The organism is Alistipes sp. ZOR0009, assembly GCF_000798815.1.
Taxonomy (GTDB): domain Bacteria; phylum Bacteroidota; class Bacteroidia; order Bacteroidales; family ZOR0009; genus Acetobacteroides.
This window is the reverse complement of the sequence record NZ_JTLD01000033.1, coordinates 57,672-115,033: the sequence shown is the minus strand read 5'-3', so window position 1 is coordinate 115,033 and position 57,362 is coordinate 57,672. Positions and strand designations below refer to the sequence as shown.

At 44.8% G+C, this 57,362-nt stretch carries 58 protein-coding genes (2 of these 58 cut by a window edge); 25 read left to right on the top strand and 33 right to left on the bottom strand.

Annotation, left to right across the window (positions count from 1 at the left end):
• Window positions 1-449, bottom strand: the 5' portion of a protein-coding gene (locus L990_RS10490; protein ID WP_047448626.1) for a LytR/AlgR family response regulator transcription factor. 400 nt of this gene lie to the left of the window's left edge; 449 of the gene's 849 nt are visible here — the first part of the coding sequence; it begins with the start codon at window positions 447-449; the stop codon falls past the left edge of the window.
• A gap of 221 nt (window positions 450-670) precedes the next feature.
• Here L990_RS10490 and L990_RS10485 point away from each other — a divergent pair, with 221 nt between their 5' ends.
• Window positions 671-1,843, top strand: a complete 1,173-nt coding sequence (locus tag L990_RS10485) for a DUF6051 family protein (protein ID WP_047448624.1) — start codon at window positions 671-673, stop codon at window positions 1,841-1,843.
• 62 nt (window positions 1,844-1,905) lie between these two features.
• Here the strand turns inward: L990_RS10485 and L990_RS10480 are convergent, their stop codons facing one another.
• Complete coding sequence (locus tag L990_RS10480) at window positions 1,906-3,495, bottom strand: pseudouridine synthase (RefSeq protein ID WP_047448621.1); 1,590 nt, start codon at window positions 3,493-3,495, stop codon at window positions 1,906-1,908.
• A gap of 219 nt (window positions 3,496-3,714) precedes the next feature.
• Here L990_RS10480 and glmM point away from each other — a divergent pair, with 219 nt between their 5' ends.
• From glmM to L990_RS10455, 5 genes are all read left to right on the top strand, one after another.
• Window positions 3,715-5,103, top strand: a complete 1,389-nt coding sequence (glmM, locus tag L990_RS10475; RefSeq protein ID WP_047448618.1) for a phosphoglucosamine mutase — start codon at window positions 3,715-3,717, stop codon at window positions 5,101-5,103.
• A 62-nt stretch (window positions 5,104-5,165) separates the two neighbouring features.
• Entirely contained in the window at window positions 5,166-6,404 is a 1,239-nt protein-coding gene (locus tag L990_RS10470; RefSeq protein WP_047448615.1) for an efflux RND transporter periplasmic adaptor subunit, read from the top strand.
• Between the two features lie 3 nt (window positions 6,405-6,407).
• The gene (locus tag L990_RS10465) at window positions 6,408-7,889 is read left to right on the top strand and encodes a TolC family protein (protein WP_047448613.1); all 1,482 of its coding nucleotides are present in this window, start codon (window positions 6,408-6,410) and stop codon (window positions 7,887-7,889) included.
• A 125-nt stretch (window positions 7,890-8,014) separates the two neighbouring features.
• Entirely contained in the window at window positions 8,015-8,956 is a 942-nt protein-coding gene (gene mdh / locus L990_RS10460; RefSeq protein WP_410488766.1) for a malate dehydrogenase, read from the top strand.
• Window positions 8,957-9,196: 240 nt separating this feature from the next.
• Window positions 9,197-10,576 carry a Gfo/Idh/MocA family protein gene (locus tag L990_RS10455; protein WP_047448608.1) on the top strand — a complete coding sequence of 460 codons (1,380 nt, stop codon included), beginning with the start codon at window positions 9,197-9,199 and terminating at the stop codon, window positions 10,574-10,576.
• 48 nt (window positions 10,577-10,624) lie between these two features.
• Here L990_RS10455 and L990_RS10450 read toward each other — a convergent pair whose 3' ends face one another.
• From L990_RS10450 to L990_RS10425, 6 genes are all read right to left on the bottom strand, one after another.
• Window positions 10,625-11,104 carry a universal stress protein gene (locus L990_RS10450; protein WP_081981673.1) on the bottom strand — a complete coding sequence of 160 codons (480 nt, stop codon included), beginning with the start codon at window positions 11,102-11,104 and terminating at the stop codon, window positions 10,625-10,627.
• Window positions 11,105-11,285: 181 nt separating this feature from the next.
• Window positions 11,286-11,615, bottom strand: coding sequence for a hypothetical protein (locus tag L990_RS10445; RefSeq protein WP_047448599.1), 330 nt, complete (start codon window positions 11,613-11,615; stop codon window positions 11,286-11,288).
• 13 nt (window positions 11,616-11,628) lie between these two features.
• Window positions 11,629-12,219, bottom strand: a complete 591-nt coding sequence (locus L990_RS10440) for a GIN domain-containing protein (protein ID WP_156121499.1) — start codon at window positions 12,217-12,219, stop codon at window positions 11,629-11,631.
• A 40-nt stretch (window positions 12,220-12,259) separates the two neighbouring features.
• A complete protein-coding gene (locus L990_RS10435; protein WP_047448594.1) occupies window positions 12,260-12,646 on the bottom strand; it encodes a GntR family transcriptional regulator in 387 nt (128 codons plus the stop codon).
• A gap of 10 nt (window positions 12,647-12,656) precedes the next feature.
• Window positions 12,657-13,400 carry a hypothetical protein gene (locus tag L990_RS10430; RefSeq protein WP_047448591.1) on the bottom strand — a complete coding sequence of 248 codons (744 nt, stop codon included), beginning with the start codon at window positions 13,398-13,400 and terminating at the stop codon, window positions 12,657-12,659.
• Between the two features lie 7 nt (window positions 13,401-13,407).
• Window positions 13,408-14,244: an ATP-binding cassette domain-containing protein gene (locus tag L990_RS10425; RefSeq protein ID WP_047448588.1), complete on the bottom strand. Its 837-nt coding sequence runs from the start codon at window positions 14,242-14,244 to the stop codon at window positions 13,408-13,410.
• 302 nt (window positions 14,245-14,546) lie between these two features.
• Between L990_RS10425 and L990_RS10420 the strand changes: the two genes are divergently transcribed.
• Window positions 14,547-16,649, top strand: a complete 2,103-nt coding sequence (locus L990_RS10420; protein WP_047448584.1) for a M3 family metallopeptidase — start codon at window positions 14,547-14,549, stop codon at window positions 16,647-16,649.
• 67 nt (window positions 16,650-16,716) lie between these two features.
• Here the strand turns inward: L990_RS10420 and L990_RS10415 are convergent, their stop codons facing one another.
• Window positions 16,717-17,619, bottom strand: a complete 903-nt coding sequence (locus tag L990_RS10415; RefSeq protein ID WP_047448875.1) for a DMT family transporter — start codon at window positions 17,617-17,619, stop codon at window positions 16,717-16,719.
• Window positions 17,620-17,644: 25 nt separating this feature from the next.
• A complete protein-coding gene (locus tag L990_RS10410; RefSeq protein ID WP_052180909.1) occupies window positions 17,645-18,616 on the bottom strand; it encodes a patatin-like phospholipase family protein in 972 nt (323 codons plus the stop codon).
• 239 nt (window positions 18,617-18,855) lie between these two features.
• On the opposite strand from L990_RS10410, the gene L990_RS10405 reads away from it, so the two are divergent.
• Window positions 18,856-20,913, top strand: a complete 2,058-nt coding sequence (locus L990_RS10405; RefSeq protein WP_047448581.1) for a M3 family metallopeptidase — start codon at window positions 18,856-18,858, stop codon at window positions 20,911-20,913.
• Window positions 20,914-20,977: 64 nt separating this feature from the next.
• On the opposite strand, the gene L990_RS10400 is transcribed toward L990_RS10405, so the two are convergent.
• Complete coding sequence (locus L990_RS10400; RefSeq protein ID WP_047448578.1) at window positions 20,978-21,253, bottom strand: hypothetical protein; 276 nt, start codon at window positions 21,251-21,253, stop codon at window positions 20,978-20,980.
• A gap of 374 nt (window positions 21,254-21,627) precedes the next feature.
• Between L990_RS10400 and dnaB the strand changes: the two genes are divergently transcribed.
• The 3 genes from dnaB (at window position 21,628) to L990_RS10385 (ending at window position 24,776) form a co-directional block, all read left to right on the top strand.
• A complete protein-coding gene (dnaB, locus tag L990_RS10395) occupies window positions 21,628-23,142 on the top strand; it encodes a replicative DNA helicase (protein ID WP_231562274.1) in 1,515 nt (504 codons plus the stop codon).
• Window positions 23,143-23,385: 243 nt separating this feature from the next.
• A complete protein-coding gene (locus tag L990_RS10390) occupies window positions 23,386-23,868 on the top strand; it encodes a hypothetical protein (RefSeq protein ID WP_047448575.1) in 483 nt (160 codons plus the stop codon).
• Window positions 23,869-23,990: 122 nt separating this feature from the next.
• Window positions 23,991-24,776 (top strand): alpha/beta hydrolase-fold protein, encoded by a 786-nt coding sequence (locus L990_RS10385; RefSeq protein WP_047448866.1) that lies wholly within the window; start codon window positions 23,991-23,993, stop codon window positions 24,774-24,776.
• 60 nt (window positions 24,777-24,836) lie between these two features.
• On the opposite strand, the gene L990_RS10380 is transcribed toward L990_RS10385, so the two are convergent.
• Genes L990_RS10380 through L990_RS10370 form a run of 3 tightly spaced genes read right to left on the bottom strand, consistent with a single transcriptional unit; the run spans window position 24,837 to window position 26,933 of the window.
• Window positions 24,837-25,340 (bottom strand): DsrE/DsrF/DrsH-like family protein, encoded by a 504-nt coding sequence (locus L990_RS10380; protein ID WP_047448572.1) that lies wholly within the window; start codon window positions 25,338-25,340, stop codon window positions 24,837-24,839.
• 21 nt (window positions 25,341-25,361) lie between these two features.
• Window positions 25,362-25,673: a TusE/DsrC/DsvC family sulfur relay protein gene (locus L990_RS10375; protein ID WP_047448569.1), complete on the bottom strand. Its 312-nt coding sequence runs from the start codon at window positions 25,671-25,673 to the stop codon at window positions 25,362-25,364.
• A 30-nt stretch (window positions 25,674-25,703) separates the two neighbouring features.
• Window positions 25,704-26,933 carry an NAD(P)/FAD-dependent oxidoreductase gene (locus tag L990_RS10370; protein WP_047448565.1) on the bottom strand — a complete coding sequence of 410 codons (1,230 nt, stop codon included), beginning with the start codon at window positions 26,931-26,933 and terminating at the stop codon, window positions 25,704-25,706.
• 203 nt (window positions 26,934-27,136) lie between these two features.
• On the opposite strand from L990_RS10370, the gene L990_RS10365 reads away from it, so the two are divergent.
• On the top strand, window positions 27,137-27,835 hold the full coding sequence (locus L990_RS10365; protein WP_047448562.1) for a Crp/Fnr family transcriptional regulator: 699 nt from the start codon (window positions 27,137-27,139) through the stop codon (window positions 27,833-27,835).
• A 47-nt stretch (window positions 27,836-27,882) separates the two neighbouring features.
• Here L990_RS10365 and L990_RS10360 read toward each other — a convergent pair whose 3' ends face one another.
• Together L990_RS10360 and L990_RS19980 are read right to left on the bottom strand one after the other, a co-directional pair.
• The gene (locus tag L990_RS10360; RefSeq protein ID WP_197057272.1) at window positions 27,883-28,611 is read right to left on the bottom strand and encodes a YjjG family noncanonical pyrimidine nucleotidase; all 729 of its coding nucleotides are present in this window, start codon (window positions 28,609-28,611) and stop codon (window positions 27,883-27,885) included.
• A 202-nt stretch (window positions 28,612-28,813) separates the two neighbouring features.
• Entirely contained in the window at window positions 28,814-29,380 is a 567-nt protein-coding gene (locus L990_RS19980; RefSeq protein WP_156121493.1) for a hypothetical protein, read from the bottom strand.
• Here L990_RS19980 and L990_RS10355 point away from each other — a divergent pair.
• From L990_RS10355 to L990_RS10340, 4 genes are all read left to right on the top strand, one after another.
• Entirely contained in the window at window positions 29,357-30,064 is a 708-nt protein-coding gene (locus L990_RS10355) for a DUF6261 family protein (RefSeq protein WP_047448559.1), read from the top strand. The genes L990_RS19980 and L990_RS10355 overlap by 24 nt on opposite strands.
• Before the next feature lie 315 nt (window positions 30,065-30,379).
• Window positions 30,380-31,504 (top strand): DEAD/DEAH box helicase, encoded by a 1,125-nt coding sequence (locus L990_RS10350; protein WP_052180906.1) that lies wholly within the window; start codon window positions 30,380-30,382, stop codon window positions 31,502-31,504.
• Between the two features lie 12 nt (window positions 31,505-31,516).
• Window positions 31,517-32,893 carry an NCS2 family permease gene (locus tag L990_RS10345; protein ID WP_047448555.1) on the top strand — a complete coding sequence of 459 codons (1,377 nt, stop codon included), beginning with the start codon at window positions 31,517-31,519 and terminating at the stop codon, window positions 32,891-32,893.
• Between the two features lie 126 nt (window positions 32,894-33,019).
• Window positions 33,020-33,451 (top strand): hypothetical protein, encoded by a 432-nt coding sequence (locus tag L990_RS10340; protein WP_047448553.1) that lies wholly within the window; start codon window positions 33,020-33,022, stop codon window positions 33,449-33,451.
• A gap of 39 nt (window positions 33,452-33,490) precedes the next feature.
• On the opposite strand, the gene L990_RS10335 is transcribed toward L990_RS10340, so the two are convergent.
• The 3 genes from L990_RS10335 to L990_RS10325 are packed head-to-tail and all read right to left on the bottom strand — an operon-like array spanning window position 33,491 to window position 36,073.
• The gene (locus L990_RS10335; RefSeq protein ID WP_047448550.1) at window positions 33,491-34,231 is read right to left on the bottom strand and encodes a LytR/AlgR family response regulator transcription factor; all 741 of its coding nucleotides are present in this window, start codon (window positions 34,229-34,231) and stop codon (window positions 33,491-33,493) included.
• Window positions 34,228-35,292, bottom strand: a complete 1,065-nt coding sequence (locus L990_RS19230; protein ID WP_052180905.1) for a sensor histidine kinase — start codon at window positions 35,290-35,292, stop codon at window positions 34,228-34,230. The genes L990_RS10335 and L990_RS19230 overlap by 4 nt, the downstream gene beginning before the upstream one ends.
• Window positions 35,293-35,302: 10 nt before the next feature.
• A complete protein-coding gene (locus tag L990_RS10325) occupies window positions 35,303-36,073 on the bottom strand; it encodes a LiaF transmembrane domain-containing protein (RefSeq protein ID WP_081981672.1) in 771 nt (256 codons plus the stop codon).
• Between the two features lie 260 nt (window positions 36,074-36,333).
• Between L990_RS10325 and L990_RS10320 the strand changes: the two genes are divergently transcribed.
• From L990_RS10320 to L990_RS19685, 4 genes are all read left to right on the top strand, one after another.
• Window positions 36,334-37,407, top strand: a complete 1,074-nt coding sequence (locus L990_RS10320) for an alkaline phosphatase (RefSeq protein ID WP_047448548.1) — start codon at window positions 36,334-36,336, stop codon at window positions 37,405-37,407.
• A 181-nt stretch (window positions 37,408-37,588) separates the two neighbouring features.
• A complete protein-coding gene (gene prfA, locus L990_RS10315) occupies window positions 37,589-38,677 on the top strand; it encodes a peptide chain release factor 1 (RefSeq protein ID WP_047448545.1) in 1,089 nt (362 codons plus the stop codon).
• Between the two features lie 66 nt (window positions 38,678-38,743).
• Complete coding sequence (pyrF, locus tag L990_RS10310) at window positions 38,744-39,574, top strand: orotidine-5'-phosphate decarboxylase (protein ID WP_047448542.1); 831 nt, start codon at window positions 38,744-38,746, stop codon at window positions 39,572-39,574.
• Window positions 39,575-39,647: 73 nt separating this feature from the next.
• Complete coding sequence (locus L990_RS19685) at window positions 39,648-39,962, top strand: nitrous oxide-stimulated promoter family protein (protein WP_081981671.1); 315 nt, start codon at window positions 39,648-39,650, stop codon at window positions 39,960-39,962.
• Between the two features lie 94 nt (window positions 39,963-40,056).
• Here the strand turns inward: L990_RS19685 and L990_RS10300 are convergent, their stop codons facing one another.
• The 8 genes from L990_RS10300 to L990_RS10265 form a co-directional block, all read right to left on the bottom strand.
• The gene (locus L990_RS10300) at window positions 40,057-40,305 is read right to left on the bottom strand and encodes a hypothetical protein (RefSeq protein ID WP_047448536.1); all 249 of its coding nucleotides are present in this window, start codon (window positions 40,303-40,305) and stop codon (window positions 40,057-40,059) included.
• A gap of 250 nt (window positions 40,306-40,555) precedes the next feature.
• Window positions 40,556-41,929 carry a dipeptidase gene (locus L990_RS10295; protein ID WP_047448531.1) on the bottom strand — a complete coding sequence of 458 codons (1,374 nt, stop codon included), beginning with the start codon at window positions 41,927-41,929 and terminating at the stop codon, window positions 40,556-40,558.
• A 108-nt stretch (window positions 41,930-42,037) separates the two neighbouring features.
• On the bottom strand, window positions 42,038-42,622 hold the full coding sequence (locus L990_RS10290) for a DUF3109 family protein (RefSeq protein ID WP_047448527.1): 585 nt from the start codon (window positions 42,620-42,622) through the stop codon (window positions 42,038-42,040).
• Between the two features lie 216 nt (window positions 42,623-42,838).
• A complete protein-coding gene (locus tag L990_RS10285) occupies window positions 42,839-43,975 on the bottom strand; it encodes a hypothetical protein (protein WP_156121491.1) in 1,137 nt (378 codons plus the stop codon).
• Window positions 43,976-44,069: 94 nt separating this feature from the next.
• Window positions 44,070-44,903 carry an AmmeMemoRadiSam system protein B gene (amrB, locus tag L990_RS10280; protein ID WP_197057271.1) on the bottom strand — a complete coding sequence of 278 codons (834 nt, stop codon included), beginning with the start codon at window positions 44,901-44,903 and terminating at the stop codon, window positions 44,070-44,072.
• A gap of 11 nt (window positions 44,904-44,914) precedes the next feature.
• On the bottom strand, window positions 44,915-45,916 hold the full coding sequence (gene amrS, locus L990_RS10275) for an AmmeMemoRadiSam system radical SAM enzyme (RefSeq protein ID WP_047448518.1): 1,002 nt from the start codon (window positions 45,914-45,916) through the stop codon (window positions 44,915-44,917).
• A 6-nt stretch (window positions 45,917-45,922) separates the two neighbouring features.
• Window positions 45,923-46,435, bottom strand: a complete 513-nt coding sequence (gene amrA / locus L990_RS10270) for an AmmeMemoRadiSam system protein A (RefSeq protein WP_047448515.1) — start codon at window positions 46,433-46,435, stop codon at window positions 45,923-45,925.
• A gap of 96 nt (window positions 46,436-46,531) precedes the next feature.
• Window positions 46,532-47,185, bottom strand: coding sequence for a lactate utilization protein (locus L990_RS10265; RefSeq protein ID WP_047448514.1), 654 nt, complete (start codon window positions 47,183-47,185; stop codon window positions 46,532-46,534).
• Between the two features lie 137 nt (window positions 47,186-47,322).
• Between L990_RS10265 and L990_RS10260 the strand changes: the two genes are divergently transcribed.
• Window positions 47,323-48,159: a mechanosensitive ion channel family protein gene (locus L990_RS10260; RefSeq protein ID WP_081981670.1), complete on the top strand. Its 837-nt coding sequence runs from the start codon at window positions 47,323-47,325 to the stop codon at window positions 48,157-48,159.
• A 37-nt stretch (window positions 48,160-48,196) separates the two neighbouring features.
• Here L990_RS10260 and L990_RS10255 read toward each other — a convergent pair whose 3' ends face one another.
• The gene (locus tag L990_RS10255; RefSeq protein WP_047448508.1) at window positions 48,197-48,568 is read right to left on the bottom strand and encodes a winged helix-turn-helix transcriptional regulator; all 372 of its coding nucleotides are present in this window, start codon (window positions 48,566-48,568) and stop codon (window positions 48,197-48,199) included.
• Window positions 48,569-48,827: 259 nt separating this feature from the next.
• Here L990_RS10255 and L990_RS10250 point away from each other — a divergent pair, with 259 nt between their 5' ends.
• Entirely contained in the window at window positions 48,828-49,478 is a 651-nt protein-coding gene (locus tag L990_RS10250) for an NAD(P)-dependent oxidoreductase (protein WP_047448506.1), read from the top strand.
• Window positions 49,479-49,572: 94 nt separating this feature from the next.
• Here L990_RS10250 and L990_RS10245 read toward each other — a convergent pair whose 3' ends face one another.
• A complete protein-coding gene (locus L990_RS10245) occupies window positions 49,573-50,751 on the bottom strand; it encodes an AIR synthase related protein (protein ID WP_047448503.1) in 1,179 nt (392 codons plus the stop codon).
• Window positions 50,752-50,963: 212 nt separating this feature from the next.
• On the opposite strand from L990_RS10245, the gene L990_RS10240 reads away from it, so the two are divergent.
• Both L990_RS10240 and L990_RS10235 read left to right on the top strand, forming a co-directional pair.
• A complete protein-coding gene (locus L990_RS10240; protein WP_047448501.1) occupies window positions 50,964-51,617 on the top strand; it encodes an NAD(P)H-binding protein in 654 nt (217 codons plus the stop codon).
• 278 nt (window positions 51,618-51,895) lie between these two features.
• On the top strand, window positions 51,896-52,162 hold the full coding sequence (locus L990_RS10235; protein WP_047448498.1) for a hypothetical protein: 267 nt from the start codon (window positions 51,896-51,898) through the stop codon (window positions 52,160-52,162).
• 56 nt (window positions 52,163-52,218) lie between these two features.
• On the opposite strand, the gene L990_RS10230 is transcribed toward L990_RS10235, so the two are convergent.
• The 4 genes from L990_RS10230 to L990_RS10215 form a co-directional block, all read right to left on the bottom strand.
• The gene (locus L990_RS10230) at window positions 52,219-52,998 is read right to left on the bottom strand and encodes an ABC transporter permease (RefSeq protein WP_047448495.1); all 780 of its coding nucleotides are present in this window, start codon (window positions 52,996-52,998) and stop codon (window positions 52,219-52,221) included.
• Between the two features lie 3 nt (window positions 52,999-53,001).
• The gene (locus tag L990_RS10225) at window positions 53,002-53,622 is read right to left on the bottom strand and encodes an ATP-binding cassette domain-containing protein (protein WP_047448492.1); all 621 of its coding nucleotides are present in this window, start codon (window positions 53,620-53,622) and stop codon (window positions 53,002-53,004) included.
• Window positions 53,619-55,043 (bottom strand): alpha/beta hydrolase family protein, encoded by a 1,425-nt coding sequence (locus L990_RS10220; RefSeq protein WP_081981669.1) that lies wholly within the window; start codon window positions 55,041-55,043, stop codon window positions 53,619-53,621. The genes L990_RS10225 and L990_RS10220 overlap by 4 nt, the downstream gene beginning before the upstream one ends.
• Before the next feature lie 264 nt (window positions 55,044-55,307).
• The gene (locus L990_RS10215; protein ID WP_047448489.1) at window positions 55,308-55,982 is read right to left on the bottom strand and encodes a CAP domain-containing protein; all 675 of its coding nucleotides are present in this window, start codon (window positions 55,980-55,982) and stop codon (window positions 55,308-55,310) included.
• 203 nt (window positions 55,983-56,185) lie between these two features.
• Here L990_RS10215 and gpmI point away from each other — a divergent pair, with 203 nt between their 5' ends.
• On the top strand, window positions 56,186-57,362 hold the 5' portion of the coding sequence (gene gpmI / locus L990_RS10210) for a 2,3-bisphosphoglycerate-independent phosphoglycerate mutase (RefSeq protein WP_047448487.1). It continues 341 nt past the right edge of the window; only the first 1,177 of its 1,518 coding nucleotides appear in the window; its start codon is at window positions 56,186-56,188; its stop codon lies beyond the right edge, outside the window.

Here is a 57,362-nt window from a genome sequence, read left to right as displayed (position 1 = left end):
TCATTTTTCTCTTTCCACGAAAAATATAGCCAAAGAACTGAATAAGGTAAAAGAATGATCAAGGCAGTATTCTGTACTGATATTTTAAGTACATGAAGCAATTCTCTCTTATCATGGAGAATTAGCATTTCGTACAAAGTATAGAAAATGGCCATCGACAGAATTTCTGCTAGTATCCAAATTAAATACTGCCACAACAGAAGTATTTTAAACTTACTTATTTGATACATAACCACCCGGCTAATTACAACTACCATAACTCCCGTTAGAATAATTAGGCTGGAGTAAAAAAACAGCTGCCATCTGGTTACATTATACCATGTCTCGACACCAAATGGAGAGTAGATATTTATAAAAACAAGGGCAAATCCGGCTGTAAAGAAAATAAGCCTTACAATATTTCCCTTATTAGTGATATACTTTGGAATCGGGCTCTGAAGGTCTAGCATACTAGTCGCTCTTTTTCTGATTTAACAAATGTAATTCTTATATGGAATATTTACAAAATGCGGTAGAGGTTTCCTTTTTCACCTCCATTTTTCACCCCACATATTCATTTTTCACCCCTAAAGCAGACTTTTAACCCCACTAAGCCTTAGAATAACCCTTAAAATTGGCAAGCATCTCATTTCAATGTTTATTTGCAAGCAACAAACTACAAGGCAGAATCATGGGATACACAGGTGCTTTCGAAAAATTCAAAAAATACGATCTGTTTGTTGATAGACATATCGACTTAGAGGAGTCTTTTTTGAAAATTCGCACCCTAAATTTTCAATCAAACAAAGTGATGGACTTTAAGCCTCCTTATCACCCATCAATTATTCCAACATCTTCAAATGAAGAAGCAGCATTAGCAGACAAGGAGGAAATAAACAGCAACTTTACCTATCCAATTTTTCTCCCATATGGAGAAAAAAAATACAATCGGGTAATTGTACTACTTCATGGACTTAATGAACGCAGCTGGCAAAAATATATGACTTGGGCAGCAGAATTGGCGCAATCTACCCAAAGTGCTGTAATCCTCTTCCCAATATCATACCACATGAATAGAGCTCCCAAACAGTGGGGTGATCCACGAGAAATGCTGCCACTCTTAAGAGATAGCAAAAGCCAATGCGAAGGCTTAAAGAATTCATCATTTGCTAATGTGGCACTAAGTGAAAGGTTAAAGTATGAACCCTTAAGATTTTTTAGTTCAGGATACCAAAGTGCCGATGACTTAACGATGCTAATTCGATTACTCAATCAAGGTAAAATACCTTTTGTAAGAGAAACTCCTCTAATCGACTTTTTTGCCTATTCGATAGGTGCATTTTTATCTCAGATTTTATTCATTGCCAATCCTAGTGGAGTAATATCCAACTCTCGCCTTTTCATGTTTGGAGGAGGTGCCTTTTTTAACTCGATGAACGGCGTATCTAAATTGATAATGGATGAACAAGCATTCACAAAAATATTCAGATACTACAACGATGATTTCGAAAAGGAGGCGCAGAGAGACACCATTTTAGGGAAATTCCTGCAAGAAAACTCGCTAGCCATGGCCTTCAGGTCAATGCTGAACATTGATCGTCTCAAAGATTTTAGAAACGATATGCTAGCAATGCTTAAAGATCAAATATATGCGATTGCTCCGTTAAAAGATTCTGTAATACCACCAACTGGTATCTCATCCTTTTTTAGAAGCATTAGTAGTAAAAATATTGAGATGGTGGATTTTGCATATCCCTACTCGCACGAACAACCGTTTCCAATTAATGGGAAACCAGCACTGAGTGCAGCAGTTGATGGAGGCTTCAATCATGTCTTCAAACGGGCTGCAAACTTTCTGGCATAACCCAAAAAGAAGAGAGAATGGTGGGAACCATCCTCTCTTTTTAGTTTTTATCGTATCTCCTACTATTCGTAAGATCCCATCTTAAGCATACCAACCTCACGTTGGGTTAGGAAACGCCACTTACCACGAGGAACACTCTTTTTGGTTAACCCAGCAAAATAAACTCTATCAAGTTTAATCACCTTATAGCCAATCGCATCAAACATGCGTCGAATGATTCTATTTTTACCGGAATGGATTTCAACACCGACTTGAGATTTATCGCTACCGTCAACATAGCTTATTGCATCTGCATAAGATACACCATCATCTAGGTCGATACCCGTCGCAATTCTTTCCATATCATCTTCTGTAATCCTCTTATCTAGGAAAACATGGTAAATTTTCTTTTTGCTATAGGTTGGATGGGTTAACATTTTAGTCAACTCACCATCATTAGTAAGTAAAAGAACTCCTGTAGTCGACTTGTCTAAACGTCCTACTGGATATACGCGCTCGCTACAAGCCCCCTTGATAAGCTCCATTACCGTTTTTTCGGCATGAGGATCATCTACAGAGGTAACATAGCCCTTAGGCTTGTTCAGCAACAGGTAAACCTTCTTCTCCCCTTTAATTACTTCTCCGTTAAAGCGAACCTCATCCCCCATCTTAATTTTAGTACCAAGAGTGGTTATGATCTCTCCATTCACGGTAATTTCTCCCGCGAGGATATGGTTGTCAGCTTCACGACGTGAGCAAACGCCAGAGTTTGCTACATATTTATTTAAGCGAATTTCTTGTTCTGGATCGAAAGGTTCCTCCACATATTGAGGTTTTGGACCTAAGCCCGCACCAACTTTAGGTCGCATTTCATCTCCTCTATTTTTTCGAGGACGAAGTGTTCTGCTTCCATCATTACGATCATCACGACTCCCAAAACTCTTTCTCTTATCGAAAGGAGAGTAAAAATTTCCTCTATCTCCACCTCTATCATCACGATTGAAGCTGCGCTCGCGATTGAAACCTCCACGATCGCCTCCTCTATCGTCACGGTTGAAGCTGCGTTCACGGTTAAAACCACCTCGGTCTCCGCCTCTATCGTCACGATTAAAGCTGCGCTCACGGTTGAAACCGCCACGATCTCCACCTCTATCGTCACGATTAAAACTGCGCTCACGGTTAAAACCGCCACGGTCGCTGCCTCTATCATCACGGTTAAAACCTCCTCTATCTCCACCTCTTTCGTCTCGATTGAAGCTGCGCTCACGGTTAAAGCCACCACGATCTCCGCCTCTGTCGTCACGGTTAAAGTTACGCTCGCGGTTGAAGCCACCTCTGTCTCCACCTCGATCGTCGCGGTTGAAGCTGCGCTCGCGGTTAAAACCACCTCGGTCTCCGCCTCTATCGTCACGGTTAAAGCTACGCTCGCGGTTAAAGCCACCACGATCATCTCTGTTAAAGTTGCGCTCGCGATTATAACCACCTCGATCGTCGCGGTTGTTACTCCTCTCGCTGTTGCCGCTAAAATCACCGCCCCTTATAAACTCCCCTCTATTGGGGTCGGATATGGTTCTTTTGGGTCTTTCTGGTCGTCCTGAAGACTCACCCGATTCGTTGTCGAAGCTTCTTCGCGTAGACTGTTCGGGATTTTCGTTGAAAAAATCGTTTTCCATGTTGGTAGCGAATTATTAGTTTTTGCGTACTCGCATTCTCTGCGAATTCATTGAAACAAAAATATGATTTTTTAAATGGGAAAGCACATATTTAATGCCAAAATCTTTAATATTAAGAAACGTTAAGGTGCGAATGTTCTTTAGTGCTTCGTGCCGAGTTTGTTATATTTACGACTTGAAACACCTTAACCGCTATCTCATAAAAAAAGAAGGAATAAAATGGCATTAATCAAGTCTATTTCAGGAATAAGAGGAACCATTGGAGGGTCTGCAGGTGAAGGCTTAAGCCCTATAGATATCGTAAAATTCACCGCAGCCTACGCCCAGTGGTTAAAAGAAACAAACAGCAGCTTAAAGCACAAGGTAGTTGTTGGACGAGATGCCCGTATCTCGGGAGAAATGGTACAAAAATTAGTAGTCGGCACCCTTATGGGATATGGCGTTAATGTTATTGATGCGGGGCTCGCAACAACTCCAACTGTAGAAGTTGCTGTAACCATGGAAAATGCTGATGGAGGCATTATCCTTACAGCAAGCCATAATCCTAAACAATGGAATGCACTAAAATTATTAAATAGCAAGGGCGAATTTCTCTCTGATGCAGACGGGAAGCGTATTCTTACCATTGCAGAAACAGATGCATATTCTTTTGTAAATGTTGACGACTTAGGCAAGGTTGTCGGAGAAGCATCATACAACCAAAAGCATATCGATATGGTATTATCGCTGAAAAGCGTTGATGTAAAAGCCGTAAAAGATGCAAAACTCAAGGTGGTTGTAGATGCAGTCAACTCTGTTGGAGGCGTTGTAATCCCAGACTTACTAGAACAAATGGGCGTTGAAGTTGTAAAGCTCTACTGCGAACCAAATGGTCTTTTCCCTCATAATCCCGAACCTCTACCTGAACATCTGGTAGATATTGCAAATCTTGTTGTTCAAGAAAAGGCGCATCTAGGGATTGTTGTAGACCCCGACGTAGACCGTCTTGCTTTTGTTTGCGAAGATGGTTCAATGTTCGGAGAGGAATACACGCTTGTTGCTGTTGCAGACTACCTGCTCTCGCAATCAAAAGGCAACGTTGTTTCAAACCTATCATCGTCTCGTGCCCTGAAGGATATTGCAATTAAACATGGTGTTGAATATTATGCATCTGCCGTAGGTGAAGTTAACGTTGTTGCAAAGATGAAAGAGGTTGGTGCTGTAATTGGAGGAGAAGGTAACGGGGGCGTTATTTACCCTGAAATCCACTACGGTCGCGATGCGTTAGTCGGTGTTGCCATCTTTCTAACCCACCTAGCCCATAGCAAAAAAACATGCCTAGAAATGCGTAATTCATATCCGAACTACTTCATTTCTAAAAATAAGATAGAACTCACACCCGCAATTAATGTAGATCAGGTATTGGAAAAGGTTAAAGCAAAATATGCAGACAACCAGATCAACGATATTGACGGTGTTCGTATCGATATTGAAAACAAATGGGTGCATTTACGAAAATCAAACACCGAACCTATTATAAGAATTTACTCCGAAGCACCTACATCTGCAGAAGCAGAAGCTTTTGCAGGTCAAATTATCGCTGACATTCGATCTATTTGTAATCTTTAGAATAAAGGGAGGCACCAATACGCCTCCCCATTTCAACCGCAACCAACTAAACCCAACTTGTAGTGAAGAAGAGCAACATAATTGTAGGATCTATTATATTACTGATAATTTCGGCTGCCCTTTTAGCAATCCTTAATCCCGCTATTTTAGGGAAAGCGCATTCGGAATTCGTAAAAGTTGAACGAGGAGATTTGGACGTCGCTGTTACGGCAGAAGGAGAAATTATTCCTAAAGGAGTGATAAGGATAAACGCATCCCCAATATTTAGAACTAAAGCCAACCTATTAGCTCAAATCAAAATAAAATCAATAGTCCCAGAAGGAACTATTGTTCGAGCAGGTCAAGAAATAGCCCAGCTCGACCAAGATGCTATAGTGCAAGCTGTTCAGGCTGCCACCTTAGAAGCACAATCATTAAAAGACCAAGCGATTAAGGCCACAGCAGACACAGCAACTCTGCTCCGAGATGTCAGATACGGATTATCAACACTAAAAATCAATATGGAGATTAGCCAAATTAACATGGAGCAATCTCTTTACGATCCACCCGCAGCACAACGCAAAACAAAATTAGAGTACGAAAAATCTAAAATAGCCTACGAACAAGCATACCAAAACTATCTTCAGCGCAAAACGCAAGCTGACGCAAACATAGTTTCGCTACAGCAACGAGCAGAAGCGGCCTTAAAAAAACAAGCAGAAATACATAAATTACTTAATGCCACAACTGTAAGGGCTCCTAAATCTGGTATTATCTCTCACTACACCGATTTATCAGGAAATAAAAGAGCTGAAGGTGCGCTACTATCTCCTCAAGACTTAACCGTTGCTGTAATGCCTGACATGTCTACACTTGTATCACAATGCCGTTTAAGCGAAGATGACTTAGCCAAAGTAAGACCAAATCAGGAAGCAAAAGTTCGTGTCAAAATATTGGATGGCAAATCATTTGAAGGTAAAGTATCCGAGATTTCTTCAATCCCATCAATGGTAAACGGAATTAAGTACTACTCACTAAACATAAAACTAATACCGTATGCTGCAGAGTTAAAACCTCTGATGACAACCCTAAATGACATCAAAATAAGTAACGCAAAAAATGTCCTTTTCATCCCTAAAACAGCTGTAATAGAACAGAATGGAAAACATTTCGTGTACACAAAAGATCTGAAAAAGCAAGAAGTTTTGGTGGGAGGCTCCAACAGCGAATCCATATCCATTTTAAAAGGTTTGGCAATCGATGAAATTGTTTACGCAAGCATTCCTTCTAACAAAAGTAAATTCAAACAGATCAACCTATAGCAAATGAGAAAAAAGGTGGTAGCAGCGCTGCTATTTATTGCGTGCACAGGGAATGTGATAGGACAAAATGTCGTTGATGGGGCATTTGTCTATGATCTGGATGGTTATATTACGGCAGCTTTAGAGCGTTCTAATGAAATCAAAAATGCCAAAAGTCGCTATTTATCAGCTTATTGGGATTACAGAAGTTATAAGGCAAGTTTTCTGCCATCGTTAAATCTTAGGGCTACTTTACCTGAATTCAAAAATACCATCGACCCCTATCAAGATGGAGGAAGTGTTAAATACAGCCCAACAAACTATATTACAGAAAACCTAACGCTGTCGATAGACCAACAGGTAGGTTTTACAGGAGGAAAATTTTCACTTGAATCCAACATTCAACGAAGAGATGACTTCCTTGCCAAAACAACAACCTATAAATCATTACCAATTGCAGTCGCTTACTCTCAAAATTTATTTGGCATAAATTGGCTTAAATGGCAAAAACAAATAGACCCTATCAGGTACGAAGAAGCACGTAGAAATTATTTGTTTCAAAAAGAGAGTGTAATTCTTTCAGCAATCAGCTACTTCTTTGACCTTGCAATTGCACAACAGAACCTTCAGATAGCCAAAACAAATCTAAACAATGCAGATACGCTTTACAAAATCTCGCAGGGAAGATATCGTTTAGGGTCTATTTCCGAAAGCGATCTAATGCAAATGGAGTTAACCAAACTCAATGCCGAATCAGCACTTAGTCAACGACTTTTAGATCTAGAAGATAGGCAAAACAAGTTTCGATCCTACTTGGGAATCAATGAAAAAAAAGACATAAAACTTATAGTGCCATCCAAGATTCCCAACATGGTGCTGTCGTATGACAAGGTGCTAGAACAAGCTAGGCTGAACAATCCAGACATAGTAAGATTCAATCGCCAGATATTAGAAGCAGAACGATGGTTAGAAGAAAATAAAAAACAAACAGGCTTTTCTGCCTCTCTTAATGCTAAAATAGGATTTAACCAGAACTCCTTTGAATTTGTCGATTCCTACAAAGGACTTAAACCTTCCCAAACGGCCTCCATCACGATATCTATGCCAATTCTAGATTGGGGAAACCGTAGAGGAAAAATTAAAATGGCAGAAAGTAACCTAGATCTAGTAAAAGGGCAGGTAGAGCAAAGTGAAATAGATTTTGAGCAAAACATCTACTTCCGGGTAATGCGCTTCAACATGATGGGACAGAAATACCAAATTGCATCTAAAGCGGATACAATTGCCCAAATGCGCTACAAGGTTACAATGAATAGGTTTATTGCAGGAAAGATCTCAGTGCTAGATTTAAATACTGCTCTGAATGAAAAGGACAACGCCAACAGCAACTTCGTATACACAATGAAAGACTTCTGGTGGTTCTACTACGAACTCCGAAGAGTAGCCCTATACGACTTTGAGAAAGGCTCAAAGCTAGAAACAGACTACGACAGCTTAATACGTTAAAACATGCTGTGGAACAACAAAATTAGCGAATAACATAAGCAATAGAGTTATATATTTGATCGTCGTTAACTTGGCGTAGAATTGCGACTCCAAAGAAAAAAAGGGTTTTAATTAATAATATCAATATCATGAAAATTACAGTTGTAGGTGCAGGAAATGTGGGCGCAACTTGTGCTCACGAAATTGCACGCAAGGATCTTTGCAACGAAGTTGTGCTTGTGGATGTACGCGAAGGTGTTGCTCAAGGAAAAGCACTAGATATGTGGCAAACAGCTCCAATCCAAGGCTTCAGCACAAGGGTTGTTGGTGTAGGTCCTGACGGATATGATAAAACAGCAGGCTCAGAGGTTGTTGTTATTACAGCTGGACTTCCTCGCAAACCAGGCATGAGCCGTGACGATCTTATTTCAACTAATGCTAAGATCGTTAAGGAAGTTACTGAGAATATTATCAAATACTCTCCTGACGCAAAAATTATCGTTGTATCAAATCCCCTTGATGTGATGACTTATGCAGCTTTTCTTGCTGCAAAGATTCCTTCAAACCGAGTATTTGGGATGGCAGGAATTCTAGACACTGCCAGATACAAAGCATTCATTGCTGATGAGTTAGGAGTATCTCCAATCGGTATTGAAGCTCTTTTACTTGGAGGACACGGCGATACAATGGTTCCACTACCTAGCTATACATCTGTTAGCGGTATCCCTGTACGTCAACTAATTGCAGAAGATCGCCTTCAGGCAATCATTAAGCGCACTCAAAATGGAGGAGGCGAAATTGTAGCTCTTCAAGGAACCTCTGCTTGGTATGCTCCAGGAACTGCTGCTGCTCAAATGGTAGAAGCCATCGTTCGCGATACAAAATCAGTTTACCCTGTATGCGCTATGCTAAACGGCGAATACGGGATGAAGGACATCGCTCTTGGAGTACCTGTTGTTCTTGGTAAGAACGGAATTGAGAAGATTATCGACCTAAAGCTGACTGAAGAAGAGCAAGTTCTTCTTGAAACCAGCGCGAAGGCCGTAAAAAACGTGATGACCGTTCTTGATGACATGAAAATGTTCTAGTAATACAATAAATAAAAAAAGGCCGTTTCTAAGAAACGGCCTTTTTTTATTACAGTTCAATTAAAGAAACACAAGCCAGCCTCTTTAACTACCAGTTGGATTGCAAAATGCAACGCATTGCACAACTTAGGCATCATCGTTACAATTAAGGGCATTTTGTGTAAAATACCAGTTGATAACCATTTGTGAAAACCTATTTTTACATTGACTATTTATCAATCTACTTAAATCACTATGGTCATGTTTAAATACTTAAAACCGTTTTTAGTAGGATTGCTTGTACTAACGCTAGGAATAAACGCTGGCGCTCAAAAACAGGCTACACCAAAGATCCCTCTCGCAGTACCAACCCCTCCACGTCCAGCGGGACAACAAGATGTTATAGAATTGCGATGTCCGCCTATTGCCAATGTCCGCATAGCAATAATTGGCTTAGGAAACAGAGGCATTGGAGCTGTGGAACGATTATCCTTCATTAATACAGCAACTATTGTAGCTCTTTGCGACGTTAACCCAGAGTATGTAACAAGGGCTCAAGACGAACTTAAAAAAATGGGTAAACCTGCAGCTGAATCCTATACAGGTGCAACCGATTGGAGAAAAATTTGTGAGCGCAATGACATTGATCTTGTTTATGTTTGCACACACTGGGATTTACACGCCCCTATTGCCATTTACGCAATGGAAAAAGGGAAGCATGCCGCCATCGAAGTTCCTGCAGCATTAACAATGGAAGATTGCTGGAAACTTGTTAATACAGCCGAAAAAACTCGCCGCCACTGCATGATGCTCGAAAATTGCAACTACGACTTTTTTGAAATGGCCACTCTTAATATGGCTCAAAAAGGATTATTTGGCGAGATTATTCACGCAGAAGGAGCCTACATCCACGATCTTCGTTCTCTGAATTTTGACGACAAGTACTACTGGAATCACTGGAGGCTAAAGCATAATGCAGAAGAGATCGGAAATCTTTATCCAACTCACGGACTTGGCCCAATTGCTCATGCAATGAATATTCACCGTGGAGATAGAATGGAGTCTTTAGTGTGTATGTCTACCGATCAGTTTGGAATGACCGAATATGCAAAAGAAAAATTCGGAGCAAATTCCCCAGAAGCCAAAGCAGTATATAAGCATGGAGATATGAACACCACCATCATCAAAACGGCCAAAGGAAAAACGATGATGATTCAACATGACGTTACAAGTCCTCGCCCATACAGCCGTCACCATTTGCTAAGCGGAACTAAGGGATTTGCGCAAAAGTATCCATCTCAAATTCTAGCATTTGAACCTAATGCGCACACTGCATTAAGCGATTCAGATCGAGCAAAAATGCTAAAAGAGTACGAGCACCCCATCGTTACCGAAATTGGAGAGAAAGCAAAGCAAGTGGGAGGCCATGGCGGAATGGATTTCATTATGGACTACCGCTTAATCTACTGCCTAAATAATGGGCTACCTCTAGATCAAGACGTATACGATGCTGCAGAATGGTCGTGCCTCGTTCCTTTAACTAAACTTTCTATCAAAAATGGGAGTTCGGCTGTAAAAATACCAGACTTTACTCGTGGAGCTTGGAAGAAGGTAAATACAGTCACCTACTTTAAAAAATAGCATTTAAAATTTGCCATAATAGAAAGGTCACCCAATGGTGACCTTTTTTTATCCTTTTGTTGGAACTATAAACAGCGGCAGTTTGGTCTTTCTCATAACCTTTTCAGTAACGCTACCCATCAAAATTTTATCAAGCCACCTGCGGCTATGCGACCCCATGATGATGATGTCGGCATGAATTTCACCTGCAATTGAAAGAATAGTATCTGCCGTTTCTCCGTCAGCAACAACAACTTGAATTGACTCATCTCCAAGCAGAGCCTTTGTCTTATCAAGATATTTTTGAGTCTCGCTCATTAACTCATCTCTAGTAATAGTTGGAGTTATAGTTCCCCCTCCCATATCTCCAAATCCTAAAATTGGAGAATTTCCAGTAGAACTATAGTATTCATAGGTAGAAACAACATGAACTAGAAATACTTCTGCTTTCATTTCTTTGGCAAAAGCATATCCCACCTCCGCAACCTTTTGAGCTGTAGAATCGTAATCAATGCTAATTAGCACTCTCTTCATCTTAAGGGTCATCATAACTGGCAGATTTTTGATGGTTTAGAAAATGTCTTTATGTATATTAAGTACGATTAATTTAAAAATAAGTTCATTTTTAAAAGTTAAAAGGCAAGTTTAATTACGGAACTAGCAAATATGCTGATATAAAAAAGCGGGTTTCTCTATCTTGAAAACCCGCTAACACTTATTTTTTCAATTACTACTTGTCCAAAACCAATAAATCTCCGCCAATTTCCACCAAATAGTGTACAGCCGCTGATAAATCAGAAGTAGGAAGAGCAATTTCATCAAACGCAGCTGAATTTGCGACTATTTCTGGTAATGACATAATTTGAGTTTTCACTGAAACATACCCGCTTTTCATCTCACTAATAAATGCTCCGTTTACATCTTGTGTACCTGCGGCATCTCCGAATAAAGGCCGATAATTAGTAAGCATCAAACTAGCACAAACAACAAACATTAGACCACTAAATACGGTTCCTACCAGTATAATTTTATCCTGTAGGGTAGTTGCAATCACTTTCATAAGCCTTGGTTATTTAATCAGCCAAAGAGACATTTGCATTTCCTTTCACGGACATGTTCAGCTTGCTGTTTGGAGAAATGCCATACAATCTAGCATTACCATTCATATGAATACTCCATGCAGCAACTTTTACATTATCTTTAACATCCATCGACGCGTTATCGTCTGCCAAGAAGTCCATTTCTTTTATATTACTTTTATCAAGCGAGATATTCGCATTCCCCAATGCTTTAATTCTAAGAAAATCCGAAGCAAAATCAGACAAATAGCACTCTGCACTATTGGCTTCAACCTCGGTTAACTTAGGCATATAAACTATCACTAATGCATTACTATTCTTCATCATAGATGATATCGTTAAAGAGCTATCGTTCACATTCACGACAACAGAATCTTTATAAGTTCTTTCTACCCAAACTTTTGTTGAAGAATTGGATGATTGCCGAATATGCACATTTAAAGAATTCTCACCTTTCACCTCCATTTTATTGCACCACGGAAGATTATACGCGTACATCTGCGAATGGTCTCCTTTTATCATTTCTCCTCGTTCCTTGTAAACGTCAAAACGCTTAGAAATATTATGTGCAGAGATAATTGTCACTACCAAAGATATGATAACAAAAAATCCAATTAATATGCTGCTAGTTTTCATTTGATGCATTTATTAAGGTTAACTTATAATCATTGTACATAGCCTCCAGCTCTCCAAAGTTGATGTCGAGCTGAAATATGCTTTTAAAAAATACAGGAAGCGACTGGTTTATGAATTCCTCCTTCATGTAATTTCGAACCTTCAGAACTGCATCTTCAGATACAAAATAGCCGATTCCCCGTTTATTATAAATAATCCCCCTAGTTTGGAGAAATTCATACGCCCTCATTGCTGTATTGGGATTAACCTCCAAATTAACCGCCAACTCCCTAATGGAGAGAATCTTTTCGTTAGCCTTCCATGTTTCCATCAGGATATTGTCGCACATGTAATCGGCAATTTGAAGGTATATCGCGCTTTTATCGTTAAATTCCATGTCTTTAATTTTAAAGTTGCTTTTCGGTCAATCGGAAATACGCAACAGTCCAGAAAAACAGAGGTAGAAGCCAGAATATGACATTGCCATAAGCCCCCCCTATAACATCAATTGGACCAGCTCCCATATTGACGTTTACACCTCCATTTAACATCTTAATCTGAGGACTCAACATTAAAACGCCAACCAATCCAAGAAGAGCATAAAAGCCAACAACAACAATAACTGTCTTTAATAGGCTACGCTTACGAAACCATATAGAACCAAGCATAAACACCGACTGAACAACCAACATTGGACGAACAAAACCTGTAATTTCTGCGCTTTCTATCCGCATTACAGACTCCATTGCCACCAATCCAGTTCCGTTCAGAACAATATAAAACAAGCCATCAACCATTAAAAAAACGACAACGTAGACTAAAGGAAATAGGACTGAGGTAAACAGTATGGCAACAAGCAACTTTTCGAACTGAGATGCTGGTGTCGATAAATAAAACAAACCTTTCACTCTGCTTTTCATTTCACTAAACGCCCTATCTGCGTAAATAACACCCAAAATAGCAAGCCCTATAGAGAATATCATGATCTGGGACTTGCCTGAAATACTCCCAGAGGTAGCTGCTAAACCTAAGAATATTGTAAATACGGCAGCCAATCCCAATAGCTCAAATATGATAGAAGATTGACTATCAATCAACCTCTTGCGAAGCAATAGGCCAAATCTATTTATATCAAAAAAATTATTTTTCATTGTAGCGCTATTTGTTAGTGAATACTTTTTGAATTAGACTCTTCTGTGCAAGAACTGAGTTAAATAAAATTTCCATATCCAGCTTACTTGATTCGCCATTTTCATTATAGAAAACGCCTGTAAACCCTTTAAGCGAAGGCTCGCCATAAATTGCCTTAGGAGCCAATTCTAAAGGAACGGTTTTAAATACTAGCTTATCCGTAATCGCATCAACTGGCTGGCTTAAGGCAATTTCTCCGTCATCCAAAATAATTACAGAATCAATCAAGTTATCCAAATCGCGAACCTGATGCGTTGAGATTATAACACAGCGATCTTCTGTTGCCACAGAAGCCACAATCTTTCGAAACTGGCTTTTGGAAGGAATATCGAGCCCGTTAGTTGGTTCATCTAGAATAAGAATCGAACAGTTGGTTGCTAAACCAAAAGCTATAATTGCCTTCTTTTTTTGGCCAAAAGAAAGGCTAGTCAACTTCTCATCAAACCCAATTTCGAATTCCTTTATGTAGCTCAAAAAATTACCTAAATCGAAATGGGGATAAAAGGGTGAATTTGACCTTACAAAATCACGAACTTTAAGATCGCTAACATAAATATCCTCAGGAATATAAAAAATATCATCTAAGAAGTTAGGTTCACGTTTCTGGGGTGTAAACCCGACAATCTTGCAATCCCCCTTTAAAGGAAACAGCATTCCCCCAATCAGCTTAAGCAAGGTTGTTTTGCCGGCACCATTCTTTCCTAGCAAGCCATATATATGCCCAGCTTCTAAATTCAAGCAAAGATCCTTAAAAAGCAACCTTTTCTTGCTGTATCTAAATTGCAAATTTGAAATATCAATCATTAGTTAATGTTTTAGTGTTCTACATTACTAGTACACTGCAAATATAAAACACCTTTTTGTGAAAAAGCAAATTTTCTGCTGTTTTTTTCTTCTTTCCGAAGCAAAAACTATCAAAATCGTTCTTTTTGAAAAGAAAACCACAAGTTTTTAAGGCAAAAACTATCAAACTATAAGAATGAGCATGCAGTTCGCTTAAGAACTGTTGGCTTTATTGCATTATCGGCCACTTTTTACTTTTTTTACAGAGACTGCGAGTCCAGACTCGTACATGGTTGACTAAACGAATTTTAACTGAACACACCGTGAAAAGACTGATCTTTATGGCTGCAAGCACCGCAATGCTTCTAGCTGGATTTGAGGGCAGTGCCCAAAACAATCCTTTTTTCAGCGAGTTTAAAACTCCCCACCAGGTCCCCGACTTTCAAAACATAAAGTTGGACCATTACCTACCCGCATACCTGGAAGCGATCAAACAGCATGATGCCGAAATTGCAGCAATTGCAAACAACAAGGCTCGTCCGACATTCGAAAACACAATTGTGGCTTTAGACAATAGCGGAGAAATGCTGGGCAGAGTTTCTTCTGTATTTGGAAATATTCTTGGCACTGATGGCGATAAAGCCATGCGCGATCTTGCAAAACAAATCACACCTCTTACATCCAAGCACTACGACGACGTAAACTTCAACGAAAAGCTATTTGCTCGAGTAAAAGAAGTTTACAACAATAAATCAATTACAAAGAAGCTGACTACAGAGCAAAAAATGCTCTTAGACAAGACCTTCAAAGGTTTTGTTCGATCTGGAGCTGGGCTACCTGCCGACAAAATTGAAAGACTTCGCCAAATCAACGGAGAACTTTCGATGCTATCGCTCAAGTTTGGAGATAACAACCTTGCTGAAACCAACAACTTTAGATTAATTCTTGAAAACAAGAATGATTTAGCAGGACTACCTCAAAGTGTTGTAAATGCAGCTGCAGTTGAGGCTAAAAAAGCTGGACAAGAAGGAAAATGGATCTTCACCCTTCAAAAGCCAAGCATGATTCCTTTCCTTCAATATTCGCAAAAGCGCGAACTTCGTGAACGCTTATACAACGGATACCTAAACCGTGGGAATAACTACAACGAAAACGACAACAAAGAGGTTATCAAACAAATTCTATCGCTCTCGAAGGAGCGCTCTAACATTCTTGGCTTTGAAACCACTGCCGACTATATTCTTGACGATAGAATGGCTAAAAATGCTTCGAATGTTTATAAACTTCTAGATCAAGTGCTAACACCTGCCCTCAAAGTTGCCAAAAAGGAACTTGCAGACATGCAAGAACTAGCAAAATCTGAAGGGATGAATGAACCATTACAATCATGGGACTGGTGGTACTATGCCGAAAAAGTTCGCAAAGCAAAATACGATCTCGATGAAGAGCAACTTCGTCCATACTTTAAATTGGAGAATGTACGTGAAGGAATCTTCTATGTTGCCAACAAGCTCTACGGACTTGAATTCAAAAAAATCAACAATATTCCAGTACCCAACAAAGAGTTAACAGATGCCTTCGAAGTAACAGAAAAAGGCAAGCACATTGGAATTCTTTATATGGACTACCATCCTCGTGCTACCAAACGAGTTGGAGCTTGGTGTACCAGCTTCCGTCGCCAATCTAATGTTGATGGCAAGTTTGTAACGCCCGTTGTTTCTATTGTTACCAACTTCTCGGCACCAACCGCAGAAGCACCAGCCCTACTTAATGCAGATGAAGTTGAAACCTTCTTCCACGAGTTTGGACATGCCCTACACAACCTACTATCGAACGTACACTACAAAGGCATTGCAGCAACCCAAGTTCCACGAGATTTTGTAGAGCTACCTTCACAAATTAACGAACACTGGGCATTTCAACCTGAAGTTCTTAAAGTTTATGCAAAGCACTACAAAACAGGCGAAGTTATTCCAACAGAACTTGTTGAAAAACTTGAAAAGAGCGGCAAGTTTAACCAAGGATTTGCAACAGTTGAATATACAGCAGCAGCACGCCTTGATCTTGACTACTATACCCAAAAAGATTTCAGTGAATTAGACATCAACAGTTTTGAAAAAAAATCGCTTAACTCTATGGGTATTATTCCGCAAATAGCTCCACGCTATAGAACCACCTACTTCTCTCACATTTGGGGAGGTGGCTATTCTGCAGGCTATTACAGCTACATGTGGGCTGAAGTTTTAGACGCTGATGCATTTGACGCATTTGCCCAAAAAGGGATTTTTGATCCTGCAACGGCAAAGTCGTTCCGCGACAATGTTCTATCAAAAGGAGGTTCTGACGATGCAATGATCATGTACAAGCGATTCCGCGGTGCTGAACCTAGTATCCAACCACTTCTGAAAAATAGAGGCCTAAATTAGCCTGTAAATTATAAGATAAAGAGGCCTGTTAAACTAGTTTTAACAGGCCTCTTTTTATAAACGAGACTCATTTTCTTCTACCTAATCTTTGCTCCAAATCCTTAGCAACAATAATCAATGTCACCGCCATCAAAATCAGCAACATCCCCGAAAACACATTAAAAGTAAAAGCCTCCCCAAAAACAACAACACCAACAAGCACTGCAGTTAATGGCTCCATTGCACCCAATATCGACGTCATTGTCGAACCTATGTTTTTTATGGAGTAAACTAAGGATAAGTTGGAGACTACCGTGGGAACTAAAGAGAGCATAAATATGTTAAAATAAGAAACACCACCTTCTACCAATTGCAAATTACCTCTAACTAATGAATTGCATAAAAACAAAAAAGATCCAATGAGCAGTATATAAAAAGTAAGCTTATTTCCGCTCATATCTTTACCCCCCATCTTATTAACCCCAACAATATAAAAAGCATAGGTAACTACAGATACAAGCACTATGACTAGACCTTTAATACTCATAGCTAAACCATCCTCTCCCCAACTAAGCAACGCAACTCCCAAAAACGCCAATACAATAGCAGAAGCAGTCCGCAAAGAGCCTTTTTCGTTAAAAAAAACCAGCATTAAAATAGTTACAAGGATAGGATATAAGTAGTGAATCGTAGTTGCTACTCCGCTAGATATATAAAGATAACTCCAGAATAGGAATAGAGCAGTTCCAGAGTAGAGTATTGCCAGAAAAATTAAAGGAAACAGCTCTGAAAAACAAATTTTAAAATTTTCCTTTCGACAAACCATTAATCCCCCAAGTAACATTGCAGAAATGGAGAACCGATAGAAAAGAATACTATCAAAATTTAGCCCCACCCGCATTAAGGGAAGCGTAAACAAGGGTATTAACCCAAACGCTGCCGAAGAAACAACCCCTAAAAAGAAACCCTCAAACCAACTCTTTCTTTGCATGTAGCAAAGATAGCCCATTAATCACTTAGTTCCCCTCCAAAATATCAGGATGTTCCTTTACAAATTTTTCGAGAGCATGCTTCGCAGCATTATAACCAATCCAATACATTTCTTCTCCATGTTTAGTGTCAAAAATATTGAAGTTAATTAATTCGAGAGGCTGGATGAATAAGTCTGCCGCGTCCTTATCTCTCAGCGTATTTGCCCGTATCATCAGCTTAAACACGCGCTCCCATTCACTCCCAACTATCTTATTCTGCGCCGAAAAATCCTCGATAGGATTCACATCGACAGCAATAACGTACTTACAGGCCTTGCGAATTGGTAAAACTGGAAGATTTTGCATAACCCCTCCATCCACAAAGTCATACCCATCAATATTAACAGGACGAAAAAGCATAGGAACGGCACTTGAAGCCACCACAGGACGTATCAACTCCCCTTTCGTAAAATAAATATTTTGACCGCTCGCCATCTTCGTAGCATTCACAACCAACGGAATTTTCAGCTCTTCGAATGTCCTAACAGGAATATTGGCCTCCAAAATTCTAGCCAAGTTGTGAATTTTCAGAAAGATATATCGATCTTGCTTATTTGGAGAATCTTCGACAGTATCCTTAGATCCAAAAATTCGGAATCTAGGCACCTGTATAAAGCGAATACGACGAAATGCATCTAGCATTTGGTTAGGAGCAACTCCAGAAGCATATAATGCACCAGCAATAGAGCCTGCACTTGTTCCGGCAATTATCTGAGGCTTAATACCTAGCTCATCCATAGCACGAAGAACACCTGCGTGCGCAAAACCGCGTCCTCCACCTCCGCTCAATGCTATACCAACTTTATAAATTGGTTCAGAATAATTAAAAGGAAACCCTGTTGAATCAGCCACCAGAACAACCTCTCTTGCCTCCAATTTTTTCTTTTTCATATCCTTCTGTGTTGCGCACGACACAATAAAGATAGAGCAGAAAAGCACTAAACCTACCTTATTCATTTTGTATATTTTAATTAAAATTTTCACCCCAAAGGCTCTTTATCCTTTCAATATTTCACGATCAATAAAAATAATATGATTACTTGGAATTAAAATACTGTTTTATAGCTACAATATACTATAAAAACATTTTTTTTCATAAGTTTACCTATTCCGTTTACAACAGACGTAAACAAACACAAGCTACTCATTAATACTGATTTCACGTGAAAAAACTAACAATTTTAGCACTATCAGCTATGGTTATTTTAGGATCTTGTACTAAAAAGCAAGCAGATAACCCCTTACTAGGGGCTTTTACCACCCCATTTGAAGTTCCTCCTTTCGATAAGATTAAGACGGAACACTACCTCCCTGCTTTCGAAGAAGCCATCAAACAGCATGACTCCGAAATTAAGGCCATTGCAGAAAGCAAAGATGCGCCTACTTTCGAAAACACCATTGTTGCTCTTGACACAAGCGGTGCTATGCTTTCTAGAGTCGCAATGGTATTCTTTAACCTTAAAGAGGTTATATCAGATACTGCAATGCAAAATGTGGCGGCAAAGGTTGCCCCAATGCTTTCCAAGCACACTGATGACATCACCTTTAACAAAGATCTTTACAAGCGTGTTAAAGCCGTATACGACAAGCGCGATTCGCTAAAATTAGACGTCGAGCAAAAGCGTCTTGTAGAGCTATTTTACAAGGATTTTGACAGAGCTGGCGGAGGATTAGACGACCAAAAACAGGCTCAACTACGCAAAATCAACGAAGAGCTGTCTAAATTAAGCGTAAAATTCTCTGAAAACTGGCTTGCAGAAAATAGCGCCTTTAAGCTGATTCTCGATAAAAAAGAAGATCTAGCAGGCCTCCCTCAAGGTGTTATTGATGGTGCCGCTACAACCGCAAAAGAAATGAAAATGGACGGCAAATGGGTATTTACTCTCGACCGCTCTAGCTTCACTCCTTTCCTTCAATACTCTAGCCGTCGTGACCTAAGAGAAAAACTCTACACCGCCTACTTAAACAGAGGCAACAACAATAACGCCAACGATAATAAGGCTGTCATTAAAGACATTCTTAAGTATAGCTTAGAGCGCTCGAACTTACTTGGATACAAAACTACGGCAGACTACATTTTGGATATGAACATGGCAAAAAATCCGGCAAATGTAGATAAGCTACTAAAAAGCCTTTGGACTCCAGCCCTAAACATGGCTAAAAAGGAGCTGACAGACATGCAAGTTCTTGCAGCTAAAGATGGTATAAAAGATTTCCAATCTTGGGATTGGCATTACTATGCAGAAAAAGTACGCAAGGCAAAATATGATCTTGACGAGGAGCAAATCCGTCCTTACTTCAGTTTAGAAAATGCTGTAAACGGAATCTTCTACTGCGCTAATAAGTTATACGGGCTAGAATTTAAGAAAGTAGACAATCTTCCTGTTTACCACAAAGATGTAACAACCTACGAAGTTTCCGAAAAAGGAAAGCACGTAGGGATTCTATACATGGAGTTCTTCCCTCGCGACAACAAGAAAGGCGGAGCTTGGTGTACTTCGTTCCGTCCACAAACAAACATCAATGGCAAGTTTGTTACGCCAGTTGTTTCTATTGCCTGCAACTTCAGCAAGCCAACCGGAGATAAGCCCGCACTTTTATCTATGGATGAAACGAGCACCCTTTTCCACGAATTCGGACATGCTCTTAACGCGCTGCTAGCAAATACACATTACAACAAAACAGGAGGTGCAATCCCAACTGATTTCGTTGAGCTTCCCTCTCAAATAAATGAACACTGGGCCTTCGAACCTGAAGTTCTAAAAGTATATGCAAAGCATTATAAAACTGGAGAGGTTATTCCTGCCGACCTAGTTGCTAAAATGGATAAGAGTAGTAAATTCAACCAAGGGTTTGCTACAACAGAATATCTATCAGCTTCGCTTCTTGACCAAGCCTACTACAACCTTGCAAATGTTGCAAACCTTGACATCAACAAGTTCGAAAAAGAAACACTTGGAAAACTTGGGTTGATTCCTCAAATTGCACCTCGCTACAGAACAACCTACTTCTCTCATATCTGGGGTGGTGGCTACTCTGCTGGCTACTACAGCTACATTTGGGCTGAAGTACTTGATGCTGATGGATTCGAACTATTCAAAGAAAAAGGAATTTTCGATCCAGCCACCGCTAAGTCATTCCGTGAGAATGTGCTTTCGATGGGTGCCGCAGACGACGCAATGACAATGTATAAGCGCTTCCGTGGTGCTGAGCCCAGCATCGAACCTTTACTAAAAAATAGAGGACTCAAATAGATAGTTCTAAATAATGAAAGAGCGGTACAAATGTGCCGCTCTTTCTATTTTCTAAAATTTGGATCTACTGACACCTGTGAATTGAGGTAACATGAGGTTGTCCCTGAAGAGGCTGGTATATTGTCACAATAGCTCCTTCATTTAATGAATTAGGATATACCCCCTTTGAATTACAGAAAAATCGATAGTTTGTTCCACTTACAAGCTGTGTAGAAACAGCCAAAGGTGTATAATCAACACCCTCCAAGCCTTTAGTTGCTTGAGAAAAAACATTCAGCTGTTCTGTTGTCATTTTGTTGGTATAAGCCGTAAATGTACCAACCATTACGTTTGTTTCCATTTATAACTTTTTTTAGTTAAACATTTATTTAATAATGCATAACAGTAACGATCAGATTAAAATTAGAGAAACTACAATCCACCTAAATAAGATCTTCATCACCGTTAATGGAAAATAAACGTACGCTTCGTAAAAAAAGTTGAATTTCAGCCAGCATTTAACACTAGCCATCAATTAATAGCACACTTCACTACAGCCTAAAGCCTAAATCCCTGTTAGTAAATTGTGAGTAATTAATCATAAAGAAGGCTGGGCCCCGCAAAAGCCATCCGATTTTGTAGCTACCTTTGCAATCTATCCGTAATTCGATGGCAAAAGGAAACTATAGTAAAAAAACACCTCCTACAACTAACGTTGCTACTGTTGGCTTGGAAATGGGAAAAATACCACCCCAAGCTCTTGATTTAGAAGAAGCAGTACTTGGGGCAATGATGCTGGAGAAGGACGCTGTTATCAACGTTCTGGACATCATTAAAACAGAGGCTTTCTACAAAGAGGCACACCAGAAGATTTATGCCGCTATCATTCGCCTTTCTACGCGAATGGAGCCTATTGATATATATACCGTTTCGCAGGAGCTAAAGAGAAATAACGAGCTCGACGAGGTGGGTGGTCCATACTACCTAACTCAGCTAACCTTAAAGGTTGGATCGGCGGCCCACGTCAGCTTCCACGCTAAAATCATAGCTCAAAAGTTTATCCAGCGCGAGCTAATCCGCATATCTAGCGACATTCAACGCCGCTCTTTCGACGAGACCATAGACGTGGAGGAGTTGTTAGATACCGCTCAGATGGACATCTTCAACCTCGCTGAGGGCAACGTAAAAAAGGAAGCCTTAAAGATGGATGCCATCGTAAAAGATGCAATTGCCCAGATTGAAGAGGCCTCAAAGCGTACCGACGGTTTAAGCGGGGTTCCTACAGGTTTTGTTGCTTTGGATAGGCTCACATCTGGTTGGCAACCATCCGACCTTATCATTGTGGCGGCACGTCCTTCTATGGGTAAAACCGCATTTACCTTATCAATGGCTCGTAATATGGCGGTTGACCACAAGAAACCGGTAGCATTTTTCTCTCTAGAAATGGGTGCCGTTCAGCTAGTCATGCGTCTTATCATTGGAGAAACTGGAATTGCATCGGACAAAGTAAAAAATGGTAGGCTTGAGCCCCACGAATGGACCCAGCTCGAGATGCGCATTAAAGACCTCAACGAGGCACCTCTTTTTATCGACGATACGCCTGCGCTGTCAATTTTCGAATTTCGAAGCAAGGTACGCCGCCTAAAAACCCAACACGATATTGCCATTATTATAATTGACTACCTTCAGCTAATGGTGGGACCTCCCGAAACAAGAGGTAACCGTGAGCAGGAGGTTTCGGTAATCTCGCGCTCACTAAAGGCAATTGCCAAGGAGTTAAATATCCCTATAATAGCCCTATCGCAGCTTAACCGTTCGGTAGAAACACGTGGAGGAAACAAACGCCCCCAACTTTCGGACCTTCGTGAATCGGGTGCGATTGAGCAGGATGCCGATATCGTTTCATTCATCCACCGCCCAGAATACTATGGTCATACCGAAGATGAGGAGGGAAACTCCCTGATTGGTATTGCCGAAATCATCGTTGCTAAGCACCGTAACGGTTCGGTTGACGACGTTCGACTCCGCTTCCAAAAGGAGGGTGCAAAGTTCCTCGACCTCGAAGACGGAGACATCAGCAACTACGCCAACCTTATACCGCAAGCTTCGCCGGGTATGGGTGGCGCTGATGCAGGTGGAGGTGCTGCAGTAACCTTTGGTTCGAAAATGAACAGCGACTTCCCCGCTGCTGGAGGTGGAGAATTTGACCTCGGCTTCAAAGGAGGTTTCCCTTCTGATGTTCCATTCTAGCATAAAATAGTCAAAGCGGGCTTAGCACCCGCTTTTTTATTACCCTTTTTGTAGAAACACCTCCACAACCTGACGACTTTTTGGAATAGTTCCACAATCTAAATAAAGAAGCATCCAGAGTAAAGATCTTTTAAGGCGTTTTATTTACAGCTGATTGTACCGCATCTAAAAAAATATGCCGCCACAGCCACCTTTTTGGCCTTTGCTTTGACCTACCCTTGCCTATAGAAACGTAAGATATATATGAAAAAGATCACAGCAACTTTGTTCGCCATTCTGCTAGCTGCAGGTTTGGCGTCAGCACAAAACCCTCTACCAAAGGGAAGAACTCAGATTAACGCAGGTGTTGGCTTGGCCGAAAAATCGATTCCTGTATACGTAGGGCTCGATCATGGAATTGGGAACGACTTCTCACTTGGCCTAGAAACGTCCTACCGAGACAAAAAGGACTACTACAACGTTTGGGGATTTTCAGGAAACTTCAACTACCACTTCAATCGTGTACTAAACATTCCTAGCACCTTCGATGTATACGCGGGGCTAAACGTAGGAGCGTACCTGTACAACTATTACGATTCGTACCACGACAATGACATGTCTTCTGTTGGCCTAGGCCTTCAAATCGGAGGACGTTACTACATAACACCAAACTTCGCCATCAATCTTGAAATAGGTGGAGGAAATGCTTTTTCGGGAGGCAAGTTTGGCGTGTCATTCAAGCTGTAAATGCATCTTAATTGCACAAAAAGAGGGAGGGTTTGCCTCCCTTTTTGCATTTACACCCGATTAAGCGCTTTGCAAAGCCTTCTGCTATGCGTATCTTTCGGACAAATCAGAAACAGAACACCATGAAGAGAGTATTAGGAACACTCATGTTGTCGGCAGCTTTAATTGCAGGTGCAAGCGCACAATCGTTCAACAAAAAAGAGTTTGTTGCAGCAAAAGGCGACACATTAAAGTATCAAGTATTACTTCCCGAAGGATATGATCAAGGAAAAAAGTACCCCTTGGTGATATTCCTACATGGATCGGGAGAAAGAGCCATGGACAACAACCTGCAGCTAAAACATGGATCGGCAATGTTTACCAACCCCGTAAACCTCGAAAAATACCCCTCCATTGTACTTTTCCCCCAGTGTCCAACCAACGGAAATTGGATTAAAACCTTCCCTAGCCGCAACGATCGTGGCGAGATGGACTGGAACAAGAGCACCAACGACAGCATTTCGCAACCTTTACAAGCCGTAAAAGAGCTTATCCAAAGCTACATTGCCAACGAAAAGGTAGATACAAAACGTGTTTACATTGTTGGCCTATCGATGGGAGGCATGGGCACCTTTGACCTTGTTGCCCGCAATCCGGAGCTATTTGCTGCAGCCATTCCTATTTGCGGAGGCGTTTATCCTCCCAGACTTAGCAATGCCGCAAAATCGGTTGCCTTTCGAATATACCACGGCGATGCCGATCAGGTTGTAGCCTGCAAAGGGTCGCGCGATGCCTACACCGCACTAAAAAAGTTTGGAGCAAAAGTTGAGTATGTAGAGTTTCCAGGAATAGAGCACAACAGCTGGACACCAGCATTTAACCAGCCCGATTTTATGGAGTGGCTGTACAAGCAAAAGAAGAAAAAATAGCAGCATAAAAATGGGCGCACTTCTAACATGCGCCCATTTTCTATTACAGTTTGCAAAGCTCTACGTAAAAATAATCTGAGTTCCCTGTCCTCCACAAAGTTCGTAGAACTGCCCTACGGTGATTATATCCTTAACATCATCACACAAATCCTCGCGACGAAGCTTAAACATATCGACCGCCAATTTACAGGCAAATATTTCACCTCCTCCTGCAGTAATCATTTCGATAAATTCAGGAACTGTTGGAATATCCAACTTCTCCATTTCCTGCCTCATCATCTTCGAGACACCTGCCTCGACACCTGGAATCGCCCCTAAAAGGGTTGGAAAAGGTAGTCCTCCAGGCATACGCATCGCCGGATTACCCACCGATGCCGTATGAAGATTACTCATTTGCTTTTTTGTAATGCCATCAAGACCAAAAAAAGTAAAAAACACCTTGGTTTCGATTCCTTCCATTACGGCTCCATTTGCCATAACAAGTGCTGCGTACACATCCTCTAGCGAACCTTTAGCACAGATGATGCATACCTTTTTTAATGGATATTCTTCGGTTGTTGTCATTGACGTAATTTTTATAAGCAACTATACACAGCTTAGTGGTTTTTTTAGCCCAGCCAACTTGGTGGCCAACTTAAGGGGGGCACCCGGAAACAGCTCGTAAAATCCTTTTATATCAACAATGCCCGACTTTCCGATACTACGAATGGTAAGCGCCTCGCCCTTTGCCACCCGCTCGCGAAGAAAGTCCATAACCTGATAATGCTTATCAGTTAGCTCCAAATTATTTTCTTTTGCAATGGCTGCGGCAACCTCCTTGTTCCACTGGTTGCTATTTTCGAAGTACCCTTCATTGTTTACCTCTACCATTACTCCTGCATACTCTTTTTGTGCCATCTTCGTTTGTTTTTATTATTGTTTTTCTAGTTAAACTCGCTTACCGGTCATGCTAAAGCGGTTGGATACGGGCATTTTTCGATCCTTCAAAAGAAACTCCCAGTAAATAGGCTTAAATGCCAGTTTCCCCCAGTGATTTATGCGGGTTACTCCCAGAAGCGTCATAGGACCAATGCCTGCCACGGGATATTCGCCAGGATAAGGCTCGTGGGTATAGTCAAAATCGATCAGCGTTGCCTTACCAAAACCTGTTTCAATAAAGCAGTTGGCATGCCCATCGAATTTATGAGCCAACGGTTGCCCTGCAATGTATGCCTTAAGATTTTCGAAAAGCACCTCCGATGCAAAGTGGGCTACCGAACCTGCCTTAGAAGTTGGAAGGTTGGCCGCATCGCCAATTGCAAATACGTTGGGCTTTATGGTCGATTGCAGCGTTTCCTTATCGACTACCACATAGTTCATATCATCGCCCAAGCCCGAAGAGGCGATTAGCTCGTCCCCAAGGTTTACCGGAACGACCACCAACGTATCAAACTCCACCTCACGTCCATCGTACGAACGAATAACGTTTTTTGCCTCGTCAACACCTTCCACGTAGAAGTCTGTCACCACATTAATTCGCTTCTCTTCCAGCAAAGCACCTAGCATTTTAGTCGCTATTGGCTTTGTAAAGGCTCCAGACATAGGGGTTGTAAAGAAAAGTTCGACCTTATCCCTTATTCCCTTTTTGGTAAAAAAGGCATCCGCAAGAAAAACAAACTCGAGCGGTGCAATGGGACATTTGTAAGGAAGCTCCGTGATAGTTACCACCAACTTACCTCCTTTAAAACTTTCGAAGTGCTCCGAAAGCGCCACAGCCCCCTCGAAGGTGTAAAAATCGAAGATATTCTTGTACCAACGATCGCCTAAGTACCCTGGCGTTTCGGACGGAGAAGGGACTGTACCCGTTGCCACAATAAGAATGTCGTAAACCAGCTCCTTGCCATCTCCATAGATAATGGTATTTCGGTCAGCGTCTATCTTGCCAATATCGGCAACTATAAAATTGACGCGCTTAGGCAGGTAGGCACTCTTCTTTTTAACCACATCCTTGGCCTTATACATGCCAAAAGGAATAAACAGGAAACCGGGCTGGTAGTAGTGGGTATTGTTCCTATCTAGGACTACAATCTCCCATTCCGATTTATCCAAGTACTTATCCATCTTATTTGCCATCATGGTGCCTGCGGTGCCAGCACCAAGAATTACGAATCTTTTCATCCTCTTAATTTTTTTGAATGTCCGGATGTAGAAACCGCTTCTTCCAAGATAAAATTTTCGTTACCTTTCGAGAAGTTACTCACCTGTACAACAGCGAATGTAGAATTATTGTTATTCTACATCCCCCTAAAAGAGTATGATTAAAATCATAGCATGATATTTATCATACAGGACGAGTCAAACCTTATACCTACAGAGTTAACATGGGAGAAAACGGCCATTTTTGTAGCTGCAAAGAGTGCGTTGTTAGGAACCTAATCTTTGAGCACGTTAGCGTAGACGAGCTGGCAGACTACTGCTCCTCAAAAACGGAGCGAACCGTCCGAAAGGGGGAAAAGATTGTGAGCGAAGGCGACCCGATATCCTCGTTCCTATACATTAAGAGCGGCCTGCTAAAGCTGCATCGGCACACGGCCGATCCATCGTACGATCAGATAATCTCCATTGCCAAGCCCTTCGACCTGATAAGCATTCTTTCGGTGTTTTCCGATACCAAGTACAACCTCTCGATTACCGCCATCGAGAATTCGGTAGTTTGCGAGTTCGACCTGGAAAAGATTAAGAATTTGGTGCGCACCAACGGAGAGTTTGCCCTAGACATGCTTGCGCGCATCAGCCGCACCACCGACAAAATTATCCGAAAGTACAACGACATCAACATAAAAAACCTGCGAGGCCGGATTGCCTACATCCTGCTGCTCTTTGCCGACGACATCTACCAAAGCCCCATATACGAGCTCCCGATATCGCGCAAGGAGATTGCCGAGCTCATTGGCATGTCCACCGAAAACGTCATCCGCATTCTTTCGGAGTTCCGGCGCGAGCACATCATCAAAATTAACGGTAAGGAGATAGAAATTGTGGATAAGGATATTTTGAAGCTGATTTGCCTACACGGCTAGCGAATAAAAAAGTCCCGATGGCAAACGCTACCGGGACTTGCTGTATCTTATAGGATGGATTTTAGCTCGGCCAAATCCCGTATTTCGTGCGTCGGATCGAACTTCTTACCCGCGTTGATGGGGTTGTAGAACACCTGGTCGATGCCCGCGTTGCGCGCCCCAACGATGTCGACCCCAAAATCGTCGCCCACCATGAGCACCTGCGAGGGCTTGCAGCGGGCCACCTGCAGCGCGTGCTCAAACACGCGGACATCGGGCTTCTGGAAGCCAACATTCTCGGAGGTTAGCATCGTATCGAAGTACTTTTCGAGCCCGCAGGCCTTAAGCTTTACCCACTGCACCTCGTTAAAGCCGTTGGTGATGATGCTCATGCGGTAGCCGCGCTGCTGCAGGTAGTCCATCACCTCGATGGCGTTGGGCATCAGCGCCGTTTTGGTGGGGCTATCGGCAATGTAGCGCGCATCGAGCGTCGAGGCCAGCGCATCGTCCTTCACCTTTACCGACTTTAGCGTTAGCCTAAAGCGGAGGCTGCGCAGCATCGCCTTTTCGATGCGCCCGTTGCGGTACTCGGCCCACAGGCGCTCGTTGTGCTGCCGGTAGGTGGCATGAAAGACCTCGAACGAGGGGAAGTGCTGGTCGAGGTGAAACTCGAAAAACAGGTCCGAAAGCGTGCGCTCGGCGTTCGATTCAAAATCCCAAAGCGTGCGGTCGAGATCGAAAAATAGGTGGGTATAGGGTTTGGCTCCAAGCATTCTGATGATAGATTTCCATTTCATAGGGCGCAAATTTAGGCTATTTGCCGAATTTTCATCATCCAACCGCCCCTTTTTGCGGCCAGCATCCGCCATCCCCCACCCCCAATACATCCTCAACACGAGGCCTCCGGCCGCCTTGCGCCAAATATTTATCCGTAAAAATTTGTTTGTTAATTTTAATTAGCTATATTCACACCGTTAAAGTCCGCTAACACCAAGAAGATTACCGCGAAGTAAAAGGACCGGCGAAGTATACGCCATGCGAAGAGTATCGCAACGTGCAGTAAGGATAGCACCAGTAGAGGAACCAGGAAAGCGATGTTGCCCAACATCCGTGAGAATATGTAAAGTGAAGGCGTTCCCAACAACAACCGTGGTGCTGTGATGGTAGAGCAGTACTCCTCCCTAAAAACATTTGAGCAAGGAGGCCGATGTAGGCCGTCCGATTACAGTCGGACGTACCAACGGCACCCATAAAGTGCTTCCGACAGCAGTCGGAGGTACCAACCGATGCCCCATTGTGCTTCCGACTACGACCGGAAGTACCCTTTGGATCGAAAAGCACGTCCGACCGTAGTCGGAGGTAGCTCAAGGCACCCCAAAGCGCTTCCGACTGCGGTCGGAGGTAGAAAAAGGCATCACGAAGAGCCTCCGACTGCGGTCGGAAGCGAGCAGCAGCACGAACGGGGTATCCGACGGCAGCGTCGGGGTTAGGCCTCTCTAATGAAATAGCAAAAAGAATAGAACGAACTAAAAACGACTCGCCATGGGAAAGCTCAACATGACACATTTTGCGGTAGCCGACATTAGCAGCGTATGCCGCGTTATTGTAGAGGAAGCAGGAAAGTGTACTATCCCCGAGGCAAAAAGCCACGAAACCTACACCACCTTTGCGGCCAACCACACCGAATATCAGGGTAGCCTAACGCGCGATAAGAGCAGCGAAAGCTCGCCCAAGGTGGTGCTGGCCGACAAGCGTAGGGACAGGGCCGCGTCGGGAATATTCCGGGTGGTAGACGGGCTAACCTACTCGCCCAACCCCGATATCGCCCGCAAGGCCGAAACGCTGAGCCTGCGCTTGGACAAGTTTACGGGCATCCAGCCGCTACCCAACACCCAGGAGTCAACCGAAATTAGAATGCTAACCGCCCTGCTCGACGAGCCGGACAACGCCGCCCTGGCGAAGGACCTCGGCCTGGAGCCGTACGTGGCGGAGCTCAAGGCCGCCGAGGCCGAGTTTACGCAGGAGTGGAACCAGCGCGAGGCCGACGTTGCCGACTTCCGCAACAGCCTATCGGCCTCCACGCTGCGCCGTAAGATGGAAAAATCGATCAACCGCTACTACGACTTCGTGCTATACAACGCCGAGTTTAGCGGCAAGCCCGAGTGGCGCTCGCTGCAGCAGCAAATCTTCAGCCGGTTCCTAACCATCAGGCAAAAGTACCAGGACGGTAACCCCGCCGACAAGCAGTAGAACTCAATATTCCTTTATATTCCAACAGCCACAGCCCACTCCTTCCGGACGAAAGCGGTGGGCTGATCTTTTGGGAGGATGGCGCGCAAGGGCGTATCCTCCCCCTTTTTTTATCCCAGCCAGCACCCCGTGCGCCGCAAATCGGCCGTTGCCCCCTGTCCCAGCCGCCCCTGCCACAAAAAAATGGCGCCCGCAAACGCCAACCTCCGCATTTTAAGGGGGGATATGAGCAACATGGTAAAACAATAGCTCACGTGTGATGTCGTACGTACTACATTTATTCCTATTTTTGCGGATAACTAAATACTACAGAACTTGGAGTTTAACGAACTAAATTTAAGTAGCGGCGTTTTAGAGGGGCTAGATGCCATGAACATTACGAAGCCTACCCCCGTTCAAGAGCTAGCTATACCGGTAATACTCGACGACAAAGACCTTATAGCCTGCGCGCAAACAGGAACAGGAAAAACGGCCGCCTTCGTACTCCCCGTCATACATAAGCTCGCCAACAGGCAGAGCCACAACAAGGCCACCACGCTCATCTTAGTCCCCACCCGCGAGCTGGCCATACAGATAGACCAGCAGATAATGGGCTTCAGCTACTTCACCCCCGCCACCTCGGTGGCCGTGTACGGCGGAAACGACTCGATGCTGTGGGAGACCCAGAAGGCCGCCCTGATTAACGGCGCCGACATCATCATCGCCACCCCGGGCCGGCTGATCACCCACCTCAACTTCGACTACTTTAAGCTGGATGGGATTGAGCACTTCATCCTCGACGAGGCCGACCGAATGCTCGACATGGGATTTCAGGAAGACATCACCGCCATCGCCGCCAAGCTGCCGGCCAAAAGGCAAACCGTCATGTTTTCGGCCACCATGCCCGACAAGATTCGCAAGCTGGCCAAGAAGATCTTAAACAACCCCGTCGAGATCAACCTGTCGACCTCCAAACCCGCCGAAAATATTCTACAGGCCGTATGCATGGCCGAAGACCCCGAAAAGTACAGCATCCTCCTCAAGCTGCTACAAGGTAAAACCGACATCAAAAGCGTAGTCATCTTCTCCTCCACCAAGTCAAAAGTAAAGCAGATCGAAAAGACGCTTAAGGCGGCACACATGAACGTTGGTGCCATCCACTCCGACCTCGAGCAGAAGGAGCGCGAGGCGGTAATGCTTCGCTTCCGCTCGCGCGAGCTGCAGCTGCTGGTGGCCACCGACATCATCGCCCGCGGTATTGACGTGGAGAATATCGACCTAGTGGTAAACTTCGATGTGCCCCACGATCCGGAAGACTACGTGCACCGTGTAGGCCGTACCGCCCGCGCCCAAGCCGACGGCGTGGCCATGACCTTTGTCAGCAAAAAGGAAAGGCGCCAGCTGGACCTGATAGAGAAGTTTCTTGGAACCAAGATTTATCAATACCGTTATCACTTATAAACCCTAACACTTATGTTGGAGAAATTATTTAAGCTTAAGGCGCAAAACACAAACGTGAAAACCGAAATCGTTGCGGGGATCACCACGTTTGTTACCATGGCTTACATCCTTTTTCTTAATCCGAACATCCTTTCGGGAACTGGGATGCACCCCAACGCCATTTTCTTTGCAACCGCTGTAGCGGCAGGAGTCGTATCCATCGCAATGGGACTTGTAGCCAACTTCCCTATTGCCCTTGCTCCTGGTATGGGACTTAACGCCTTTTTTGCAGCTATCGCCGTACAGGGCGTAGGAATGCCTTGGCAAGCTGCCCTTGGTGCCGTATTCATTTCGGGGATTATTTTCATCATCCTTACGGTTACCAAAGTTCGCCAGCTGCTGGTGGTGGCCGTTCCCAACTCGCTAAAGGTGGCCATTACCGTGGGTATTGGTCTATTTATTACTGTAATCGGAATTAAGCTTTCCGAAATTATGGTGGTAAAAGCGTCGCTTATCCCTCCAACCATACAACAAATTACGGCTGCTCCGAACATGCCCGCCACGCTTAAGTTCTTCGAGTGGAACATCGGGTTGGGCAACTTCAGCAATCCAGCCATGTCGCTAGCCATCATCGGGCTGTTTATCTCGGTGCTGCTTATGGCGCTTCGCGTAAAGGGATCGCTGCTTATCGGAATTATAGCCACTACCCTCATCGGAATTCCAATGGGCGTAACTCAAATTCCTGAAAACTTTACCCCATTTGCGCTACCCGACTTCTCGAACCTAGCAGTAGGTGCGCTCGATATTAAGGCTGCCCTCAACATGGGTATTTGGACCGTCGTATTTACCTTCACCTTTGTGGAGCTATTCGACACCTTCGGAACGCTTGTAGGTACAGCCCGCAAGGCCAACCTGATAGACGAGAAGGGTAACTCGCCCAAAATTGGCAAGGCAATGCTCGTTGATGCTTTTGGGGTATCGTTTGGTGCATTCTTAGGAACATCAACCATTACTGCTTACGTAGAAAGCGCTGCAGGTATTGGCGAAGGAGGAAGAACGGGGCTTACCGCCGTAACAACTGGGGTTCTTTTTCTTTTAGCCCTAGTGCTAGCCCCTCTTGCGCTACTTATTCCTAGCGCCGCAACCGCACCAGCACTTATCATTGTTGGTTTGCTTATGGTATCGAGCATTAAAGAAATCGACTTTAACGACTTTACCGAAGGATTTCCTGCCTTCATTACCTTTATTATGATGCCTTTCACCTACAATATCGCCAACGGTATTGCAGCAGGTATCGTTTTCTACACTGCATTAAAAGTTTGCACCGGTAAATGGAAACAGGTACACTGGATGATGTACATCCTTTTTGTGCTAGTCGTTGTCCGCTACATTTTCTTGGCCGAACATTAGAATTATACAAGAATATATCAAAAGGCTACCTAAACGGGTAGCCTTTTTGCGTTTAAAAACGAACCATACATCTAAAAATCTTATAAATTAGCAGCCAGCATTACCCTACTAGTAACAGGTATAAATATGGAAGACACCCAGAAAAAACAGGGAGTATGGCTTAATCGTCAAACTCTACAGCACCTAGAGGTAACTCGTAGGTGGACTCTTTTTCTATCAGCTGTTGGATTTTTAGTTATCGTGGTAATACTGGCTATTGGAGCCTTTGTAGGCAGCTCGTTTAGCCTAATGTCACCATACTATTCTGTTCCAGGAGAGCTAATCTTAGGCTTTTACCTAATAGTTGGTGTTCTGTACCTTATCCCAGTTTACCATTTAGCTCGATTTTCGGCACATACAAAAAAAGCGATTGCTCAAGAATCCACAGAGCGAGCAGAAAAGGCTTTTAGGCATCTAAAGCGAATGTTTATTTCATTTGGACTTCTCTCTATTATTATTCTTATAGTTTATCCCATAATATTAGTCGGAGCTTACCTGTCATTTCTCCCTAAATTTTAAGGAATAAAAGAAAAGCGGAGACAAGCTCCGCATTTCTTTCTATATATTAAGCATCTCCTTCAGGGCCTTATATCCCGCATTGCTTGCCTTAACCTGTGCGCCATTTTTGAGCTTAATAAGGTAGCTTTCCTTTTCAAACAGCTCTATTCGGCTAATTTCATTTACGTTTATGATATACGAACGATGGATACGAATAAATGTATTAGGATCCAGATGCTGCTCGAAATACTTCATCGTCTTTTCCTTTAAGAATCGCCCCTCCTTCGTGTGGATTACCACGTAATCGCCTTCCGATTCCAAAAATATAACCCCACTAACAGGTATAACCTCTATACGGCTGCCCGATTTTACCGCAATACGCTGTAAAATTTCCGTTTTCCCCTCAGCCAAGGCAATCACCTCGCTATAGTTCTGATCAATCTGGTTGGAAATACGAGCCATTACCTTACGAACCGCTTCGGCGAATCGCTCGCGAGAGAACGGCTTCAAAAGGTAATCTACAGCATTTTCGTCGAATGCCTTGATCGCGTAGCTATCGTATGCTGTTGTAAAAATTACATGCGGTTTATGCTCTATAATTTCGAGCAACTCAAATCCCGATATCTTCGGCATCTGAACGTCCAAGAAAATCATCTCAGGCCTGTGCTCGTTAATACACTTTGCGGCAGAAAGGCCATCTTCGCACTCTCCTACAATTTCAACATCCGTAAAATCGGAAAGAAACTTACGAACCAGTAACCTTGCTGGCTCCTCATCATCTACTATTAACGCCCGTATCATTTGCCTCTACTTTTTACAGGTGGTATAATAAGCGTAACCTCAAATTGCTGATTTTCGTTCTTTATGCGCAGTAGCGTTTCGTTCTGGTAAATAAGTTTAAGCCGCTCTGCTATATTTCGGAGTCCAATTCCGGCGCCTGCAACCATTGGTGCGCCAATCTGATAGTTATTTTTTATGGAAACAATTAAAACATCGTCATCCATAAATGCCCTTGTTTCGATCAAAATTGGCTCTGTACTTTCGTACACTCCATGCTTGATGGCGTTCTCGTAGAGAGGCTGAAGAATCATCCCTGGAATGGCAGCCTCTACAGAATCATCATCGATATCAAATTTGTACTGAAGCTTAGAACCAAACCTCGTTTTCTCGATATCGAGATAACGGTGAATATTATCGATTTCTCTCCCGAGTGTTGCCATTACCGATTTCTCTTGCGATACGGTATAGCGCATGTAATCTGACAACTTTATAACCATTTCTTGTGCCCGCTCGGCATCAACCATTGTTAGCGAACTTATGGAGTTTAGGCTATTAAAAAGGAAATGAGGATTGATTTGAGAACGAAGCATACTTATTTCAACCTCCTTCAAAGAGCGCTGTAGCTGCATTTCCTTTTCGTGCTTACTTCGTAAATCGTTGGCATACATATGAAGATAGTAGGCCATAACAACTATTGTATAGCCCATAACGCCCTGCAAAACAACAAAAGGTAAATGATCTTCGACAGGGATCGACGCCGTTTTTCCATTAGGGAAGAAAAAGACATCAACATTATAGCTTATGCTAAACCAAACCACAATAAATATAGCAGCAGTTGCCAAATGGTTCAGCATAAAAGCACTCCACGAACGCTGCTCGCGGCAGCTGCTAACGGTATACCATAACGGAAGCGAAAGGATTGCAAAAACTAAGCAGAAAATCAAATTTCCGCCTAGCAGCTCTGCAATAGGAGCATTGCCATAGAAATACCCTAAAAAGCTATTCAAGGTAAATATGAATGCCCAAATAATGACATACCCGTATGCAAGAACTTTATTGTTTGTAAGTGGATGGCTAATCATCTAGCAAGGTTTAAACACTTTTTATTTCGCCACCACCAAACACGCAAACACCTTTAACTACAAGAACTTTTTTGTTTTCGCCAACGCTTGTTCTTACGTAGCTACGCTTATCGCTAAATCCTCCAAGAATAGAAACAACCTCAACATGAACTTCCCAGTCAGAAGGCACAAAAAGGGTGACACCGCCAAACACGCAAATGGTCTCGATCATTGCTGTGTCGCCATCTATGATTGCCTGAGACAAATCAACCTCGGCCCCGCCAAAAATATTCACAAACTTACCACCTCTAAACTTCGAATTCATTTTGCGCTTCGACCCTCCAAAAAGGTTGAAATCCTCAACATATCCATCCACATTCGGAGTTGCAGTCGTAGTATTTGTAGCACCATCTTCACCCATTCTGCTATGCCTAAAGTAGTCATAACGTTCCCTTGGCGCTCTTCCAAAAGAATGCTTTAGTATCACCAAAACACCAGCACCAATGAGCAGCAAAGGCCAAAACATGCTAAAGAAGTTGAAAGGGAAGAATATAATTTTGGGGATTAAGAAAAAGCCTCCTACCATTATCAAAATTAGCCCGGCCACAAAGCTGTCCTTACTAAATAAATTCACAACACCTATAGCCATCAGAAGCATGGGCCAAGTAAAAAGCCAATCTTTAACTTCTGGCGTAATAAGATTCATCTTATCGAGCATAAATATTATACCTGCAGCAATAAGAGTAAGGCCCAGTACAATCTTCTTCATCGTATTGGAATGGGAACAGCATGAATGTTTCATATAACGGCGATTAAGTTCAACAAATTTGATAGTTCAAAACTAAACCTATAATTGCAATACCTCAATAGGAAATCGACTAATTACATCCTTTTTTGGACGAACTGCCAATTTCCCCCGTTAAGATATGACCATACATACTTCAACAACGCGAGACACACAATAGCTATCATGGTATTAATTTTTCGTTAAACACTCCCTTTTTAAAGAAAAAAGGAGAACTTAGCACGCCTAAAGACGTTTTGTCAAAAACTAAAATATTTATGAGAAGAATACTCGTTGCCATCCTCGCATTAGGAGCAATTGCAGCTCAAGCTCAAAAAGCGCCTAAAAACGTTATCATCATGATAGGCGATGGAATGGGATACAACACCGTCGCCCTTAGAATTCTAGACACCAAGGGAGCATCCAACTTCGAGCGCTTTAACAGCATAGGCTCTATCAAAACCTACTGTGCCGATGGAAAAATCACCGACTCGGCAGCTGGCGGTAGCGCATTTGGCATTGGAGAGAAAACCTACAATGGAGCCGTTGGCGTTGATGTGAACAAAACCATCAAGCCAAACCTCATGGAGGTTGCCCAGAAAAACAACGCAGCGACAGGTATCGTAGTAACCTGCGCTCTAACGCACGCCACTCCTGCGGCCTTCTCGGCACATCAGCCCAATCGTAGCATGGGCGAAGAGATTGCCAACGATATTGCCAACGCCAATATCGACTTGCTTGTTGGTGGAGGCATGAAGTACTTCGCAAAAAGAAAAGACGGCAAGGATCTTATCCAAAAAGTAAAAGACAGAGGATACTCCGTATACACCGATACCAGCTCCTACTTCGCCTCTCAAAACAAAAAGTCGATGGTTATTCTTGCCGACGACCACATGAAGGCTGCCAATAAGGACAGAGGAAACTACCTGCCCCGTGCAGTAGAAAAAACCATCAACCTTTTAAACGAAAACAAAAAGGGCTTTGTAATGATGGTTGAAGGCTCGCAAATAGACTGGGCTTGCCATGGTAACGACACTGAAATGCTTAGAGCCGAAATGGCCGATTTCGACAAAACCATTGGAGTTGCTCTAGATTTTGCAAAAAAGGATAAAAACACCCTTGTGCTCGTTTTTGCCGACCACGAAACAGGCGGAGTTACCCTTCCTCCTGTCGAAACGAACAGCCTAAGCGAGGAATACGGCGACTACACCGTTAAGTACTCTACTGGCGCGCACAGCGGAACCCTAATTCCCGTATTTGCCTACGGTCCTGGAGCCGAAACCTTCCAAGGAATCTACGAAAACTACGAGATCTTCCACAAAATTTTAAAGCTTAAAGGCTGGAAAAAATAGCACCACATAGCAAAATCCCCAACCATAAACCGGTTGGGGATTTTTATTTCCATCAACCCTCCGCCCCTACATTGCCTTTTCTGAAACATTAAGTTCTAATTAGTAGAGATTTCTGCCATATATTCGGCAATTTGGGGGAAAGTTGTAAATTTGCACCCAATTATACGAAGAAGATAATACTATGTCAGAGAATTCTTTCCTGAGCCGACTGGAGTTTATCAAGATTAAGTTCGAAGAGATTGGACAACAAATTACCGACCCGGATGTAATTTCCGACATGAAGAAATTTATTGCCCTCAACAAGGAATACCGCGATCTTGAACCAGTTGTTGCCGCATACGAACGATATAAAAATGTAATCAGCAATCTTTCATTCAACAGAGAGGTGCTTGCCACCGAAAAGGATGATGAGATGCGCGAAATGGCAAAGATGGAAATCGACGGGCTAGAGGCTGAGCAAACCGAACTCGAAGATAGCATCAAGTTCATGCTTATTCCATCCGACCCTCAAGATGCAAAGGACGCCATCCTCGAAATTCGTGGCGGTACTGGTGGTGATGAGGCCGCAATCTTTGCAGGAGACCTCTACCGCATGTACAGCAAGTACTTCGAAAAAAAGGGTTGGCGCACCGAAGTTACCAGCTACTCCGAAGGAACTGCTGGTGGCTACAAGGAAATCGTGCTAAAGGTTTCTGGCGATAAGGTATACGGAACCCTAAAGTACGAATCGGGCGTTCACCGCGTACAACGCGTACCACAAACCGAAACACAGGGACGTGTCCACACCTCTGCGGCCACCGTTGCCGTTCTTCCCGAAGCCGACGAGGTTGATGTTCAAATCAACATGAACGATATTCGTAAGGACACCTACTGCTCTTCAGGTCCTGGAGGGCAATCGGTAAATACCACCTACTCGGCGGTACGCCTTACCCACGCACCTACTGGCATCGTTGTTCAATGTCAGGACGAAAAGTCGCAAATCAAGAACTTTGAGAAGGCCCTTAACGAGCTCCGTACCCGTATCTACAATATGGAGTACCAAAAGCACATGGACGAAATTGCAAAGCAACGTAAAACCCTTGTATCTACGGGCGACCGCTCTGCAAAGATTCGCACCTACAACTACCCTCAAGGTCGTATCACCGATCACCGCATCAACTACACCGTGTACAACCTACCGGCGTTTATGGATGGCGAAATTCAGGATCTTATCGATAAGCTACAGTTTACCGAAAATTCTGAAAGACTTAAAGAAAGCGAACTCAGCTAGTATAATAATTGGAGCGGATATTTTTATGTCCGCTCTTTTATTGTAAAAACCCAACATCATCCAAATATGAATGCACAGCAGCTCTTTGAGCAGATTCAAAAAAAGCGAAGCTTTCTTTGCGTTGGCCTAGACAGCGACATATCCAAAATTCCTCAACACCTCCTCAACACGGAGTTCCCCATCTTCGAATTTAACAAGGCCATTGTTGATGCTACCGCCCAATACGCGGTAAGCTACAAGCCCAACTTGGCATTTTACGAGTCGATGGGTATTTCAGGATGGAGAAGCTTAGAAAAAATCGTTAGCTACATCCGCGAAAGCTACCCCGAGATGTTTATTATCGCCGATGCCAAGCGTGGTGATATCGGCAATACCTCCGAAATGTACGCTAAGGCATTCTTTGAAGGTTTTGGATTCGATGCAGTAACGCTTTCTCCCTATATGGGCGACGATACCATGACGCCATTCCTCAAGTATAACGACAAATGGAGCATCATCCTTGCGCTAACCTCCAACCCCTCGGCATTCGACTACCAAATGATGGTAAATGCCGCCACCGGACGCAAGCTATACGAGGAGGTGCTGCTAAAAACAGCCCAAACAGGCTCCGTAAACAACATCATGTACGTGGTTGGCGCCACCAAGGCCGAAATGCTTACCGACGTCCGCAAAATTGTTCCCAACCACTTCCTGCTAGTGCCCGGTGTCGGCGCACAAGGTGGAAGCCTTAGCGAGGTTGCCAAGTATGGAATGAACGATACCTGCGGACTTCTCGTAAATAGCTCGCGAGCCATCATCTATGCCGACAGCTCCACCCGATTTGCCGAGGCCGCCGCACTCGCAGCCAAGGAGGTTAGAGACGAAATGGACGTACTCCTAAAAAATAGGGGACTATAAGTTTTAAAAAGTATCCAGCAAATCACTATAATTAAGGTGCGAATGTATCGCACCTTTTATTTTACCCTTACAAATGAGGATAGAACGCGAAAAAAGAACAATCGTAAAGATGATAGCCATGTACTGCAAGGCAAAGCACGAGCCCAACGGGGAACTTTGCCAAAGCTGTAGCGCGTTAAGGCAGTACGCGCTCGAAAGGGTAGCACGCTGCAAGTTTGGGGAGGCAAAGCCCGTGTGCGCAAAATGCCCCATTCACTGCTACAAGCCGTCCATGCGCCAAGAAATAAGAAACGTGATGCGCTATGCCGGACCACGAATGCTTTTTAGCCATCCAATCGCCGCCATACGCCATTTGATCGACTCACTACGATCATCCAACAGCCAGTAATACATCTCCGCCCTCAACAAGCGTCCTTCGCCATCAATCGGAAGATGCTTACCCTAATACAAGTACCTTCTTGATAGTAATTAATGCGGCTCGACTACCAATTAACGGCGTCTATACAGCAATTAATGCCACTTGATAGGCAATTAATTGCGTCCGTAACGGTAATTAATGCCATTTGATTTCCAATTAATGCCATCCGTAACGTAATTAATGCCGTTTGATTTCCAATTATTGCCGTCCGTAAAGCAATTAATGCCATCTGATTTCCAATTAATGGCTTCAATAAAGCAATTAATGCCGTCAATACAACAATTATTGGCGTCAATAACGCAATTAATGCCATCAGTTTCCAAATTATTGGCTTCAATACAACAATTAATGGCCTCAATAAAGCGATTAATGCCTCTTGTTTACCAATTATTGGCGTCCGTAAAGCCGCAAGTCACCTTTGTGCAACATCAAGCAACCTTTATAGCGGTAGTAACGCGCTCTACAATGCAAGTATCGCCATAGTAGGATATCCAACCGAAAACAAACAAGGCCGTCCTCGTAGGGAGAACGGCCTTATCTGCGAATATTACAAGTATTTTATTCTACTTCTTCATCTCCTCGTTAAAGTGCGAGTAAAAGTAGCTAACCGTTTCAATACCCTTAAATAGGCGGCTAACAGAGAAGTTTTCGTTTGGCGAGTGGATGGCATCCGACTCCAAGCCAAAGCCCATTAAAATAGACTTAAGGCCCAGCACCTTTTCGAAGGTGGTGATGATTGGAATACTACCGCCGCTACGTACAGGAATAGGTAGCTCGCCGTACGAATCAACGTATGCCTTCGATGCCGCAATGTAGCCCGGATGGTTACTTGGAGCAACGTAAGGGTAACCACCGTGATGCGCGGTAACCTTAACCTTCACGCTCTTTGGAGCAATGGCCTCGAAGTGCGCCTTAAATAGATCCGAAATCTTGTGGTAATCCTGATCGGGCACCAAGCGCATCGATATCTTGGCAAAAGCCTTGCTTGGAGTAACCGTTTTAGATCCCTCGCCGGTATAACCGCCCCATATTCCGTTAACATCAAGCGATGGACGGATACCGGTGCGCTCGTTGGTCGAAAAACCAGCCTCGCCCTCTACCTCCTCGATATCCAACGCCTTCTTGTAGGTCTCCAAATCGAAAGGAGCCTTAGCTAGCATGGCGCGATCTTCGGCCGATACCTCAAGAACGTCGTCGTAGAAGCCAGGAATGGTGATATGGCCGTTATCATCGATGCACGAAGCAATCATCTTTGCAAGCACGTTGATAGGATTGGCAACTGCACCTCCAAAAAGGCCAGAGTGTAGGTCGCGGTTAGGACCTGTTACCTCAACCTCCATGTAGGCCAAGCCGCGGAGCCCTTGGGTAATGGTAGGAACGTCTTCGGCAATCATACCAGTGTCAGACACTAGGATAACATCGGCAGCAACAAGCTCCTTATGCTTCTTTGCCCAAGCCTCAAGGCTAGGCGAGCCGATCTCCTCCTCACCCTCAATCATAAACTTAACGTTGGTCTTCAGCTGTCCAGTCTTTACAAGGTATTCAAAAGCCTTTAGCTGGATAAACATCTGCCCCTTATCGTCGTTAGCGCCACGGGCGTAAATCTTACCATCGCGGATTACGGGTTCAAACGGATTTGAAGTCCACAACTCAATAGGATCAACCGGCATAACGTCGTAGTGCGCGTAAATAAGCACGGTTGGAGCGGCAGGATCAACAATCTTTTCGCCAAATACAACAGGGTTACCGTCAGAAGGGATAACCTCTGCCCTATCAGCTCCCGCTTTAAGGATGGCTTCCTTAATGTAGTCGGCAGCTTTAAGCATGTCTGCCTTGTGGTCGGTCTGCGAAGAAATCGAAGGAATGCGAATTAGTCCGAAAAGTTCGTCAAGAATGCGCTCCTTATTCTCGTCAATATAAGATTTAATATTACTCATTTTCTATTAGTTTATGGTTGCCCTAAAATAAACAATCCCCGAGAATTCGAGGATTGTTTTAATAATTATAATGAAATATGTTGAAATCAGCTTTAAATTGAAAGAAAGCTACTCATTGCCGTCCTCCAGGGCAAGCATATCTGCCGCCTCCTCAATCTTTTGGTAAAACTCTTCACCAAACTTGCGGATAATGGGCTCCTTGAGGAACTTGTAAACAGGAAGGCCAAGCTTTTCGCCTAAAATGCGAGCCGGACCGCAAATTTGCCAACGGTCGTAGTTCACACCAACCAATCCGCCCGAAAAATTCTTCACCCTAATTGGATAAAGGTGGCACGAAACGGGTTTACGGAAGGTTGTTTTGCCTTCGGCATGCGCCTTTTCTATCGCGCAAAGGGTTATTCCGTTCTCCTCGTAGGTGTAGGCGCACTCACAGCCTTCGATAAGCGGTGTAGTCCATTCCCCTTCAATATCTTTTACAACAACAGCCTGCGCCTCAACGGCCGCAATCCCCTCAGCAGTCATGTAAGGCTTCCAATTCTCGTACTCGCGCTCCATTTCGGCAATCTCGGCCTCCTCAACAGGCGCCCCCGACTCCCCATCAACGCAGCATTCGCCGAGACACTTGGTTAAATCGCAGCAAAACTGCTTCTCAAACACGTTTAAGCTGAGTATGACGTTGTCAATTTGTATCATAAGGAAAATAATTTCCGCAAAGGTAGCGCTTTAGCCGAAAGTTGAGTAGCAAAATGCATTTCTTAAGTAAATTAACCCTCAATAAGCGCATACATCCGTCAGCAGGATTGCCAGATACCTTGCCAAAAGGATAAATAGTGCCATCGTATCGGCTAATCATAGCCTTACCGCGAGGCTTACCTTACCAAAAAAGGGAAAGATGGAAAAAGAAGACGGCTAGTGGCGCACACGTCGGGACAAAAGCCAGTCGGCAACGGCAACCAGCGCCAGCACCAACAGCAGCAGATGCACCATGCTCGCAAATCCGATAAACAGTACGAAAGGGACAAGTGCCAGCAGCAGCACCCCGCCAACCAATCGTGCCCAAACGCCCAGCAGCTGCTGCAGGCTGCCAAAAAGAAATGCCAAAACGCCAGTCGTTAGCAGCAAACCGGCGACACCAGCAGCCATAGCCAGCACAAACATCGGTTGAACCCCAGCATGTATGGCCAGCCTCCCAACACCAAACTTCACCCCCACTACAAAAAGGATTAGGGGGATGTAGGCCACGTAAAAGCCATACTCCATCCGAATATGGTTAGCCTCGTCGCCGCTATTGGCTCGTAGCAAGCAAACAACAGTTCTCCACTGCAGCATCACCACGGCAGCCACCTCCAAAAAGAGCAGCAAGCGGGGAATATCTGCGGGCCTTATCCCTGCAGCAACCTCCAAAATGGCCAATCCCGAGATAGCCGTCACCAAAAGTAGATGCCTACTTACCAGTTCGGTTCCCCTTCGGGGCAAAGGATATCGTCCCAGCAGCCAAGTTATGGAAGGGATGCCCACAACGGACATAATGGCGCCAGCCCAAAGCAGCCGCTGCCCCATAGAGTCAACCCAAATAGAGAAAAACAGCAGGATAAAGGCAGTAAGGAAGCTTATAAAGTGGCTTTTGTACAGCGTCAGGGCGACATGTCTAAAAGAAACGAGGCTACGCCAAAGCGCCATCAGCAAAGTCAGTATAGAGAGGAGTAAAAGTGTTGGATAAATTGCAGGAAGCTTAGGAGCCACCGAAAAAACAGCCATCAGCGCCAGCACAAACAACGTCACAAGAAGGGTAGCAATCCATCTAAATCCTTCTGCTCGGCGCGAGAATATCGCAAACCACTTAAGCCTACTCCAAGTCCAAAGAAGAGCAAACGCAAGAACAGCAAAAAGAAAAATATTTGTAAATGAGAAACCGCCAGAGAAAATCCCCAGCAGCAAAAACAGCCCAGCACCTACCAAAAAATCAGTAAGAACAGCCAACCACGACAAGCTTCCCAGCTGGTTGCAACCACTAAAGTGCCTATTGTTGTCCATTAAACTATCCATCTACAACGATTTCAAAAAAAGTAACCTGCAAGAAATAAAAAATATTAGCTACTAAGTTACAACATTCCCGAAATCTCCATAAATAGTTTGAATGTTATTCGCTGTAAACCAGCAAAGATACATAATCGACCACCTCATCGGAGCGAAACACCTCGCCGGAGTGCCCACGCCGAAGCACATCCACCTTAGGCTGCTCGTCAACCAGCATGGCGTACTGCAGCAGCGCCATAATGGCTCCATAGCCGCAAATAGAAACCTTCTTATCCTTCACCCTGCGCTCAAATTCTTGAAGATCGAACTTCAAAAGAGCCTCCAAGGCGTAGCTGTCGAGCTCATAGCCCACCTGCGGCCTTTTAAAATGGTTAAAATCGGAAGAAGCGACAACCAGCACCTTACGCTGTAAGGACGTAACGGCTAAACGAAGTTCGGCGGCTAAATTGGTGGCACTTCTGTAGCTCTGATCGCGCATGTTGATAGGAAGAAGCCGAATCGTATCGCCTAAAAAATGCTGTATAAACGGAAGAACAACTTCGGCAGAATGCTCCAACCGCTGAGCGGCATCACTAATAGGAACATTCATCAAATTGGCAAGCTCCATATCAACCTCAACCACCCCTAAAGGGGTTTTCCAGTGCGAATGGCTGTCAATAGAAACAGCATCGCCGTAACCTGTATGGTTTGGATTGATAAGAACGACCGTATCAAACAAAACTCCGCTTGCCTTTACGATCTCGAAGAAATGTACAGCTTCGCGAGCGCAGTACACATGGCCAGCATGGGGCACAACACCGCCCCAAATCACCTTATCTTTTAGCGAATAGCAAATAGAAGGACGCTCGGCTGCAACCGCATCGTCAAAAACGCGAGTAATTGCGCTTGCAGTGCTACCATAAAACCGACCTTCGGCATAATTCTCCCTGATGCTCATCTTCATTTGTTTTACCATGCAACATTACCGCATCCCAAACACTTACCGTCCTTCGATAATCCCAGCAGGTTGGCCTGATAGCTTCGCCGCTCCACCATTAGCTTCCCGCAATGGTCGCAGTAGGTGTTGCTATACTCCGACATACCCGTATTCCCAAGATACACATGCTGCAGATGCTCCCTTGCAATACCGTACAAATCGAGAATGGAGGTAAGCGACGTTGGCGGTTGGTTAAAATGGTAGTTAGGAAAGTAGCGGGTAACATGCAAAACGGTAGATGGCCCCAAATTGGAAGCAATCCATTGGCAAGTTTTACGAAACTCCCCACGATTATCGTTCTCGTCAGGAATAACAAGGTAGGTTATCTCCAAATGTCTGCCAGCTCTATCTATCTCTAGGAGCGTATTCAGAACAGGATCGCGCTTGCCACCCAGTAAGTGCGCATAAAACTCGTTAGTGCTCGACTTCAAATCGATATTAAAGGCATCAACAACATCTAGAAGCTCCTTTAATGGCTCAGTTTCGATAAAACCATTTGATACCATTACATTCTTTAGCCCCTTAGCCTTTACCCGGCTGGCAATATCGAGCATAAACTCGAAGCCAACGGTTGGCTCGTTGTAGGTATATGCAACGCCAATGTTTCCATCGGCCACTGCAGCCTTTGCTTTCTTAACCACAAAGTCTGGGGCGATATTTTGCTCATACCTATCAAAGTCAAACTCTACCGCCTGCGCAATAACATGGTTTTGACAAAACTGACACGCAAAGTTACACCCAACATTTCCTAACGAAAGGATCTTTGAACCAGGATAGAAGTGGTATAACGGCTTCTTCTCGATGGGATCGAGCGCCAAAGCGGATATCAGCCCGTAGCTGATGGCGGTTAACCGCCCATTAATGTTTTTACGCACCCTACAAATACCCGATTTCCCCTCGGCAATGGCGCATCTGTGCGGACAGAGCAAGCATCTCACCTTACCATTCTCCGATACGTAATACTTTGCCTCCATATGTTGCTAAAAATATCTATCAACCATAAATCTATACAGAGTAACCTTCTCCTCGGCTCCAATGCCAGCTTTGCTTTTTGCAATCGCCAGCTGCCTATCTACGGTAGCAATGGAGGGGAGGTTGGGTAGTAGCACACCTCTTCTATTACCTCGTTCCACAATAACACCATAAATCAACGGGTCTAACTCTTCAGCCGAAGCGATTGGCTCGGGCACATGCAGTACGTCAACCGATATATAAAGATGGCCTAACTCCTCCTGACGTAGAGGCTCAAAGCGAGGATCATGAAACGCTGCAGACAAAGAGTTGGCGATTATCTCCTCATAGAGCGAACTCTTCCGAGGCTCAAGCGTACCAATGCAGCCTCTTAAGGCGCCATCGGTCATGTGAAGGGAGACGAAGCAGGCCGCAGGAAGGGTTAGCTCGTGCGCCTGTAGCGGCGATACTTTTCCCCCCGAAAAAGCAGCTTCGATAGCCTCCTTTGCCAGCTTTACATGTACACTACAAGGTTCTGTCATAGCTGATGCTTTATGGTTTACTGCAAAATGTAAAGAGATTACCGAATTACACCCGCAATCTCCTTACATTAATACGATATAAAACAACAATGGTTGTTAAAGACCCAGATCTTCGTCAACTAAAATAAGCTTAACACGACCAACTGGAAACGATTTCTCCATAATTAGCCAGCTGTTACAAATTCGATGAGGGCTAGCACAATCGTGGCAGGTCCCGGTTGTTTGGCAAGGTGTCTTAAAATCGGTGTGCTTAATGGCGTTGATTGGTGCCGCATAGGTACGAACACGCGACATTGCCTCTTCGAGGTTGGCCGTTAGCTTATTTCGTCCAACCACAAGAACAACGGTTTTAGGACCAAACGAAATTGGAGCAATACGGTTGCCAATCATGTCGAGCCAAACGAGCTGCCCTTTAGCCGTAAAAGCATTTACACCTGCCAAAAACAAATCGCAGGTTAACGCCTGCCTACGCAATGCCAGCCGCTCTTCTCGGGGCATCGAATGGTTAAAGCCGTCGATAAAGCTAACATCTTTCATTGCCTTAATCACCTCAAGCGCTCCGGTACTCCTCAACGACATGGAGTCGCCATACGAAACAGCGGCAGGCTTCTCGTGCTTAACAATCTCCACGATGGCATTGCGGGCATCCTCTATGGTTTTACAAAGGGTCACCTCGAAGCCATTTTTTTCAAACGCTTTGGAAATACTCTTTAGCCGTGCTCCCCAAAACTGCTCTATAAAGTTCAACATTCGCGTCTATTTTGTTTGTGCTACTACAAATTTGGTTATCTGCGTAGAAATTCGCTCTGAAAATTATGCTTTTTTAATGATTATATGTTTAGTAGTATATGGTAATTTCGTGATATCAACCAACAAAATATATTCGTATGACGCTCCGAGAAATTTTAATGTACAACCTCTTCGAGTTCGATAAGCTAACCATCCATGTTTATCAGCTGGTGATTGTGGCCATTCTCTACCTCATCACCAAGCTGGTGCTCTTTATTATTAAGCGGCTGCTATACCGCAGGGCACGCAGGCACGAGGAGGCGCTCGATAAGGGAAAGTACCATTCCATCTACCTCCTGATAAAATACTTTGTCTGGATTATATCATTCTCCTTCATGCTAAAGGCGCTAGGTATCGACGTCTCCATTCTTTTGGCTGGTTCGGCGGCGCTATTTGTAGGATTGGGACTTGGGCTGCAGCAAACCTTCAACGATATTGTATCTGGCATCATCATCCTATTTGAGCGCACCATTAAGGTAAACGACGTGGTAGAGGTAGATGGGCTTGTTGGCAAGGTTATCCAAATAAACCTGCGTACCTCAACCATTATCACCCCCGACGATATTGAAATACTGGTACCCAACCACCGATTTATCAACGAGAATGTGATAAACTGGAGCCATAACAAGCAGGCCACCCGTTTTGATGTTTCGGTGGGCGTTGCCTACGGTTCCGACACCGAGAAGGTAAAGCGCATCCTAACCGAGGTGGCCAAAAGCCATCCCGACATTCTGTTCGACAAGGATCATGATATTATTGTACGCTTTACCAACTTTGGCGATAGCTCGCTCGATTTCCAGCTGAAGTTCTGGTCGCTCAACTCCTTCTTTATTGGAGCCATCCGCAGCGATTTGCGCTTCGAGATTAACCGACGATTTAATGAGGAGAATGTGGAGATACCGTTTCCACAACGGGTTGTTCATCTCAAGAACTAAACAAAAAGCGATGTGGTGTTTTCCACATCGCTTTTTGCTATAGGCCTTCGGAGCTCTTCGCCCTATCAGCCATTATATCGTTCATATTTTCTTTTGCCCAAGCGATAAGCGCATTCATGTGGGGTAAAAAGCTATGCGCCCTCTCGGTAAGCGTATATTCTACCTTTGGGGGAACCTCTGCATAAACCTGGCGGTTAACCAAACCATCCTCCTCCAGCACACGCAACGTAACGGTAAGCATCTTCTGCGATATGTCGGGAATTTCCTTCTGCAACGCATTAAAGCGCATGGTTCCATTCTGCGCCAACGTGTACAGCACCAGTATCGACCACTTGTCGCCAATACGAGTAAGGATATTACGAATGGGGCAGTTGGGAAGGAAAAGGCTTGTATCAACTTGGTTTGCCATTGGTAGCACAATTTTATTAGATCGCAAAGTTAGAAAACAATCTGCTTTTTGTCCTATACGACTGCTATTCTTGCCATTCAAAAAAAATTACAAAAAAAATAGAATTTCAAATAGCTGAATAGTAGCAATCGTCACCAAAAAGTAACTATCTAACGTTCAAGTATCTTATTGCGTTATTATCAAAATAGCCTCACCTTTGTTTTAAGAAGGTGGCAAACCTCGCCCTAGCAACGAAATTGATAACAAAAAACAGATAATAATGAAAAAGGTACTACTTATTGGTGCAAGCGGTTTTGTAGGGGCCGCCATTTTGAACGAGGCCCTTAGCAGAGGACATCAGGTTGTTGCAGCGGTGCGCAATCCTGATAAAATTACCGTAAAGCACCCAAACCTAGAGGTTGTTAAGGCGGATGCCTCTTCGGCTGACGCCATTGCGAAGCTTGGCCAAGGCACCGATGCCATTATCAGCGCCTACAATCCAGGATGGAGCAACCCCAACATTTACCAGGAGACGCTAACCGTTTATCCCGCCATCCTAAAAGGAGCCAAGGCGTCGGGAACAAAGCGGCTGCTGTGCGTTGGAGGAGCAGGCACCCTATTCTGTGCACCAAACCTTCGTGTAGTCGATGCTGGCGTTATTCCCGAAGAAATTATGCCTGCGGTAAGATCGCTTGGCGAGTTTTACCTAAATACGCTTGCCAACGAGAAGGATATCGACTGGGTATTCTTTTCTCCTGCAGGCCACCTCGCTCCCGGCGAGCGCACCGGCGTATTTCGTTTAGGCAAAGACGATCTTATTGTCGACGCCAACGGAGAGAGCCACATCTCGGTAGAAGATTATGCCCTTGCAATGATTGACGAGCTGGAAACAGAGGCGCACCATTACGAGCGGTTTACAATTGGCTACTAACCACCAACAGTCCAACATCACATAGCTACCTAAAAGAAAAGCGATGCAGGAGATTCCTACATCGCTTTTTATCGTTATGCGTAAGGGTACGCTTCTACTTTTCGTAAACAAACTCGCCGTGTTCGCTCTTAACGGTAACCTTAGCACCGTTGCTCGAAGCCTCTACGCGGCCCACCACCTGCGCCTTAATGCCAAACGACTCGCTGATTTCGATAACCGCCTGCGCATGCTCTGGCGCTACGTAAAACTCCATGCGATGGCCCATGTTGTACACCTTGTACATCTCCTTCCACTCGGTACCCGAGCACTCCTTGATGTAGCGGAACAGCGGAGGTATCGGGAAAAGGTTATCCTTTACCACGTGCACGTCGTCTACAAAGTGCAGCACCTTGGTTTGTGCGCCACCCGAGCAGTGTACCATCCCATGAACCTCGGCACGCATCCTATCCAGCACCGCCTTAACCACCGGAGCGTAGGTACGTGTTGGCGATAGCACCAGCTTACCCATGGTAACGCCCGTTTCGGGGTCGATATCGGTGAGGTTATACTTGCCCGAGTAAACCAGGTTGTCAGGAATCGAGGCGTCGAAGCTCTCGGGGTATTTAGATGCCAACCCGTGCGCAAACACATCGTGACGCGCAGACGTTAGCCCGTTGCTTCCCATTCCTCCATTGTACTCCTTCTCGTAGGTAGCCTGTCCGTACGACTCGAGCCCGACCACCACGTCGCCAGGGCGAATCCTATCGTTGCTGATAATATCGCTGCGCTTAATGCGGGCCGTAACCGTGCTATCCACAATGATGGTGCGCACCAAGTCGCCCACGTCTGCCGTTTCGCCGCCGGTTAGCAGGATCTCCACGCCAAGGCTGCGTATCTCCTGCACAAAGTCTTCGGTGCCGTTGATGATGGCCGCGATAACCTCGCCGGGGATTAGCTGCTTATTACGCCCAATGGTAGACGAAAGCAGGATGTTATCGGTGATTCCCACACAAAGCAGGTCGTCGATATTCATCACAATCGCGTCCTGTGCGATGCCTCGCCAAACCGACAGGTCGCCAGTCTCCTTCCAGTACATGTAGGCCAACGACGATTTGGTACCCGCCCCATCGGCATGCATCACCACGCACGACTCGGGATCGCCGGTGAGAATGTCGGGAACGACTTTACAAAATGCCTTTGGGAATAAACCTTTATCCAGATTCTTGATGGCGCTATGCACATCTTCCTTTGATGCAGATACACCGCGTTGGTCGTATCTCGAAGAGTTGGTCATCGGTTTGTCGATTTTTTATTAAAAGCTTAGCAAAGATACAACTGTCTGGCCAATCCTAAAATTGATATGGCCGCCAAATTTCCAAAACAGCCTATTTAACGTTAATTAATCGGCTGTTTTTTGTTTGCCGATGGGCTTTCCTAATTTGATACCTATCTTTAACTACCAAACAACAGCGCTGCTTTTGTAGCACCACAAAGCGACACCAGCTAATGAACACGAAAATTGCTATCGTAATCGGCGGAACAGGACTTGTTGGAACCGCCCTTCTAGAGCAGCTTGTAGCAGACGAACGCTACGCCGAAATTGTGGCCATAGGCCGACGAAAGCCCTCGGTTGAGAGCCAAAAAATAACGTTTATCGAAAATACGCTAGAGAAACCCAAGAGCGCCGCCGAGCATCTGTTTGGCGACGATCTGTTTATCTGCATCGGCACCACCATTAAGAAGGCCAAATCGCAGGAAAACTTCAAGTATGTGGACTACACCATCCCCAAAAAAATTGCCAAGCACGCCCGCAAAAACGGCGTGAAGAACATCGCCGTCGTTTCGTCGGTGGGGGCGCAGCGTAAGTCCAACAACTTTTACCTTAAGACCAAAGGAAAAATGGAGGAGGCCATCATCGCCGAAGCTTTTAGGCGTACGGTAGTGCTTCGCCCCTCGCTGCTGCTGGGCAAGCGCAAGGAGCATCGCCTAGCCGAATCGATTGGACACTCGCTATCGGGTGTGCTAAACCTGCTGATGGTAGGCAAGCTCCGTAAGTACCGTGCCGTAAAGGCCACCGACGTTGCCGCCGCCATGATTAAGTACATCAACGTCGATACCGTGGGTACCGACATCATCCACTACGACTATATTATCAAATAAATAGTACTGAAACCTTAAAATACGAAATCCCCGAAGCCTTGCTTTGGGGATTTTTTCATTTGCGGGTATCGCAAAGTGCCGCTCAAAGAATTGCTTCTCGCAGCGGAGATCCCTTTTGGCCTAGTATCGCCACCCAAGTTGCTTGCCTAGCCGCGCCATCGGCTATCCGCCCTCGCCTACACCATCGGCCTCGTTGGCCATCCCGTAACCACCTTTAGGCAGGTGTAATTCTGTTTTCCGAAAAAAAGAGGGTAAACACAGCTCCTTGAATTCATCCAATGCTAAATGAAAATGTTGAAGAGCTAAGAGATAACCTCGCGACAAAAACTCCTAACCTTGCAAGGAAAACTCTTAACCTCACGGGAAAAACTCTTTTCCTTGCGAGGAAAACTCCTAACCTCGCGACAAAAACTCTTTTCCTTGCAAGGAAAACTCTTAACCTCACAGGAAAAACTCTTTTCCTTGCGAGGAAAACTCCTAACCTCGCGAGGAAAACTCTTTTCCTTGCAAGAAAAACTCCTAACCACGCGAGGGAAACGCTTTAGATCAGCCTAAAAAGGGAGTCTACCCCTGCACAGAGGGCGCTACAAGCAGGGTTTGCCTATTTTCCCGTCCTTAAACGACCAAAGCCGTCGAAAACAAAGCGGTTGCAGATAAGGATAGAAAGAATTACCGTTAGCAGGGTAGATACCAGAATGGTAATCATAATCATTATTTGGTACTTTATGGCTACCTCGGGGTTAGAACCTCCCAGTATTTGCCCGGTCATCATCCCCGGCAGGGAAATAAGGCCTACCACCGCCGTGGTAGCAATGGTGGGATTTAGCGATTTTCGAAGCGCCTCGCGCATAAAGCCTGCCAGCGCCTCGTTACGGGTTGCGCCGTTGGCCAGCGCAAATCGGTAAAGGGTTTGCTCCTTGCTAAGGCTATGGTAAAAGGTATTTAGCGCAACAATATTGTTGGATAGGCAGTTTCCAATTAGCATTCCGGTAATCGGAATAAAGTAGCGGGCATCAAAAAGAAAGTCGAGGCGCACCACAACACCTAGGAAGTAGACGTCTACCAGCAAAACGCTGGCTGCAATGGCAATCAGCACGGGAACAAGAAATAGTTTACGGCTCAGCTCGCTTCGCCTAACCACGGTAAAGGCTGCCACCACCACCATAGCTACTACCCACAGGATGTTTACCCATGCGCTATTCCATCGAAATATTACGCCGAGGTAGGCACCTACCAGCAGCAGCTGAACGGTCATTCGGGCAATGGCAATAAGCGTACTGCGCACCAGCCCCGTTTGGTAGTACCGAAAGGCAAGCAGCGGAATCACCAGCAAAAGGTATCCTAGCCCAAGGTCAACCCACGATATATCCTGTACTCCCATTTTTTACCTCCTTAAATTGATTATCGTATCCACGGCATCCATCCACTCGGCATCGTGCGAGGATACCAGCACGGTAACATCCGTTAGCCTCTTTACCATAGCGATGATGGCTCCCCTCGACTCGGCATCGAGCGCCGAGGTAGGCTCGTCGAGCAGCAGGATATCCCTTTTTAGGAGCAGCACCGAAGCAAGGGCGATGCGCTGCTTTTGTCCGCCCGAGATTTCGCCTAGCGGCTTATCCAGCAGCGCTACATCGAGCAGCAGCTCGTCGAATAGGCGCCGCACCTCATCGTCCGATGGGCAGAGGTGCCGATTTATCCGGTAGGTAAAAGGAAGGTAAAAGAGCTCGCGAACGGTATCGAGCCGAAAAGCCAGCTCCTGTGGGAGCCAAGAAATGCGGCTCCGAACCTGATTTACGGTTTGCTCGCTAAGGGTAAGCCCTGCCACCCTAACGTTTCCGGCATAGGGGTGCACAAATCCCATTAGCAGGTTTATAATGGTGGATTTTCCGCTGCCCGAAGGGCCGGCAAGCGCCACCTTTTGGCCCCGATGGGCCACAAAGGAGATATTATGGAGCACCTGCTCGCTCCCAAAGCTTACCGATAGGTTTTCTACGTGTATCATTTTTTTGGTGCTGGCTGTCCAACCTCATTTTTGATCCAATCTTTTACAAGGCGCAGCACATCGGGAGATATTGTCTCCTCGATAACCCCATATTCGTTGGGAAGTCCCGTTTTGCAGTGCTGCAAAAGATGGTTTAGTTCGTCAATTTTTAGCACCTTAAAGGTAGCATTTCCTCCCTCACGCAAGGCAGCCTCTATGGCTTTCAGGTTTTCGTCGGCCGATACCTCCAAATCCATTGCCCCGCTTAGCGCCAGCACCGGCACCCGAACCTTTGCTAGGTAGGTGGCTGGATTTAGCACCAGAAAGCCGCGGTACCAAGGTAGCAGCAGGGTGGCAAAAGATTTTGATATGTTGTCTACCACCGCACTCCGCTCCTCGCGCGATAGCGAAGGCTGGCCGTTGGCAACGGTCCAAGCCATATCGGTAAGCTGGGTTATGGCTTGCGAATTATCTGGTTCCGTTTTTACTATATTATACATCTCCCGATTTAGCTCCTCGGCCTCGGCAGCGGCGCTTTCGGCCATTCCCGATGCCCGAGCAATTGCCCGAGCTTGCTTTAGCAGGATATCCTCCCCTACTATTCCCATACCGCTAAGCAGGGTTACAAAGGCAGCTTTAGGCTCGGCACCAGCCACCATCGCGGCTACCACAGCCCCCTCGCCATGCCCCAAAAGGCCTACCTTCTTTTTGTTAACCTTTGGGTTGGCGTAAAGAACCCGAAACGCGGCTAGCGCATCGGAGGCAAAGTCGTTGGTGGTAGCAGCCTTAAAGTTTCCGGTCGATTTTCCCACGCCCCTTTCGTCGAATCGGATGGAGGCAATACCATTGCGAGCCAAGAAATCGGCCATCACCCAAAACGGCTTATGCCCCATCACCTCGGCATCGCGATTGTGAGGGCCCGTATCGGATAGCAGCACCACGGCAGCAAAGGTGCCAGCGCCCTTCGGAATTATCAACGTAGCCGAAAGCGCAGCGCCACCAGCTGCATTATCTACGGTTAGCTGCTGTACGGTATAGGGAAATGGGGCAACTGGTTCCTGTGGCCGATTAAGCTTTACCGCCTTCTCCTGCTTCGATAGGTTCAGCGGAAAAGCCACCCCGTCCTGCATCCAACGACCAACAACCGTAGAGTCTCCAGCAAGTAGCTTCCCCTCGTAGGCTGCGCTTAGGTTCGATGCATCAACCTTTAGCAGCCCATTAGCAAACGTTGCCCCCTTAACAGGTAGCCCCAGCGCCCCCTGATCGGGGCTATCGAGGGTACACGATAGCGTTCCACCATCATCCTTTAGGTGAAGCACCATTCTAAAAGATTGCGAGCCCGAAACGATTTCGCCCATCCAGGTTCCTACAATCTTACGGTCAACCTGCGCAAAGGTGCTGCTGGAAAGAAGTAATCCGACTAGAAGAAGAGTAAATCTCATGGCTGTTCCTTATTTGTGGGGCACACATTCACCATTTTGCTGCATGCCGATACGTTCGGTAGCAGAATGAAGTGCCCCCTTACTACTACAAAGATACGCCGCTTTGCTTAGATAATGAAAAAGATAACGATTTACCGATCGTACAACAAGAGTATACTCCAAACAACCGCAACATGCAGCCTACCGGAATGCCATACCTATGGTACAATCGATTGGGAGATAAACTCGAAGAAGCCTATCTCCATTTGTCGCGTCCCAAACGCTTTACTTATCAACAAATTTTGTCACATAGTCTATCACGCACATAAAGCCGTAGGTAGGATGAGGCCCTATGGCAACGCCAGCCATTCGGAAGTTGCCGCTCATAATATTGTGCCGATGCCCACGCGATGGGACCCCATCATCAATAAGCAAGCTGAGCACGATACCAAGCCCATCGGCATTACCGTAATCTACATTCTCGCCAGCATAGCCAACTCTTGCGCCATATTTATCCATTCTATCCCACGGAGAGGCTCCGTTCTTAGAGCTATGGCCTGTTGCCCCTGTGCTTGCCTGATCTTTGGCATGGTCGCGGCTTGCCCGCCACACCCCCTTCGATGGGTATATCATGCCAACAGGTTTTGCCCGCATTAGCTCCTGTACGCACTCGTCAATGGCCTTCACCCCCTCGGTGGTCATAATTCTACGGCCATCGTCCTTAAGGTAAATCAGCGGGCTTTCGGAATCGACGAAGCGCTTTTTCATGGCGGCCACCACCTCCTGCGCGTAGCGCTTTGGGTTGGTTCTAACCTTATTCATCTCTAGAATTACGTTTCGCTCTTCGGGCGATAGGTAGGTTGCGGTTTTAGCAGTATTCAGCGAATCAGGCCAAGGCTGCTGCGCACAAAGCGTTAACCCCAGCACCGAAAAAGCAAATGCGGCTACATATCTAAGCATTACAGTCGGTATTATGAATGTTGGGGAGCAAAAGTAGGCTCAAAAGCCATCCAAACAAGCATAAAGCAGTAGACCTTTAACTTATTTAACGAACTAAAGGGCAACCTAAACCAATAGAAACTGTTACTTTCAAAACTAAAAAAATAGGGCTACTTTTGCCTGATTTTAAGCACGAATTACATTACAGAAATTCACATATCAACATGGGAAAAAAAGTTCTTTTGATGATCCTCGATGGCTGGGGCCACGGCAAGCACGACAAGGCAGACGCCATCTACAAAGCAAACCCAGAATTCATTAACTGCCTAGAGGCAAGCTACGCCACCTCCGAGCTGCGCACCAGCGGCGAAGACGTAGGCCTTCCAGAAGGACAAATGGGCAACTCTGAGGTAGGTCACCTCAACATCGGTGCAGGGCGTATCGTTTACCAAGATTTGGTAAAGATCAACATTGCCTGCCGCGACAACTCCATTCTTGAGAATCCAGAAATCGTAAACGCATACACCTACGCCAAGGAAAACGGAAAGCAGGTTCACCTAATGGGACTTGTTTCGGACGGAGGCGTTCACAGCTCGCTCGATCACCTTTTCAAGCTAACCGAAATCTCTAAGGCTTACGGAATCGACAAGACCTTCGTTCATGCCTTTATGGATGGTAGAGATACCGACCCTAAGAGCGGAAAAGGATTCATCGAGGCGCTAGAGGCACATCTGGCCAAATCAACCGGAAAGATTGCCACCATGATTGGCCGCTACTACGCCATGGACCGCGACAAGCGTTGGGAGCGCGTAAAGGAATCGTACGACCTAATGGTACACGGAACCGGTACACCAACCACCAACATGGTAGAGGCCGTACAAAACTCCTACGATGCGGGCGTAACCGACGAGTTCATCAAGCCAGTAGTACAGGTTGACGCAGACGGCAAGCCTGTAGGTACCATTCAGGAGGGCGACGTGGTGATCTTCTTCAACTTCCGCAACGACCGCGCCAAGGAGCTTACCATTGTGCTTACCCAGCAAGACATGCCAGAGGCTGGAATGAAGACCATTCCGCTTCACTACTATACCATGACCCCATACGATGCCAAATTCCAAGGCCTACACATCCTTTTCGACAAGGATAACGTAACCAACACCCTTGGCGAAGTGGTATCGAAGGCTGGAAAGAAGCAAATACGTATCGCCGAAACAGAAAAGTACGCTCACGTAACCTTCTTCTTCAGCGGCGGACGCGAGGCTGAATTCGAAAACGAAAGCCGTATCCTTATCCCATCGCCAAAGGTAGCCACCTACGATCTACAGCCAGAAATGAGCGCCTACGGCGTTAAGGACGCCATCGTTGCCGAACTTAAAAAGGGAGAGGTCGACTTCGTTGCGC

Excerpts from the sequence above, each read along its gene's own strand:
- L990_RS10405 (WP_047448581.1), top strand. The coding sequence starts at position 18,856 with ATGGTTATTTTAGGATCTTGTACTAAAAAGCAAGCAGATAACCCCTTA.
- L990_RS10485 (WP_047448624.1), top strand. The coding sequence starts at position 671 with ATGGGATACACAGGTGCTTTCGAAAAATTCAAAAAATACGATCTGTTT.
- L990_RS10260 (WP_081981670.1), top strand. The coding sequence starts at position 47,323 with ATGACGCTCCGAGAAATTTTAATGTACAACCTCTTCGAGTTCGATAAG.
- L990_RS10345 (WP_047448555.1), top strand. The coding sequence starts at position 31,517 with ATGTTGGAGAAATTATTTAAGCTTAAGGCGCAAAACACAAACGTGAAA.
- L990_RS10390 (WP_047448575.1), top strand. The coding sequence starts at position 23,386 with ATGAAAAAGATCACAGCAACTTTGTTCGCCATTCTGCTAGCTGCAGGT.
- L990_RS10320 (WP_047448548.1), top strand. The coding sequence starts at position 36,334 with ATGAGAAGAATACTCGTTGCCATCCTCGCATTAGGAGCAATTGCAGCT.
- L990_RS10300 (WP_047448536.1), bottom strand. The coding sequence starts at position 40,305 with ATGGCATTAATTGCGTTATTGACGCCAATAATTGTTGTATTGACGGCA.
- L990_RS10285 (WP_156121491.1), bottom strand. The coding sequence starts at position 43,975 with ATGGATAGTTTAATGGACAACAATAGGCACTTTAGTGGTTGCAACCAG.
- L990_RS19685 (WP_081981671.1), top strand. The coding sequence starts at position 39,648 with ATGAGGATAGAACGCGAAAAAAGAACAATCGTAAAGATGATAGCCATG.
- L990_RS10290 (WP_047448527.1), bottom strand. The coding sequence starts at position 42,622 with ATGATACAAATTGACAACGTCATACTCAGCTTAAACGTGTTTGAGAAG.
- L990_RS10360 (WP_197057272.1), bottom strand. The coding sequence starts at position 28,611 with ATGAAATGGAAATCTATCATCAGAATGCTTGGAGCCAAACCCTATACC.
- L990_RS19230 (WP_052180905.1), bottom strand. The coding sequence starts at position 35,292 with ATGATTAGCCATCCACTTACAAACAATAAAGTTCTTGCATACGGGTAT.
- L990_RS19980 (WP_156121493.1), bottom strand. The coding sequence starts at position 29,380 with ATGTGTCATGTTGAGCTTTCCCATGGCGAGTCGTTTTTAGTTCGTTCT.
- L990_RS10340 (WP_047448553.1), top strand. The coding sequence starts at position 33,020 with ATGGAAGACACCCAGAAAAAACAGGGAGTATGGCTTAATCGTCAAACT.
- amrB (WP_197057271.1), bottom strand. The coding sequence starts at position 44,903 with ATGAGCATCAGGGAGAATTATGCCGAAGGTCGGTTTTATGGTAGCACT.
- L990_RS10325 (WP_081981672.1), bottom strand. The coding sequence starts at position 36,073 with ATGAAACATTCATGCTGTTCCCATTCCAATACGATGAAGAAGATTGTA.
- L990_RS10370 (WP_047448565.1), bottom strand. The coding sequence starts at position 26,933 with ATGAAAAGATTCGTAATTCTTGGTGCTGGCACCGCAGGCACCATGATG.
- L990_RS10355 (WP_047448559.1), top strand. The coding sequence starts at position 29,357 with ATGGGAAAGCTCAACATGACACATTTTGCGGTAGCCGACATTAGCAGC.
- L990_RS10230 (WP_047448495.1), bottom strand. The coding sequence starts at position 52,998 with ATGGGAGTACAGGATATATCGTGGGTTGACCTTGGGCTAGGATACCTT.
- L990_RS10265 (WP_047448514.1), bottom strand. The coding sequence starts at position 47,185 with ATGTTGAACTTTATAGAGCAGTTTTGGGGAGCACGGCTAAAGAGTATT.
- L990_RS10385 (WP_047448866.1), top strand. The coding sequence starts at position 23,991 with ATGAAGAGAGTATTAGGAACACTCATGTTGTCGGCAGCTTTAATTGCA.
- L990_RS10225 (WP_047448492.1), bottom strand. The coding sequence starts at position 53,622 with ATGATACACGTAGAAAACCTATCGGTAAGCTTTGGGAGCGAGCAGGTG.
- L990_RS10220 (WP_081981669.1), bottom strand. The coding sequence starts at position 55,043 with ATGAGATTTACTCTTCTTCTAGTCGGATTACTTCTTTCCAGCAGCACC.
- amrS (WP_047448518.1), bottom strand. The coding sequence starts at position 45,916 with ATGGAGGCAAAGTATTACGTATCGGAGAATGGTAAGGTGAGATGCTTG.
- L990_RS10450 (WP_081981673.1), bottom strand. The coding sequence starts at position 11,104 with ATGATGACCCTTAAGATGAAGAGAGTGCTAATTAGCATTGATTACGAT.
- L990_RS10410 (WP_052180909.1), bottom strand. The coding sequence starts at position 18,616 with ATGAATAAGGTAGGTTTAGTGCTTTTCTGCTCTATCTTTATTGTGTCG.
- L990_RS10215 (WP_047448489.1), bottom strand. The coding sequence starts at position 55,982 with ATGCTTAGATATGTAGCCGCATTTGCTTTTTCGGTGCTGGGGTTAACG.
- L990_RS10455 (WP_047448608.1), top strand. The coding sequence starts at position 9,197 with ATGTTTAAATACTTAAAACCGTTTTTAGTAGGATTGCTTGTACTAACG.
- L990_RS10235 (WP_047448498.1), top strand. The coding sequence starts at position 51,896 with ATGCTAAATGAAAATGTTGAAGAGCTAAGAGATAACCTCGCGACAAAA.
- L990_RS10255 (WP_047448508.1), bottom strand. The coding sequence starts at position 48,568 with ATGGCAAACCAAGTTGATACAAGCCTTTTCCTTCCCAACTGCCCCATT.
- L990_RS10430 (WP_047448591.1), bottom strand. The coding sequence starts at position 13,400 with ATGAAAAATAATTTTTTTGATATAAATAGATTTGGCCTATTGCTTCGC.
- L990_RS10295 (WP_047448531.1), bottom strand. The coding sequence starts at position 41,929 with ATGAGTAATATTAAATCTTATATTGACGAGAATAAGGAGCGCATTCTT.
- L990_RS10380 (WP_047448572.1), bottom strand. The coding sequence starts at position 25,340 with ATGACAACAACCGAAGAATATCCATTAAAAAAGGTATGCATCATCTGT.
- amrA (WP_047448515.1), bottom strand. The coding sequence starts at position 46,435 with ATGACAGAACCTTGTAGTGTACATGTAAAGCTGGCAAAGGAGGCTATC.
- L990_RS10445 (WP_047448599.1), bottom strand. The coding sequence starts at position 11,615 with ATGAAAGTGATTGCAACTACCCTACAGGATAAAATTATACTGGTAGGA.
- dnaB (WP_231562274.1), top strand. The coding sequence starts at position 21,628 with ATGGGAAAAATACCACCCCAAGCTCTTGATTTAGAAGAAGCAGTACTT.
- L990_RS10465 (WP_047448613.1), top strand. The coding sequence starts at position 6,408 with ATGAGAAAAAAGGTGGTAGCAGCGCTGCTATTTATTGCGTGCACAGGG.
- L990_RS10365 (WP_047448562.1), top strand. The coding sequence starts at position 27,137 with ATGGGAGAAAACGGCCATTTTTGTAGCTGCAAAGAGTGCGTTGTTAGG.
- L990_RS10435 (WP_047448594.1), bottom strand. The coding sequence starts at position 12,646 with ATGGAATTTAACGATAAAAGCGCGATATACCTTCAAATTGCCGATTAC.
- L990_RS10415 (WP_047448875.1), bottom strand. The coding sequence starts at position 17,619 with ATGCAAAGAAAGAGTTGGTTTGAGGGTTTCTTTTTAGGGGTTGTTTCT.
- glmM (WP_047448618.1), top strand. The coding sequence starts at position 3,715 with ATGGCATTAATCAAGTCTATTTCAGGAATAAGAGGAACCATTGGAGGG.
- prfA (WP_047448545.1), top strand. The coding sequence starts at position 37,589 with ATGTCAGAGAATTCTTTCCTGAGCCGACTGGAGTTTATCAAGATTAAG.
- L990_RS10425 (WP_047448588.1), bottom strand. The coding sequence starts at position 14,244 with ATGATTGATATTTCAAATTTGCAATTTAGATACAGCAAGAAAAGGTTG.
- L990_RS10400 (WP_047448578.1), bottom strand. The coding sequence starts at position 21,253 with ATGGAAACAAACGTAATGGTTGGTACATTTACGGCTTATACCAACAAA.
- L990_RS10375 (WP_047448569.1), bottom strand. The coding sequence starts at position 25,673 with ATGGCACAAAAAGAGTATGCAGGAGTAATGGTAGAGGTAAACAATGAA.
- L990_RS10335 (WP_047448550.1), bottom strand. The coding sequence starts at position 34,231 with ATGATACGGGCGTTAATAGTAGATGATGAGGAGCCAGCAAGGTTACTG.
- L990_RS10245 (WP_047448503.1), bottom strand. The coding sequence starts at position 50,751 with ATGACCAACTCTTCGAGATACGACCAACGCGGTGTATCTGCATCAAAG.
- L990_RS10480 (WP_047448621.1), bottom strand. The coding sequence starts at position 3,495 with ATGGAAAACGATTTTTTCAACGAAAATCCCGAACAGTCTACGCGAAGA.
- pyrF (WP_047448542.1), top strand. The coding sequence starts at position 38,744 with ATGAATGCACAGCAGCTCTTTGAGCAGATTCAAAAAAAGCGAAGCTTT.
- L990_RS10240 (WP_047448501.1), top strand. The coding sequence starts at position 50,964 with ATGAACACGAAAATTGCTATCGTAATCGGCGGAACAGGACTTGTTGGA.
- L990_RS10250 (WP_047448506.1), top strand. The coding sequence starts at position 48,828 with ATGAAAAAGGTACTACTTATTGGTGCAAGCGGTTTTGTAGGGGCCGCC.